Origin of the sequence: Deinococcus aerius (genome assembly GCF_002897375.1) — a bacterium.
Classification (GTDB): domain Bacteria; phylum Deinococcota; class Deinococci; order Deinococcales; family Deinococcaceae; genus Deinococcus; species Deinococcus aerius.
Window position 1 is genome coordinate 45001 of the sequence record NZ_BFAG01000015.1, and the last position, 55483, is coordinate 100483.

Genomic DNA, 55483 nt, shown 5'->3' on the forward strand with positions numbered 1-55483 from the left:
GCCTTCTCGGCGAGAAAGTCCGTGACCTCCGAGTAGGAAAGGACGAGCGTGCCCGCAGCATGGCCCCGTGTCAACTCACCAGTTTCGGCCATCAGGTAGTTCCGCAATTTGACCTGCTTGCCGTTTGCCATGTTCTTGCGGTCTACCTCAATGGCCTCTTCGTCGTCCTCGTCATCGGCGTATTCGATGTCGAGCGGCGTGAAGGGCCACTCCGCGATGTATCTCACGCGATGGTTGGGAAACATACGCTCGTATTGCTGGAGTTCCTGACTGGCGTAGGCGTCGAGGATGACGATGGGCGGCGTGTCCCCTGGGATGACACGCAGCACGTCACCTCGGAACCGCATCTGAACCACGTTGCCCTGCCTGTTCCTTATCCAGGTTAGGCCGAAGCGGGCACTGGTCTTCTCCGGGCTCAGAAGGTCCTCTTCAAAGAGTCGGTAAAAGTCGCCGGGCACAGCGGACCTGGCATCAGTGATGGCATTCTCGATGGCCTCTCCGAAGAGGGAGAATCCTGGGCTCACGCCAATCAGTTCATCAGACAACGCCGTCCAGAAGGAACGAGCGGTCAGACTGAACAGAACCGTCTTCCAGCGGCCATTCACGACCTGCTCGGCAACATCGTCGAACTCACCGCCCTGGGCACGGCGCATGAGTCTGAGCAAGGCCAGCTCGATGTTGCTCGCCGTGCCCGCTGCCTCACGAACTTCAAGGAATTCAGGGGTGACTGGACTGGCGGTGGTGTTTGGGCCTTTGAGGGTGTAGATAAGCGACCCGACGGGGTCTTCGTCCACGACGATGAGCCCCACATCTTCGAGCAGCTTCTTGAACCGGGGGTCGGACGGGTTGCTGAGAACGAGCGGCAGGTGCGCCTGGCTGATGACCGTCACGACGCTGCTCCGCGCCCCGTCGAACTGCTCGTGGTAGTTGATGTTCTTCTCTTCGCAGTAGTCCCACCCGTGGAGGACCGTCACGACCTCCCAGGGCTTCTCGAAGAGGTCTCTGGCGAAGAGGTTGAGCTTTGGGTCAAGCAGGCGGTGTAAGCGCCCCTTGGCCTCCTGCCCCAGCGACTTTTCATCCTTGGTGCCGTGCGTAGCCCACAGAAGCCGGGTGCGGGGCAGAAGGCGGCTGTTGCGGTCGAGGATAATGTCCTGCACCGTCTGGTACATGGCCCCACTCTTCTTGGAGCCCGGCGGGGCCACGATGACGAGCACGTCTCCCCGCTGAGCGCCTTCAAGGTGACGGCGAAGCTCCTCCGGCTTGACCTCCACTGGTGGAGCAGCTATCAACGCGCTTCCTTCATGCTGCGACGGTTTTCGTAGCACCTGCTGGTCATCCCCCCCAAATGGGGGTAGATGGAGATACAAATAACATTGGTCTTCTGCCTAAGCTTCCGAGACTCAAAGAGGAAGGTCGGAGCCCAAAAGAAATCTCTCTGCGTATGGCGGGAAAGGCATCGGACTGGTAGCTCTTGAGAAAGCGACGTGGTGAGGGTCATGCCTATGGGGAGATACCCTCTGTGCCCGGCTTCGCGCTATTTGTTTCTCAACAATTGGCCCATGAGCAATCGGCGCGTGAGCGCCCGACGCCGTAAGGCGGCGCTACCTGGACGCGACTTCGGCCCAGTCCGGCCAAACCGTCTTGCAACTCCGGGGCGGGGGTTGGGGCCGGGCCCTACAACCCGTCGGACGGCAGTGTTGGCGGGCAACCTGAACAGGGGGAGGGGAGCCTTCTCCAAGACACGCTTACAACCGTACTGCTGCCGCTTCGCGGCGGGAAGAAGGGGTCGAACTCCGAGGTTGGATGCAGCCGTGCGGCGAGGGTTCCAGCGTTGCAGCCATAAGACAGGCCGAATGGAGCACGCCGGTCCTCCTACAGGTCGTAATCCGCGCCATGCAAAGCCAGCCAGGACTTCCGTTCGGCGTAGTCCGGCAACAGCACCTCCAGCCGCTCCCAGAATGCGGCCTTGTGATGGTGGTGCTCTAGATGAATCAGTTCGTGGACCAGCACGTACTCGGCCATCCGTCGGGGCAACAGGGCTACGCGCCAGTGCAGGGCCACGTCATGGCGGGCGCCGCAGGACCCCCAGCGGTGGCCGAGGTCAGTGACGCGGAGGCTGGTGGGGTCCACACGTAGTCTCGGCCTCAGCCGAATGAGCTGCTCTTCGGCCCAGGCTAGCAGGTGCGTGGTGTACCAGCCAATGAACAGCTCCCGGCCTTGGGCGACGTGAGCACGGCTGAGCCGGAACCGTCCGGCCCCAAGTCGGAGAGCTTCCCCTTCGGCCTCGCCTTGACTCACCAGCAGTCGGTAGGACCGTCCGGCATACCAGAAGCCCTCGCCGGTCACGAACTCCCGCGTCCGGGTGGGGCGGTGCAGTCGGTTCTTCTCCGCCAGCTTGCCGTACAGCCAGTCCCGACGAGAGGCCGCCAGTTCCGCGACCTGGCCCTGGTCCACGCCGAGGGGGGCCAGGATAACCAGCCCGCCGTCCCGTTCGACCCCAATGGAGAGCGTCTTGCGGCGGGCGCTTTCCCGGACGGTGAACGTCAGGTCAGTAAGGGTCAGGCACCACTCTGGAGGGGGGAGGCGGTCGGCGCGGTCTTCCCGGCTTCGGTCCAGCTCGCGTGCAGTCGCCGCGCCAGGTTCATCAGCTCGTCGGCGGTCTTCTCGCACGCCTCGAACCCTACCAAGTCCTGCATATCCAGGTGACGGACCAGCCAGCCGCGTGCCTGCTTCTGCTGGACAGCGTTGCGCCAGAAGTCCGGGATAGCCGTTCGTTTTCGAAGCTCCTGAACGATGGTCGTGGTGCCCTCAATGAGCCGCTGGCGCTGGTCGCCCGCCAGGTCCTCCCCCTTTCCCGGCTGTGCGTCGAGCAGCAGGCTGAACAGAGGTGCCTCGGTCTGGGGGTCGAGCCCGGTACTGTCGGCGGGGCGACCCGCCTGCAACTCCTGATAGAACGCGAACAGGGCCTCCACCAGCGCCTCCCAGTGTTCTTTATGCTGCCGGAGCAGTTCTTCCAGCTTCTCGCTGAGCTTGCGGTAATAAACCGGGTCCTCTTCGAGGTGCAGGTTGATGAAGTGCCGGGCGGCGTGCTCCATCGCGGCGGCCTGGGTGCGCTTGGACGTGTACCCGCTCACCTGCTGCCCGAAGTTGGGGTCGAGCACCTCGATGCGGGGCACCTTCACCTGAACGCCGCTCGCGTCCACGTACTGCGCGATGAGCGCCCTGACCTTCTCACCCGCGCCCAGCACCTCGTCCTCGGTGTCGTCCTGGTAGACCTGCCGGGCGGTGTCGCGGATGCTGCCCAGCAGGGCGGCGTCCTTCACGAACCGCAGGGCTTCCGGCCTCGGCAGCACTGTGTCCAGGGCACTCAGGAAGGCCCTCAGCTTCACCTTGAACTCGGCCCGCAGCTTGGCGTCGGCCAGATGGTTCACGCAGTCCTCGCGGGCCTCCAGGCTCAGACCGGCCTCGGTGAAGATGCGCGTGACCTCGTGGTGGGCCGCTTCCAGCAGGGGCAGCGTGTCCTTGATGGAGGTCATCGCGCCCGCCACGTCCGTCTGGGTGTAGTCGGAGAGAGCCTGGGCGAGGTGGTGCCCCACCCCGTAGTAGTCCACGACGAGGCCGTGCCGTTTGCCGGGGTACGTCCGGTTCACGCGGGCTATGGCCTGGAGTAGTTCGTGATTCTTGATGTTCCGGTCGAGGTACAGAGCCTGCTCGACCGGGGCGTCGAAGCCGGTGAGCAACATGCTCTTCACGATGAGGATGCCCAGGGGGTGCCCGGCGTTCTTGAACTGCCCCTCGTCGCCGATGCGGAGTTCCTGCCTGGCCGGGTCCGTCCACTCCTCCCACTCTGGGGGGTCGGTCGGGCCTGCGGAGATGACCGGAGCGAACTCCAGGGCACGCAGCCGCTCCCGGTGGGGGTGGGCCAGCACCAGGGCGCGGGTGCGTTCGTCCAGCCGGGCGAGCTTTTCCGGGGACAGGCCCAGGAACATGGGGTTTAGGGTCTCCAGCTCCTCGACCAGTTCCGCCTGTGCCTTGCCGAATGCCCGGTGGTACTCCACGGCGGCGCGGCGGCTGTGTGCCACGACCTGCGCCTTGAAGCCGTTCGGCAGCACCTGAGAGGCGTAGTGCAGCAGCATGTCCCTGGCCTTGAGGGCGATGAGCCTCGGCGCTTCGAGGAGTTCGCCCATCGTGCCGTACTTCTGCTGGAGCTTCTGGCGGGCCTCGTCGCTCAGCTCGTCGAAGAAGGTGTCGAACAGGCCGTCCAGGCTCTGCCCGTCCTTCAGGAAGGCGTTCACCGTCCGGCCTTCATAGAGGATGGGCACCGTCGCCCGGTCCTCCTGACTTTGCAGGATGGTGTAGGTGTCAATCATCGGGCCGAAGATTTCGTGCGTCTTCTTCGCCTGACCCTTGATGATGGGCGTGCCGGTGAAGCCGATGAGCGCCGCGTTCGGCAGGGCGGCCCGCAGGTAGGCGTGCTGCGCGTTGGTGTGCGAGCGGTGCGCCTCGTCCACCAGCACGAGGATGTTCGGGCTGTCGTTGAGGACCGCCTGCTGCGGGTCGCGGTGTTCGTCTAATGGGGCCTCCCCGGTCTGGCCGCGCATCTTCTGCACCATGCCGAACACGAAGCCTGCGCCGGGTTGTGCGAGGGCCGCGTTGAGCTGCCGCACGCCCTTCGCCACCGTGAAGGGTTCGCCCGCCGCCCTCGCCGTGCCCGCCAGTTGCCGCTCCAGGTCGCGGCGGTCAGTCACGACGACAATCTTGAAGGAGCGCAGCTCCGGCACCGTGCGGATGGCCCGCACCAGGAACATCATGGTCAGGCTCTTGCCCGACCCCTGGGTGTGCCAGATGACGCCGCCGCGCCCGTCCAGCTCGGCACCGAGCAGACGGGTCTCGCCCGCCTGGAGCCTTGACAGGGCCTTCCGCACCGCCCGGTACTGCTGATACCTCGCCACCCGCTTGCTCCTGGGGTCCGTCAGCGTGAAGTTCTCCAGCAGGTCGAGCAGGGTCCTGGGGTGGAGCACGCCCGCCGCCAGCACCTGCTGGGGATGAAGCTGCGGCTTGCCGAGCCCGGCCTGCACCTCCTCGCGGGTGAAGGGGTAGGTGTCCTTCCAGGTCAGGAAGTCCTCAGCCCTTGCTCCCACGGTGCCTAGGACGGCCCGGTAGAAGCTCGTCCCGACCAGGAGTTGCACCGTATGGAAGAACCGCTCCACCCCTTCGGCCTGGGCGCTGCCCCGAAGGTTCTGGTAGCCCAGCAGGTCGCTGACCGCGTGCTCCATCGGGCTGGTCACGTTCGGCGCCTTGCACTCCACGACCACGAGCGGGATGCCGTTCACGAACAGCACCACGTCGGGGATGATGTACCCCTTCCCGGCCACGTACCCAGGCGGGTCCACCCGGAACTGGTTGATGGCGAGGAGGTCGTTGTTCTCGGGCTGGCGGAAATCCACGAAGCGCAGGGTGTGGCCCTTCCCGTCCGGCCCGGTGACCTGCACGCCGTCGAGCAGCAGGCCCGTCAGGTGCGCGTTGACGGGCAGCAGGCCCAGGATGCCGGTCGGCAGGCGGGTGAGCTGGGACATCGCCTCGGAGACGTGCGAATCGTCCAGCCACGGGTACAGCGGGGCGTTGATGCGCCGCACGGCCTCGCGCAGTCGGCCCTCCAGCAGGGTCTGCTTGAAGCTCTCGCGCTCGGTGAGGTCCGGGACGTGGATGTCCCCCATCAGATGCTCCCAGCCCATCCGGGTGAGCTGCTCGATGAGCGGGAACTCGACTTCGTGGTACTCCGGGCCGTGACTCACGGGGACTCCTCTGGGTGCAGGGGGTGCTGGCGGCAGCATACGGGCTGCGACACGGGAATGGGCACGAAAATGTGGCCCCATTCCGTGGAAGTGGGGCTGCGTCAGGGTCAGCAGGCGCGAAGCCGGTCGAGTTCGTCCTTCAGGTTGTCGTTGAGGACCGAATACTTCCTCCAGTTGGCTTGGTCCCCCCGCTCGAAGCAGAACCGTCCGGAGACGATGCTGGGGTGACGACCTGTCCGGGCAGCGAATGCCTGCATGTGCTCCGGCTGGAACTGCCCAGCAGCCATGAATGCTGCCCAGGCGTCCGGAGGAATGAGGTGGTCACGGGCGTAGGCATCAGCTTCACGTTCCTGGGGTGAGTCCCGGTCCTGCCCGCTGCCGAACTCATCGAGCAACACGCCCTCATGACCCAGCCGGATATGGGCCAGCTCGTGCAGGAGGTTGAACCAGAAGCGGTCCAGATGGGGGTAGCCGTCACTCAGGGCCACCACAGGATGGCCGTTCATCCAGAAGGCTGCGCCGTTCACCCCGCTCCTGGGCATCTTCTGGGAGAGCACGAACAGGATGCCCGCCTGGGCCAGCAGGTCGGGAATCCGGCGCACGCCCTTCCGGTCCACGGTCAGGGTCACCAGGGTCCGCACCACAGCGTCCAGAGCTTCCGGGCTGTAGGGCGGTAGCTTCGCCGCGCGTCGCCGCGCCTCATGCTCGACGCACTTGAGCCAGGCGAGCTGGGCGTTGTTGTCGGGCGTCCAGTGCCCGTTCTGGCGGAAGTTCGCCGCCATCTGAATCGGCTCGTCGAGGTGGCCGATGCCGAGGAACGACAGGACGGCCCCCTTGAGTTCCTCTGTGTTCCTGGTCCGGGGCAGGACACCGCGCTTCTGCAATTCGGCCACGGGCACAAGTTCGTGCAGGCGCATCTTGACCGGCAACTCCGGGTCCGGGGTACGGCGCTGGCGGGCCTTGAACAAGTCGTACTGGGTCTGGAGGTTCGTCCAGAACTCCGGGGTGGTGCCCAGTGCCTCCGCCAGAAGGAGGGCCATCTCCGGGGTCACGCTCTTCTTGGCGTTGATGATTTCGCTGACAGCCTGCGGCGGACGGCCAAGAATCTCAGCGAACTCCTTCTGGGTCAGGCCACGCGCTTCCAGTTCGTCCTTCAGCATCTCGCCGGGCGTGGGCACGTATGCGGGGAGGGGGCGGGTCATGGTGGGTGCCTCCAGTGCGGGGTGGGGCCCTCATGGGGTGTTCAGCGTGCGGGCTAGTGGTAGTCCTCAATGTCCACGATGAGCAGCCACGTCCCGTCCTCGGCCTTCCGGCGTTCGACGATAAGCCGCCACTGCTTGTTCAGGCGCAGCGAGTTCTGGTGGGCACGTTTGCCCTTCAGGGCCTCGTAGTTCAGGGACCGGAGGGCCCGCAGGTCCCGCTCATCCGTTGCGGCCTCGATGGCAGTCATGGCCTTGGATAAGCCCCGAACGACCTCTGGACCGAACGCACTCGCGTGCCGTGACGACTCGCCCTGCTCGTAGATGTCCTTGACGACGGCTGAACCGAACTCGAACTTCACTGCACCCCCGAATTCACCCCAGGGGTGAACATAGTGTACCAGTATGGAACACTTCGCAACTGTAGTTCTCGGCAGTCCCCCTTGTAGGTGGGTTAAGCCTCGGCCCCCTGCTCTTCCTCCAGGGGCGGTGCCTCCTCCGAGAAGAAAGCTTCCTCCACCTCGTAGACCTCCACCCGGCGCGGCGTCACCCCCACCTCATGCTCGATGAGGAGGTCTATCAGCGTCTCGCCGTCAATCAGGGTGATGGGCGCGGCCCCCACATGCACGGCCACCTCCTTGGCCCCGGCCGCGAACGTGCCCAGGGTGATGACGGTGCCCCGAATCGCACCGTGCAGCGGCAGGACCCCGCGAAGCTGGTCAATCACCGTGCGACCCGTGGTTCCGGGCACCCGCTTGACCTGCACCACTTCCTTCACCGTCATGATGCCGAACTTGGCGGTCGCCACCACGTCGATGCCCTTGTCGCCGCTCTGCTTGGTGACCACGGCGTCCTCGTAGCCCATCTCGGCGAGCAGTTCCCGGATGAGGTGTTCGAAGCGGTACGGGTGCATCCCGCCGAGGAGTTCCCGCAGCCGCGCCCGCTGCCCCGCCCGGTACTCCCGCGCCGCCTCGTCCAGCCTGTAGCGCCCGCTGACCTCCTGCGGCCCCACCTGCCCCAGGTAGGCCCGGCCAGCATCCATCAGGGCGTACTTCCGGCTTCCCACCCGCTCCACCAGGCCACGGTCCACCAGATTCATCAGCCGGTCGTACAGCAGGCCCGACAGGGTGCCCTCCGAGCGGCTGTCCCCGCCCAGGGCCTCCACCCACCCCGGCAGCAGCTCCTTGCGGCTGGCCGCCTCGAAGCCCGACAGGGCCGCCAGCACCTGCGGGATGCCCTCGCCCTCGTCCACCACGCGAAGCAGGTCGGGGTCGCCCCGCACAAACGCTTCCCCGGCCTCGGTGAGCGCGTACATCCCGCCCACGGTCTTCAGCAGTGCGTGGTTCCGGGCCAGGTGCATCGGCCCGCCGGGGTAACGGGGGTTCACCACTCCCTTCGTGCCCTGCCAGATGTGCAGGGCCAGTTCCCGCGACTCGCCCTTGAGGCGTTCCCCAATCCACTCGTCGGGCCTGGACCAGTCCACCGGATTGGCCGCCGTGCCCATCTGGGCGCCGATGGCCTGGTCAAGCGTCTTCATGGCCTGTACGGACACGCCGGGCAGGACGGAGTACAGGGCCGCCGCATAGGGGTAGGTGGGGAACCAGGGAGTGCGGGCCTTGTGGGTGGGCATTGTCTTCAGATGTAGCACATGGTCAGCGGCAACCGGAGCAAAAGTCCTCGGCTGCTCGGCTCAGACCCTGCACAAGTACGCCCTTAGCATGGTAAAAGGAGGGCTGTTGTATTCGAACTTCGTCTGTTCGTAGAGGAGGGCACCAAGAGTTTTGTTGCTGGTGTCGGTGACAGTGTAATACTGCCGCACACTGTATTCGGTTTCTTGCCAAGGTACGTAGTGCAGTTTGTAACCCTGCGCTGTCATGTTGCTGACAAACGCACTTTTGGAGTGGCTGCCGGACTCATCGATTCCAGAAAGCATGTTCATCGTCTTGCAAGTGACGTTGTTGGCCTCCTTGATGCGTTGACTCGCCTCCTGGGCCTCCTTCTCGTAATGCTCCATCGGCTCTGCTTCCAGCTTCATGGTTTCAAGCTCGCCGAGGTCGGCAATGTTGAAGACCAGCCTGTCACGTTCAAGACGAAGGCCACCCTGACTGCCTCCGCAGCCGGACAGAAGGGCGAGGGTTGCTACGAGTCCCAGGGCGGGGAAAATACGATATTTCACTATGTTGTTCCTCCTGCAAGGTGTTCAGATTCAGCGTGAATTCGTCCCGACGGCCAGAGGACCGTTGGTATGGAGGGAGTCGGTAGGGTGGTTGTTTTAGACTTCGGCTGTTGCCACCGCCACCCGCACCTGCCCGGTAAGCAGGTCCTCCATCAGCCCCTGCTTCAGGGCCTGGAGCTTGGCGATTTGAGCTTGCTCTAAATCTACCTGGCGGTCAAAACTTTCGACATACTCAACCACGCGCTTTTGCTCTGTCAACGGTGGAAGCTGGATGGGGTACTTTCTTAGTTCGGTAAGTGTCACGGTTCTCTGGGCATTTCCCAGAGCTACGGCATCGGCGTATCTCTTAATGTGTGGGCTTTCGAGCCATATAGACAGGAAGTGGGAGTCAACTCTTTTGACTTCAGGCTGTATATAAGCTATGTGTCGCTGAAAGGAGAAGTCAATTTCTTTGGAAATTCGGGCGGCGTGACCGTATGAGCCTACGACTGTGTAAAGGATTCCATCTCGTGTGGGTTGCCTTCCTCTTGATACAACCCTGTATTCTGAAGGAGCTATAAACCCTGATTTTTCCCACAGAATACGACCGTTTCGAACGTTCGAAACGTACAGGAAGGGGATTCCAAAATCCACGGTTTTGACTGCTTGATGTGTGCCATCTGTTATTAAAGTCGCGACTTCTGCTAAGCGGGCTGCTTCCCACCCTCTCGGCACCCGCCCCAGGTCCGTCTCCTTGAACTGTTCCGGGTTCCGTTCCGGGTCGCGGAGCCTCCCGTTCTCGTCCAGCCCCCGCGTCAGCAGGTCGTGCAGGAGGCCCTGGCGGGTGGCCTGAAGCTTCTCGATGACGCGCTGCGTGCCCTCGATGGTGCGGTCGAGGGTATCGAGAATGGCCGCGATGCGGCGCTGTTCGGGAAGGGGGGGCCTCGGCACTTCGAGAATGTCCCCCAAGTCTTTCGGAACATGGGGAACACCTGTACCTGTACGCCTCGATTGGATGAACTCAAACCGTGACTTCAGAAAGTGGGCGAGGTAGCGGGACTCCCAACCTGGATTGGGCCTGAGCCGCGCCACTGTTGAGCTGATGACCCCTTCAAGGTTCGTCGCCACCAGACCGGACCGTTCTCCATCCCAGAGCATCAGTACATCGTTGGGTTTAGCAGCTACGCCGTTCTTCGAGGTAGTCCATGATGAGGCCACTCCTTCAAAAGCCGCAGCTCCGATGTAAGGGATGGAGGCACTGCTCACGTCAGACGAGTTGGCAACAATTCGGCCTTTGGCAATAGAGACAACTTGTTTCAGTTTCTCGTGCGGCCACTCACCCGACATAACCCAACTCCCGCAAAAACCCGTCCAACTGCGCCGCTGCCTCATCCCTTTCGCGCTCCAGCTCGCGCAGGCTGACGTGGTACTTGTCGTGCCAGTTCTCCAGCGCGGCCACAATTTGGTTCCGGTGCGCGGTGACGGCGCGGTTCAGGGCCGTCTCCAGGTTCTCGCGCATGAAAGTCAGGGCGACGTGCTGCCGCTCGGCGTCGGTCATGCGGTCGGCGGTGGCCGCCAAACTGCTGAGGGCCTGCGCGAGCGTCTGCTTGTGGGCCTTCCTGGCGTCGGTCAGCTTCTTCTTGACCAGCCGGGCAACGGCAGCATTCTGGGCGGCCTCGAAGGGGTCGCGTTCTTCGGCCTCGTCGCCTTCCTCGCCGCCCTCACCCTCCAGTTCGGCCAGCTCGGCTTCGAGTTCGGCCCGCTTCTCCTCCAGCGCCCCAAGCGCCTGCATGGACCTGGGGGCCAGGGCGTGCAGCAGACGGTCCCGGTCAATGCCGCCCGTGGTGCTGGTGTCGCTGTCGTCGCCCGTGGCGTTCTGTATCCAGCCGTTCAGCAACTCCCGCCACCCGCTCGCCGCCAGCGTCTTGAGGTTGTACTTGTTGGCGTCCCACCACGACGCGATGACCCCGGCGACCTGAAAGGGGGTGAGGAGAGGTGTGGTCATGTTGCCTATACCTTCGGCTGGCCGCATCGCCTGCTGAAAGCTGCTCAGCAGTTCGGCCCGCAGCCGCTGCAACGCTCTCGTTTCGGGCAGGGCGATGATGTGGCGGTGATGCTCGTCCCACCAGCGGACGAACTGGGTTTGAAGCTGCCTCTCGGTGTCCTGAACGCCGCTGTTCCCCTCGACGATGGCCCGCAGCCTCCGGCGCTCGCTGGCCTGCTCGCTGAAGTGCAGATAGGGGGCACCCTCCGCGTCCTGCTGGAAGACCGTCCCCACCACGTCAAAGCCGTGCGAGGCGAACAGTTCCCGCTGCGCCTCCACCTCGGCGCGGGGCACGCCGCCCTGAAGGTGGGCGCGAACGTCGTGCGGCTCCGGGGCGGGCGTGTTGTCGGCGTAGCGCCGGATGTTCAGGTTGTAGTCGTTCTCGGCCAGCTCCTCCACGGTCACGACGCGGGCGTAGCCGGGCACGTCCCGGAACGCCTCGTAGGTGCTGGCAATCTTCTCGATGTGCTCGGCCCGCAGGTAGTTCTGGGCGCGGCCCGCATGGTACTCGGCGTCGGCGTTGATGAACAGCACCTTGCCCTGCCGCTCCTTCGGCTTGTCCCCCTGGTGCCGCAGAATGAGGATGGCGGCGGGGATGCCCGTCCCGTAGAACAGGTTGGCGGGCAGGCCGATGACGGCCTCCAGCACGTCGTCCTTCAGCAGGCCCTTGCGAATGGCCTTCTCCTCGCCGCCCCGGAACAGGACGCCGTGGGGCATCACGGTGGCGACCACGCCGCCCTTGCGGGTCACGGCCAGCATGTGTTGGAGGAACATCAGGTCGGCCTTCTTGCCCGTCTCCGGGGTCATGCCGTACCGGAAGCGGCCCGGCACCTCCAGGTCCTTCGCGCTGAAGTTGAGGCTGAAGGGCGGGTTGGCAATCACGCGGTCGAAGCGCATCAGGCCACCCGTCTCGTCCCTGTGCAGGGGGCGGGCGAGGGTGTCATCGTTGCGCAGGTCGGCGTCGTGAATGCCGTGCATGATGAGGTTCATCTTCGCCATCGCCCACGAGCCGCCGTTGGCGTCCTGGCCGAAGAGGGCCACTGTGTCCGGGTCGCCGCCATGCTCCTCGACGTACTGGCGGCTCTGAATGAGCATCCCGCCCGACCCGACGGTGGGGTCGTACACGCGCATGCCCGGCTGGGGGTGGATGAGCCGGACCATCAGGCGCACCACGTCACGCGGGGTATAAAACTCGCCGCCTTTCTTGCCCGCGCTGTCGGCGAACTCCTTGACCAGGTACTCGTAGGCCGCCCCCAGCAGGTCGGGGAACTCGAAGTCCTCGTCCCGCAAGGGCACCCTGCCGAAGTGCTCGATAAGTTCGCGCAGCTTGGAGTCGGGAACGCGGGTCTGCCCGACCTTGCGGTTGAAATCGATGTGGCTGACCACGCCCTCCAGGGCGGCGAAGTTCGCCTCCTCCAGCGCACCGAGCGCCTTGTTCAGGCCATCGCCGACATCCTTGTGCAGGTGGTCCCGGAGGTACGCCCAGCGAGCTTTTTCCGGCACGAAGAAGACCTGCTGCTCCTCATAGTAGGAGGGGTTGTCGGCGCGTTGGGCGGCCTGCTCTGGCGTGCGGCCTGCCGCAAGCTGGTCCTTCAAGATACGAGCCCGCTGGGCGTCGAACACGTCGGAGGCCCGCTTCAGGAACAGCATCCCGAAGATGTACTCCTTGAACTCCGAGGCGTCCATCTTGCCCCGCAGGATGTCGGCGGCGGCGAAGAGGTGCCGTTCCAGTTGTTTCAGGGTGAGCTTGGGCATGGAATCCTTCCCAGGATAGGGGACGCGGAGAAGGCCAGGACGACGGGTTGCGCCCTGGCCTTCTCTGTGGGGCGGAGCTTCAGCAGCGCACCGTGTTTCTCGTGCCCTGCCCAGTCAGGGTCACCGTTCGACACGGCACGCCGTTCCTGGACATGGTCGCCTTTACCTCCGTCGCGGTGACCAGCTCGACCGTGAAGTAGAAGTTCCTGGAGCTGACCTGGCTGAAGGTCGCGGGAAGCTGAATGCCGGTACGTGGAGCGGTGGATGGCTTTCCGGGCATGTAGACCCCTTCGGCCTCGCACATGGATTCGGACTCGTAGCCCTGCTCGACGTAGCACACGCCGACACCACCCGTGCCAGTCAGGGCAAGGTCGTACTTCGCCGGGGCGCCATTCTGGTTGCAGGAGGCGAGGAGCAGCATCAGGGCGGTGAGAATGGGGGCAATCTTGTTCATGGAATACCTCTTTCGTTGGGCTGAACAGTTCAGCCTGGGTTTGGGCATGGCGCGAAGGGGGGCCAGAAAAATGGGCAACCAGACGCGGCTGCCCTTTCGGCCTTCGTGTTGCGTTCAGATGTTCGCGGCGGAAGCTCCCGTCGTCGTGGTCCCAACTTGGCCCTCGAACATGATGTCGCGCTTCTTGGCCTCGTACTCCATCTGGGAAAGGATGCCAGCACGGCGCATGTCTTCCAGCGCGGCCAGCTTCTTCTCCCGCTCGGCGTCGAGTTCCAGTTGCAGCCGCTTCTGGGCGTATTCGGCCTCCGAGATGACTCCCTGGGTCCGGGCGTTCTCCAGCGCCACGAGCCGCGTCGCCGCGTTGCTGGGGGCAGGAGCGGCGGAGGTCGGGCTGGTAACGCCCGGCACGGCGTCGGGGGCCACACCGCCTCCGTCCCAGAGCTGGGTGCCCTTGCGCTTGAGCAGGTAGAGGTCATAGTTGGCGACCATACCGGTAGCTATCCAGGTGAGTGGGACGGCGACGCCCCCAGTGGCGACAGCTAGAATGAGCGTGGCGACGGCGTAAATAATGGCCTTGACCCACAGACCCCGGTACAGATACCAGAAAAAGCCCAGAGCGAAGGCCGCCCAGTTCCAGGTGGCTATCCATCGGCCTCCGGCATCATCGAACCGGCGGAAGGTGTCGTCGTAACTCGCTGGCAGGCTCATAGGTACTCCCTTTGTCCGGCGGGAAGGCGGGTCAACGCTGACCAGGACGAGTGATTTATGGTCACCGCTCTCCCGTCTGAATCTGGATGAACCGTAGCAGGCTCGGTGCCGGGGAGGAGGCGCAAATCCTGCACGTCCCCCCCAATACCCCCAACGCTCAGTTCCCCGACCACTCCTTCGGCCTGGACAGCACGGCCAGCTCCGGGTACTCGGCTTCGAGCAGGGCGCGGCGGGTTCGGTGGTCGCAGTACAGCTTCTCCGGGTGGGCCTGCTCAGGCCCCGCCCAGTCCTCATGCAAGAGGAAAGGCCGAAGGAAGTACCATGACGGGGATGAGCACCAAGCGCCACACACCGACCGGTTCCTCCCAGAAGGCCCAGGAGAAACCCGCGCCGGACGTGCGTGCTGTGGCGCTGAAGGTGCTGGAGAAACGTTGGGCAGTGTTTGCGGGACTTGCCAAGCGGTAACACGGCCAGCCCAGCCGTCCCGGTCAGTTGCCCCGCCATCCAGCGGGCCGCGACAGAACGGCCAGGAGGGGGTGCTCCTCCTCCATCCGCATTCGCCTCCGCTGATGCTGGGCGAAGAGCCGGGTCAGGTGGGTCATCTCTGGGCTGTTCAGGTCGTCGTCACTGTCCGGGACCATCAGCACACTCAGGGCATTCAGGTTGGTCAGGACTTGCAGGTACGCCTCGGCCACAGGAGTGGGGACGTCGCTTTCGGCGAGGCGAGCTCGGACTTGTTCAACAAAGGTGAAGTACATGGGTTCCTCCAAAAGGAAAAGCCCCCGGCTGCTGCGGGCAGTCCGGGGGTTAAGAGGGCAGGTGAATGATGCGGGCGCCTGAGCTTGAGGGTGAAGCCTTCAAGAGGTAGACGGTGCCGCGCTACGGACGGGTTGGGCTGCTCATGCTCCTTGAACTCCTGTCCTCCCTATGAGGCACCACTGGCCTGGGCCAAGGCTTGACAAGTTCCGGGGTAGAGCGTAAAGTTTCCCTCCGGTGCTCGCAGGCACCCAGGGCAGGACAAGCTGGTGTTCCACGAGACTTGACCCTGAACCCGTTCTGAAATAAGCTGTCCTGGACGGGGAAAAATGGAATAGGAATGCGCCCGTAGCTCAGCTGGATAGAGCGTCTGACTACGGATCAGAAGGCCAGGAGTTCGAATCTCTTCGGGCGCGCCAAAAAGACCCCCTCTGAGAGGGGGTTTTCCTGTTTTTGGCCCCGTTCAAAACAACGCGTTGTTGGAACTGACGCCGGATTTGACACCGGGTGGATCGGCAACGCCCGTCCTGTTACGGCCGCCTCACGGGAGAAACTGTGGCCCCTCCGGGTGGGTTTCTCCCAGGTAGAGGGAGTCACCCCGGAACGTGCCTTGCTGGGGAGATGAACAAGTGTTTATGTCCTTTTCACCTCCTCCTGGGCATGGCACAATGCGCGGCCTTGCGTCGGGCTGTCCCCGCTGCACGCCCACGCCATGACTGACCTCCCCTCCCTGCCCCCTGCCCGCATCCGGCGGACGATGCGCCTCTCCACGCTGGAAGGCTCCATCACGCAGCTCTTCATCAACTGGACGACCGGCTCCGTCCTGACCGGGTACCTGCTGCACCTCGGCGCCGGCCCGAAAGAACTCGCCCTGGTGGCCTCCGTGCCCATGCTCGCCCAGGTCGTCAGCCCCTTCGCCGCGCTCCTCGCCGCCCGGTTCGGCTCGCGCAAGGGGCTCAGCGCCCTGTTCGCCGCCCTCGGCCGCGGGCTGTGGATTCTCGCCGCCCTCTTGCCGCTGCTGGGCCTTCCCTACGCCTGGGCCACGCCCGTTCTCGTCGCGCTGGTCGCGGTGTCTGCCGTCTTCCAGGCCGCTTGCGGGAGCCTGTGGAGCGCCTTCATGGGCGACGTGGTCCCCGACCGGGAGCGGGGGCGCTACTTCGGGCTGCGCACCGGAGTGGCCGGGGTGGTCGGCATGCTGGGTAACCTCGCGGCGGCCGTGGTCCTCGACCGCCTCGCCGCCCCCCTGAACTTTCAGGTCGTGCTCGGCGTGGGCGTGCTGTGCGCGCTGATCGGCGCGGTCCTGGTCCTCCTGCACGACGAGCCCCCCATGCAGCGGCAGCGTGTGGAACTGCGGGCGACCTTCACCGCCCCCTGGCGGGACCGCAACTTTCGCAGGTTCCTCGCCTTCTCGACCCACTGGCACTTCTCGGTCATGCTGGCGGGTCCCTTCGTGTTCGCGTACTTCCTCGGGCAACTGCACCTGTCCTTCACGCAGATCGCGGTCTGGTCGGCTATTGCCTCCTCCTGCGCGCTGGTCACGAGCTGGTGGTGGGGCCGGGTCGCCGACCACGTTGGGAACAAACCGGTGCTGCGCTTCGGGACCATCCTGGCGGGGGTCGGCCTGCCCGGGAGCTGGATTCTGGCCGGGCTGAGCGGAAGGGTCGAGTTCATCTGGCTCAGCGCCGTGCTGGATGCCGTCGCCTGGGGGGCCATTGGCCCGGCCCTGTTCAACCTGGCGCTGGGCAGCGCTCCCAGGGAGGGCCGCACCGCCTTCTTCGCCATGTTCAGCCTGGTGAGCGGCCTGGCGGGCTGCGTGGGCGGGTTGATCGCGGGTCCGCTCCTGGGCGGGTTCCTGGCGCACCCGCTGACCACGTCCCTGTTCACCTGGACCGGGTACCACACGTTGTTCGCCCTGTCGGGTGTGGCGCGCGCGAACAGCTGGCTGCTGCTGCGCCGGGTGGGGGAGCCGGGGGAGGCGCGGCTGCGTGAGGGCGTACGGGCCGTTCGGGTGCGTGGCCGCGCCCCAGTCAACGCTGGCGACTGAACGGCCCAGGGGTACCGAAGAAGGACGAGAACGCCCGCCCCCGGAAAAAGAGGTCGGGCGTTCTCGTTGTGGCCCTGGTGTTACCCCCTTCGGAAGCAGGCCTCTTCCTGCCGCACGATCCACGTCCAGGCCGTGCGGGTCAGCGCCTCGCGTTCCTCCACGGCCTGATGGCTGGGTCGCGCCGCCAGGGTCACCAGCTCCTCGAAGCGGCGTTGCACTTCCGGGTGCTGGGGGCGTCCTTGTCGGGCCACCACAGCTCCATCTCGTCTGGCAGGGTCAGGGCCTCGCTCCCGGAGAGGACGTGGTCGACCGGCCGCTGGTAGCCGTCCAGGCCGAACGTGACGGGCACCCAGCCGCAGCCGATGCGCAGTTCGAGGATCGTGCCGCAGTACACCGGGCGGCCATTCAGGTGGTAGCGGCGTCCCCCGCCGTCATATCCCCATTCCAGAAGGCTCATCGGTAATTCTCCTTCGAATGGGGTCTCCTGGTGACGGACGGCTCAGGGTTCCATCAGCGGCACGACCGCCTGCGTGGCCTGCTGAAGCTTCCCCGCCTCCAGCAGCGCCAGGGGGGAGCGGGTGCTCCCCGCCAGCGGCTGCCGCAGCCACGCCCACCCGTTCTAACAGCAGCAGGCAGGCCAGCGGCTTGAGCGCCTCCTGCCAGGCCTCGTCGTCCGGCCGGGCCGTCACCCCGACCCGGTCCAGCCCGGCCAGCGTGGCGACCTGTTCCACCGGCAACCCCATGACTTCCGCGATTCGGGCCGCGTGCGAGTGGCCGTGCAGGCTGCGGATCAGGCCCGCCATGACCGAGGGCTTCTCGCGGGCTTCCCCCTCCCGCGACAGGCGGGCAGGCCCGGTGACGAGTTCGGTCACGCTGATGGCGGCTGCGGCGTGCACGTCGGCGTACAGGTAGGTGTACAGGTCGGAGGTCATCTGAATGCTGGAGTGCCCCATGCGCCGCTTGAGCAGTGCCGTGGACACCCCCGCCCGCGCGGCGAGGGCGGCGTAGGTGTGCCGCAGGTCGTGCACCCGGATGCGGCGGACCCCCGCGGCCCCCGCCAGCTTCTCCAGGGCGTCGCTGATGCGCCGCTCCGGCAGGTAGGTGCCGACCTGGCTGGGGAACACCAGGTTCTGATCCGTCCAGCGCGGGGCGTTCTCCCGCTCCAGGCGTTGCCGCTCACGGTGCGCCCGCAGCACCTGGACGCTGTCCGGTGAGAGGTGCAGCACCCGGCGGCTCGCCCCGGTCTTCTATGACCTGCTGCTCGCGTTCGGCTACACCGACGAGCAGGCCCGGGAGGGGTTGGCCCGCCGCGCCGGGGTGGCGGGCGGGCCTTCCCGTGGTGTCCTTCCCCCACGCAAGCCCGCCCCACGGCGGCGCCTCGACGAGGCCCTGGCGGTGACCCGCGCTTTTCGCGGACTGGACGAGGCCGAGACGGGGCGTCTGGAAGCTCGAACGGCCCTGCTGCACACCGGGGAGCTGGGGACGGCTGAGCTCCGCGCGCGGCCTCGCCGGGGGCCGGGCTGAGCGTGTTCACGCTCGCGCCCGGCACCCTCGTCCTGATGACCGCCCGCGCCGGCCAGGGGATCGGCGCGGCGCTGCTGCCGCCCGCCTCGCTCGCGCTGATCACCGCCAGCTCTCCTGACCTGGCCACCCGGCGCCGGGCGCTGGGCTGCTGGGGCGCCGCCGCAGGGGTCGCGTTCGCCGGGGGACCCCTGCTGGGCGGGCTGCTCACCAGCGGGCTGGGGTGACGCAGCATCCTCCTGCTCAACGTCTCCGCCGGGCTGCTGGCCGTCGAGCAACTTGTGTAGTTCGGGGCGGTCCCAGCGGCCACCGCTGGCGGTCTCCTGGGAAATCCGTGCTGGAGACAGCCGCCTACCACCTGGCCCTGGCCCTGGAGCGGGCCGGGCAGATGCGGGACCTCAAGGCGCGGCGCCTCGCGCTGGAGGACCGGGCGCAGGTGACGCACGCCTCGCAGCAAGCTCAGGCCGCGTTTGGCGAGGCCACGCTGCGCGATCTGCGGCGGGAGGTCGCGCGCATGGAAGCGGCGGAGACGAGCGGACGAGCCCAGACCCTGCTGCACCGCCTGGACGACCTGCCGGCGTACACCGAACTCGCCCGGCGCCCGCTGCGACAGCGGCTGGTGAGCCTGATGACCCTCACGTTGGAGGTGCGGGAGGAGCTGGAAGGTGAGGGCCACGCCCAGTGGCACCTGGGGGAGTTGCCGGCGGTGCGGGGGGACCGGGAGCTGCTGCGCCCGGTGCTGCATGAACTGCTGCACAACGCGGTCAAGTTCTCCCGGGACCGGGGCTCCCCCACAGATCGACGTGTGGAGTGAGCCTCACCCGGAAGGGCGGTGTACGTGCGCGACAACGGCGTGAGCTTTGATCCCCGGTTCGCGGCGGACCTGTTCGAACCCCAGGGGCACGCGGGGGGGCCGCTGGAGCGGGGGATGGGCCTGACAGGCAGTCGTGAAGCGGATCGTCGAGCGGCAGGGCGGGCGAGTGTGGGCCGAGGGAACGCCCGGGGAGGGCGCCACCTTCGCCTTCACCCTGCCCTAAAGTGAGCGCGGAGGAGTCAGGACATGGCAGACCGGGCGCTGGAGGAACCGCAGGTCACCGAAGCCGCGCAGGGGGCGGCGCTGGAAGTCTTCGTGCGCTTCACGGAGCGGACCAACACCGTGCATCACCCCCAGGTGCTGATCGAAACCGCTGCCGACCTGCTGCACGAGACGATTCCCTCGGCGACCATCGCCTTCCACCCGGCAGAGCGTGACCACTGGAGCGTCCTGGCCCGGCGAGGGGCGATCCCCCCCGGAGGTTCGGGCCGTCCAGGATCGCGGCCTGCCCCTGGATGAGCCGCAACTCCTGCGCCCCTTTCAGCAGGGCTGCCCCCTCTTCTTCGAGTGGGACCCAGGGGTCGCGATGATCCCCGAAGCCGCGTCGTATCAGGTGGTGGCGTATTACCCCTACTGGCGTGAGGGGGTACCCTTCGGCTTTTTCGGGATGGGCAGCCTGGCTGGCCCAGCGTGGAGCGCCCGTGAGCGGACGGTGTTCCTGGCCCTCGGGCGCGCGCTGCAACTCGCGCTGGAACGGGCCTGGCACGCCGAGGAGCGGGAGACCCGGATTCAGGAGTTGGAACGGCAGGTACACACCGGGCGCGTCTTTGCCGAACTGACCCAGGACCTCACCTTCAACGACCCGGCGGCCCTGACCCGCGAAGCCGAGCATCTGCTGTTCCGATTGCTGCCCGGCGCCTCCGTGCAGTACTGGATCCAGCAGGACGGGGAAGGTCGCGTCGCGGCTGGGGCTGCCCCCGAGCGAACCCGCCTGGGAGCGCCTGCCGCAGGTGGAGGCTGACCTGGCGGGACAGCTCGTCCTGGGGGAGCTGGGCCACACCGAGCGCCGGGAGGTCCGGGTGAACGGACAGGTGCAGGGCGTGCTGGGGGTGACCCTGCGGGACCGCGGGACGTGGACGCGGCCTGACCTCGCCGTGCTGGAGACGGTGGCGGAGTACCTGGGGCTGGCCCTGGAACGCGCGCAGCAGTCGCGGCGGCGGCTCCACCCCGACGAGGGGCTGGAGGGGCGGCTGCGCGCGGCCCAGGAACGGGAACACGCCGCCCTCACCTCCCAGGAGGAGACGCTGGCCTTCAGTGAGGCGGTCTGGCAGGGCCTGCGCCGCGAACTCACCCGGCTGAGCCGCACCCGCGAGGGCGCGGAGGTGCGGGAACGGCTGGGGCACCTGGGGGCGCGGGTGGACGCCCTGCTGGCCTATACCGAGGTCTCCCGCCGCCCCCTGCACCCAGTGCTGCTCAGCCTGATGACACTGGTGCTGTCGGTCAAGGCGGAGCTGGAACGCGGGGAGACCGGGCGCCGGGTGCGCTGGAAGCTGGGAGAGCTGCCGACGGTGCGGGCCGACCGGGACCTGCTGAGGCTGGTGCTGTTCGAGCTGCTGCAAAATGCCCTGAAGTTCACGCGGGGGCGGGAAGAGGCGTGGATCGAGGTGGGGTCGGAGGCGCGGCCAGAAGGGCTGGCGGTGTTCGTGCGGGACAACGGCGTGGGCTTTGATCCCCGCTTTGCGGAGCTGCTGTTCGGGGTGTTCGAGCGGGGGCAGGAGGACGTGGAGGGCTTGGGGATGGGGCTGGCGGTGGTGAAGTGCGTCGTGAAGCGCCATGGCGGGCGGGTCTGGGCTGAGGGGACACCCGGGGAGGGCGCCACCTTCGGGTTCACCCTCCCAGGACAAGGAGGGTCATCGCCGCGTCGGTAACGCGCCGTTCCAGCGAACAGGTGGTGAGTTCACTTCCCTGGGGAGGGTAGTCCCGCCCCTCCGGGCAGGCGGACGAGGCGTTCAGGGTCATCATCGCCTCACCTGACCGGCGAATCCTCCGGTTCTGCAACACCCACAGCCACCGTGACCGTGGGGGCGATGCCCGCGTTGTTCACCACCACGTCCAGGCGCCCCCGCCAGGCGACCGCCTCCCGGAACAACTCGGTGGCGGCCCCGGGCCGGGATAGGTCGGCCCCGAGGGGGGTGGCCCGCGCCTCCCCGGCACCTCGCCCGTAATGCACGATGACCTGCGCCCCCGCGCCCGCCAGCGTCCGGGCTGTTGCCGCGCCGATCCCGCGCGAGCCGCCCGTCACGAGGATGACTTTTCCAGTTAAGTCGAGCATGTCGCCCATTGTGTGGTCTTGGCCTCCCCGGCGGCCCGGAAGGGGGGAGAGAAGACCGGAACCCGGTCGCCCAGGTCGTGTCCGTCCCTTCCGGGGAGGAGGCGGAAAGTGAGGGGCAAAATCGCAGGGGCTCAGCAGCCTGAAGATGTGGGCCAAGAAAACCTCTGTCCCCTGGGGCCTGAGCCCCTCACTTTCCCACGCAGAAGTTGCGGAAGACGGCGTCCACCACGTCCTCGCTCACGTCGCGCCCGGTCAGCTCGGCCAGCGAGCGCAGCGCCTCCTCCAGCTCGTACCCGGCGAGGTCGTCGGGGAGGGTGCGGGCGGCCCGGACGTGCAGCAGCGCCCGCCGCGCCGCGTCCGCCTGCCGCTCGGTGGTGAGCCACGCCTCGCCCCGCGCCGCGTCCCCGATCAGGGCGGCGTGGATGGCGTCCCGCAACTCGGGGAGGCCCCCCCCGGTGACGGCGCTCACGTCCAGCGCGGCGGGGTCGGTCCAGGCCGGGGGAAGGTCCGCCTTCGTCCGCACCCGGATGACCCGCGCCTCCCCCGGCAACTCGGTCGGCAGGTCCTCGCGGGGCAGGCTGCCGTCCTCCAGCACCAGCACGAGGTCGGCCCGGGCGGCGAGACTGATCGCCTGGCGCACTCCCGCCGCCTCCACCTCGTCGCCCGTCTCGCGCAGGCCCGCCGTGTCCACCAGGGTGACGGGCACCCCGGCCAGCGACAGATTCGCCTCCAGGTAGTCTCGCGTGGTGCCGGGAATGGGCGTGACGATGGACCGCTCGTACCCCAGCAGCGCGTTCAGCAGGCTGCTCTTGCCCGCGTTGGGGCGCCCGATCAGCGCCAGCCGCGCCCCCCGGGTCGCCACTTGTCCGGCCCGCGCGGTGCCCACGAGCGCCTCCAGGTCCGCCTCCGCCGCCCCGAGGGGCACCTCGCGGTCCTCGTCCGGCACGCCCTCCTCCGGGTAGTCGAGCATGGCCTGGAGGGCGGCGAGCGTCCGGGTCACCCGCGCCGAAATCCGCTCCACCCGCTCCCCCAGCGCCCCCGACAGCCCCAGACTCGCCTGCCGCCGCGCCGTGTCCGTCCCCGCGTTCACGAGTTCCAGCACCGCCTCCGCCTGCGCCAGGTCCAGCCGCCCGGCGAGGTAGGCCCGCAGGGTGAACTCCCCGGGCCGGGCCGGACGGGCGCCGAGTTCCAGCACCCGGGACAGCACCCGCGCGAGCACCGCCGGGCTGCCGTGCGTCTGCACCTCGGCCACGTCCTCACCCGTGTAGCTGTGGGGCGCGCGAAAGACCAGGCACAATCCCTCGTCCAGCACCTCGCCGTCCTCGGCCACAAGCTGCCCGAACAGGAACCGCCCGCCGCGCGTGGCACTCGGCCTGCGCCGCCCCCGGAACACGCCGTCGGCGACCCCCAGCGCCCCCGGCCCGCTCACCCGCACGATGCCCACGCCCGCACTTCCCGGAGCGGTGGCGATGGCGGCGATGGTGTCACTGAGGCCGGTGCGGGTCACGGGGGGCAGGGTAGCAGGGGAGGGGGGAGCGGAAGGGGGTCCACTTTCCCTTTGCTAAGTGTGATGGGGCTGTGATCCCCCTGTGACAGGCCGGACCGCACACTCGGGGCACAACTGGAGGTTGCCATGCGTCCACGTCCCGCTCGTCTCTTCCTCACCGCCGTTCTCTGTTTGGCCCCCGCGCTCCTGCCCGCCCAGGCCCGCACCCTGGCCGAGGTGAGGGCCAGCGGCGCCCTGAACATCGCCACGAGCGCCGACTTCGAGCCGTTCAACTACATGAGAGGCGGCTCGCCCGCCGGGTTCGAGGTCGACCTGGGCGGGGCGGTCGCCCGCAAACTCGGCCTGCGCGCGCAGTGGGTGGTGCGGCCCTTCGACGGGTTGCTGCGCGACCTGGCCGGGCGCCCGCAGGAGATCGACCTCGTGATCGCCTCGCACGCGATCACCAGCACGCGGCTCCAGAGCGCGGACTTCAGCACGCCCCACTACTGCACCGGCGGCGTGATCCTGACCCGCCAGGGCGGCCCGCTGACGACCCGGGCGCTGGCGGGCCGGAACCTGGGGGCCGAGGCGGGCAGCACCTACTTCGGCTTCCTGCGCAAGCTCCCCTTCCAGAAGAGCGTGCAGGTGTACGGCAGCTCCCAGGCGGCCATTCAGGCGGTCGCCACCGGCCAGGTGGACGCCATCGCCACCGACCGCTTCGCCGCGCTGGACGCGCTGAAGACCTACTCCAAGGCGAAGCTCGTCGTCGGGGACACGCTCTGGAAGGAGCAGATCGGCATGGCCTTTGCCAAGGGAAACACCGAACTGCGGCAGGCGGTGAACGGCGCCCTGAAACAGCTCGTGCAGGACGGGAGCTACCTGAAACTCAGCCAGAAGTACTTCGGGCAGAATATCGGCTGCTGACCCCGGGGGCGGGGACAACGCGAAAGGGTCGGGGAAACGTTCCCCCGACCCCTTGCTTTCCTCATCCCCCCCTCCGCCACTTCCCCTTGCTGCGGTTCCCCGGCTTGTTCCCCGGTGTCGCCGTGCGCGTCCTGATCTGCTCGTCGTCGTAGCGGAGCATGACGGCCAGCCGGGCGCGGGAGATGATGTGATGCGGGTGCTTGGGCACGAAGGCGGTCACCACGTCGAGATACCCGTCCGGCCCGTGCTCGACGACCACGTGGAGCGGCAGCGCGACCCCGCACGACTCGAAGAAGCCGCACACCAGCCAGCGGCGGTCCTCGGGGTAGACGGCCCGCACGCGCCCGGCGACGAGCACCTGGATGATGTCGTGTTCCAGAAAGCCCTCGGCGCGGGCGTGGCCGATGGCGTGGGGGCAGAGGTGATACTTGCCGTCGTACACGGCGTCGCGCAGCCGGGCGTGGGCGCGGGCGAGCGTGTGGTCGGTGGTGTCCACGCCCGCCAGGTCGGCCTCGCGCTGGGGCCCCACGGGCTTGGGCTGTAAATTTGCGGGCCGCGCCGGGGGCGGGGTGGGGGCGCGGCGGGCCTCCTTCTCCGCGCGGGCGAGCTGGGCGCGCAGGGCCAGCAGGTCGGTGCCGGTCTGCGGGTCGCGGCGCCTGCGGGGCGGGGTGGTGGTGCTGGACGTGGCTGCTTTCGTCACGGCGGGCCTCCCATCGGCGGCCTTCCCGCTCCCTCTTCCGTCTCGGGGAGGGCTTCGGTGCGCGCGCCTCCCTTCTCCAAAAAAGAAAAGGCCCCTCAAACACAGCGTTGTGTTCGTGGGGAGGAAGGCGTCGTACCCTGTTCAGGGCATACGGGGAGTGTACCACGGGCAGCTCAAGCATGACGTGACGTGCGGAACAGACGCGCGCCTCTCCTCCTTTCTAGGCTGGGGCAGCGTTTTCACCCGTCCAGAGCTTCTTCGCCCAGGAGGTGCCCGCCATGATCCGCCCGATGCAAGCGACCGATGCGCCCGACGTTCTCGCCCTGCTCAACTGGATGGACGACGCCCCCGAGCGCGAGGTGTTCGCCCCCGACGCCCGCGAGGCCGCCGAGCTGCGCGGCGAGTGCGAGGACCGCGTCTGCCTCGTCGCCGAGGACGTGGAGGGCACCGTGCAGGCCTACTGCGGCCTGGCCCCCTTCCGCGACGGGCTGGCGCTGGAGGGGCCGCTGGGCACGGGCGACCTGCACGCCCTGCTCGCCCGCGCCATCGAGCGGTCGGAAGGCCTGCCGGTCTACGCTTTCAGCGCGCGGGACAACCTCGCCGTGCGGGAGGCGCTGGAGGCGGCCGGATTCACGCCCATGCACACCACCGATTTCTACACCGCGCCCGTGTCGAACCTGGCCCGTCACGCCCGGGTCCCGGCCGGATACACGACGGTGGACCACCTCCCGCCCGAGCAGTACCGCGCCCTGTACCGCGCCTCCGAGGACGGCTGGGCCGAGCGCCTGGAGTGGACGGACCTGGAGATCGAGGCGCACTTCGCCCGGGACGACGTGCGCCTGGTGGCCCTCTTGCGAGGCGGGCGACCCGTGGGCTTTGCCGAGCTGGAGCTGGACGCCGAGGCCGCCCGCGCCGACCTGACCTACCTGGCCGTCCACCCCGCCGAGCGCGGGCAGGGGCTGGGCCGCGTCCTGCTCGCCCTCGCCGCCGCCGAGGTCGCCGCCTACCCCGAGATCCGCAAGCTGCGCACCCGCGCCCACGACCACGCCCACGCCGCCCGCGCGCTGTACGCCCACGCGGGCCTGATCCACTGCCGCTCGGTCGTCACCTACCTGCGCGACGACACGGAAGGGGAGGCGTAGGGAAGGAGGGGGCACAATCCCCCCTTCCTGACCGCGTTAGCCTCGCGGCATGGGCAAACGCGACCGGAATGCTGTTCGCACCGCTTACGTGACGCTGCGCGACCTGCCCGGCACGCGCGTCATGTTCTGGGTGGTGGACGAGTGCCCCTACTGCGGCGAGCGGCACTTCCACCCCGCCGGAAACCTGCGAACCGCCGACCCGAGCGAGAAACTGGGCGAGCAGCCCGCCGCGTGCGACCCCACGCGCACCTACGAACTGCTCCTCCCCCCACGCCCGAAAAAGAAGACCGGGAAACCTGAGCGCCGCAAGGAACGTCGTCTGGGTAAACTCGACGATCTAGACGACGAGAAGTGGTAGGCGGGGTGGAAGGCTTGCCGGAACTGACCCGGTAGAGGGGCGACGTGATGCGCGCAGGGTTTTCAAGCGGAAGAGAATGTCGTGCGGGACGTTAGAAAAGCTCCTCCCCCTTGAGGGGGGAGGTTGGGACTTGTAAAGCTGCGGAGCAGAGGGGGTGAGCGGTCACGCCCCGCGGCGCCATCAGCGGATGAGGCAAGCCATCTTGCAGGCACTCAGGCGGGTCACACGCCCTCTCACCCCGACCCTCTCCCGCAATGGGAGAGGGAGCAGGTCAGGCTACCCACCAGTCTTCCCCGTATCGCGCCAGGCCGAGTTTGCGGGCTACTGCCTGCGACGCCAAGTTCCCCCATTGCGTGCTGTAGAGCGGCAGGCGTCCGACACTCCGCATGGCCGCCGCCCATCCCGCCACCGCTGCTCCCGCGTGCCCCCGTCCCCGGAACGCCTCCGTTGTCTCCACCCCCGCCTCTGCCGCGTCCTGAGTGAGCCGGGCGCAGAAGCAGATAGACACCGCGCTCCCCTGCTCGACCGCCGCCGCGATGGGTGCAAAGCGGAAGCCAGCGCGTGACGTGATCTTCCAGGGAAAGTGCGCTTCAAGAAGGTGGGCGTTCTTCCCGGAGATCAGGACGACGTGTTCAGGGACCGGAACGCCGTCGGGAATTTGGTAGGCCGGTCCCCGCTCCTCGGCGGTGATCGGCGCGTGGGAGGTGAGAACTTCCCGGATGGCTTCTGCCTTTCGCGGCTCGTCCGCAGCCGCCGTGTAGCCGGGCAGGACGGGTTCGGCGCCGCACAGGTCCTCCAGTTCCCGCACCAGATCAGCGGTCAGGTCGTGCCGGAAGCGCCAGACGTTGCCCTCCGGCGTTCGCCCCATAAAGAAGCGGGGGGCGGGGTCGAGTTCGTTTTCCTCGTAGCCCGGTTCACGGATGAAGCGCAGCCGCCCGGCGGAGTCCGATACGAACAGGGCGGAGGTCTGGAGTTCCATCAACTCGCGGTCGGAGGGCACGCCAACCATCATGCCCCTGCCGTCAATGCTGGTGGTCGCCCCCCATGTCCATGCCGTCCATATTCATCTGGTCACCGTTCGTTCCACCGGGAGGGGGGAGTGGTTGAGCCCCCCGGCCCTTCAGCAGGTCCGTCATCAGCCGGATTTCGCCGCCCTGCGTCGCCTGAATCTGCTGGGCGAGGGTCCGTACCTCCGGCCTCACCCCATTCCCCAGGGCGGGGTTGACCATCGCCAGCGCGCCCTGGTGGTGGCGGATCATCAGTTGCAGAAAGAGGCGCTCGGCATTATTCACGGGCAGAGTGTCCAGGCGGTTCAGCTCCTCGGGAGTCGCCATGCCCATCATGCGGGCGTGCCCCTCGGTCATGCCCTGGCCGCCCCACGGGAGGCCCCACAGCGTCAGCCACCCGCGCATCTGCCCGATCTGCTCCTGTTGCGAGAGCATGATGTCGAGCGCCAGCGACCGGAGGGTGCGGTCCTGGCTGCGGTCGCGGATGCGGGTCGCCATGTCGATGGCCTGGGCGTGGTGCTGGATCATCTCGCGTACGAAGCGCACCTCAGTGCTGCCCTCACGCGGGGTGGCGGCGCGGGGCGCCAGCACCAGGGCCAGGGCGATCAGGGCCGCGAGGGCCAGCGCGGCGGCGGCGAGGAGGCCGGGGCGGCGGGTCATGGGCGGAGTATAGGAGGGGCGCATGAGGCGGCTACACTGGAGCCCGTGACCGGTCAGGTGGACACCTCGCGCCTGCTGGGGCTCAATGCCCTGCGGGACGCGCTGCTCGCCACCTGGCGCGACGTGCAGCGGGTGGTGGCCGAGTACGGCCCCGACGTGCTCCTCGCCGCCGGGCTGACCCTGCTGTACGCGCTGCTGTTCGTGGTCGTGTCGCGGCTCGCCTTCCGGCTGCTCGCGCGCTTCCACCTCGTCGCGTACCCCATCGCCCGGCGGGTGCTGCGCACCGTCCTGCGCCTGACCTTCCTGCTGCTCGTGCTGCTGTCGGTCACGGCGCTGTTCCCCGGCCTGGAGGTCTGGAGCGCCCCCATCTTCCGGGTGTACCTGCTGCTGCTCGTCCTGTACGTGGGCTGGGGGGTAATCCGGCACTTCCTGCACCTCCAGGCCGAGCGGTGGGAACTGGACGCCAGCCTCCGGCTCCTCCTCCAGAACACCGCGCGGGCGGTCTGGACGTTGCTGGGCCTCTACCTCGTCTTCGCGCAGTTCGGGGTGGACCTGCTCCCGATTCTGGGCGGGCTGGGCGTGGTGGGGCTGGCGGTGGGCTTCGCCGCGCAGGACATCCTCGCCAACCTGATCAGCGGGGTCACGCTGCTGCTCGACCGCCCCTTCCGCATCGGTGACTGGATTCGCACCGAGTCGCACGAGGGCCAGGTCACCCGCCTGACATTGCGCACCACCCACCTGCGCACCCGCGACAACGAGGACGTGAGCATCCCCAACAAGGAGGTCGCCGGGGCCGTCGTCGAGAACCTCACCGTGGGGGGCAAGCTGCGGCTCAACGTGAATATCGGCCTGGCCTACCGCGAACACGTGGGCCGCGCCCGTGACCTCCTGCTGCCCGTGTTGTCGGGCTTTCCCGGCGTGCTCGCCGACCCCGCCCCGCAGGTCCTGGTCGAGGAGCTGGAGGAGAGCCGCGTGCGGCTCCTGCTGCGCTTCTGGGTCGGGGCGGAGGGGGTGCAGAGCTATCCCGTCACCCGCATGAAGGTGCTGGAGGCGGCCAAAGAGGCCTTGCAGGCGGCGGGGCTGGAGGTGCCCTTCCCCCGGGTGCGGGTTCACCTGGACGGCCCGCCCCCCGAGCGCCGTGAGGACCGTGCGGACGCCTGAACCCTGGCGGGGAATCGGGACGGGCGCGGCCAGAGGAGCCGCCCTCGCCGCGTACCTGGGGGAGGTCCGCGCGACGGTGCCGCTGCTGCTCACCCTGATCGTGGCCGGGGGCGTGGCGGGGGCGTTCGTCTGGCCGCGCCGGGTGCTGAAGGTGGGGTCCGCTCTCCTGGCCCTGCTCCTCGCCCTGTGCCTGCTCACGCCCGTGCTGCGCGGCCCGCTGGCGGCGCTGACTCTGGCGCAGCCGCCTGTCCGCGCGGACGCCATCGTGGTCCTCGGGGGTGGGGTGCAGTGCGGCACGCGCGCCCTGGAGTCGAGCAGCCTCGCGCGGCTGGTGCGGGGGCTGGAGCTGTGGCGGGCCGGGTACGCCCCCGTCCTCACCGTCTCCGAGCAGTCGGGAGTTCTCGGCCCGGCGGGCTGCGCGAAGATGAGCGAGCTGGAGCGGGCGCAGATCAAAGCCCTCTACCCTGTGGGCGGCCCCCAGATTCTCACCCTCCGCCAGGTCACCACCACCCGTGATGAGGCCGCCCGGGTGCGCGACCTGGCCCGGCAGCGGGGCTGGCGGCGGGTCCTCCTCGTCACGTCCCCCAGCCACTCGCGCCGCGCCGCCCGCCTCTTCGCCGAGCAGGGCGTGAACGTGGTCAGCGTGCCCGCCGGGGAGACGCGCTACGACGCCACCCTGCCCCTCCCGGTCGACCGACTCGCGGCCCTGCGGACCCTGGTGTACGAGGGGCTGTCGCGGGTGAAAGCGTGGGCTGGGGGAAGGCCACAGCGGTGAGCGCTGAAGATCGAGTCTCCTCGCCACAAACCCCCCGGCCTTCTTCCCCTACACTGCCCGGCGATGAGCGGCACAGAGGCGACAATCACAGTGATCGGCGCGGGCCTGGCGGGGTCGGAGGCGGCGCTCGCGGCGGCCCGCCTGGGGGTGCGGGTGCGCCTGCACGAGATGCGCCCGGTGAAGATGACCCCGGCGCACCGGACCGGGAACTTCGCCGAACTCGTCTGCTCGACCTCCCTCGGCGGTGAGGGCGAGTTGCAGGCCAAGGGGCTCCTCCAGGCCGAACTCCGCAGTGTGGGCGGGGCCATCGTGAGTGCGGCGGATGAGAGCCGCGTTCCGGCGGGCAACGCCCTGGCGGTCGACCGCGACGAGTTCAGCGCCCGCGTGACCCGGCTCGTGCGCGAGCACCCCCTGATCGAGGTGGTGCCCGGCGAGGTGGGGGCCGTGCCGGAGGGCATTGCCGTGATCGCCACCGGCCCGCTGACCACAGGCGCCCTGGCCGCCGATCTTATGCGCCTCACCGGGAGCGAGCGCCTGAGCTTCTACGACGCCGCCGCGCCCGTGATCGCGTTCGAGAGCATCAACCTGGAGGTCGCCTGGCGGGCCGGGCGGTACGACCAGAGCGCGGATTACATCAACTGCCCCTTCACCAAAGAGGAGTATCTGCGCTTTTTCGAGGCGCTGGAGCAGGCCCGCTCCCACACCCCGCACGACTGGGAGAAGCTCGACTTCTTCGAGGGCTGCATGCCCATCGAGGAGATCGCCCGGCGCGGCGTGGACACTCCCCGCTTTGGCCCAATGTCGCCCAAGGGCCTGGACGATCCCCGCACCGGGCGCTGGCCCTACGCGGTCGCCCAACTGCGCCAGGAGGACAAAGAAGGCCGCATGTGGTCCCTCGTCGGTTTCCAGACGGGGCTGAAGTGGGGGGACCAGAAGGCGGTGGTGCAACTGATTCCCGGACTGGAGAACGCCGAGATCGTCCGCTACGGGGTGATGCACCGCAACACGTACCTGAACGCGCCGGAGGTGCTGGACTCGACGTTGCAACTCCGCGCAGACCCGACCAAATTCGTTGCGGGTGTCCTGGCGGGCACCGAGGGCTACCTGGAATCCGCCGCGACGGGCTGGCTGGCCGGAACGAACGCCGCCCGCCTCGCGCTGGGCCTCCCGCCGCTGACCCCGCCCGCCGAGTCCATGCTGGGCGGGCTGGTGCGCTACCTCGCCTCCGCCAACCCCAAGGGGTTCCAGCCCATGAACGTGAACTGGGCGCTCGTTCCCGAACTGCCCGCCCCTGAGCCGGGGCCCAATGGCAAGGTCCGCAAGCTGGGCAAGCGCGAGAAGCGCCCGGTGATGTTCCGCCGGGGCCTGAACGCCTTTGTGGATTGGGCGCGGGAGGAGGCGGGGCTGAGGGTGGCGGCGCTCCCTGTTCCCCCGGCGGAAGTCGCCGTGTCCACGGATTGATCTCTCTGGGGTAGCTGAAGCGGCGGCCTACCCCCGTTCAGGTGGCTTGCCCGGCGCCTGAGTAGAACGCATGGAAAGGGTCCCCAATAAGGGCCTCTTCCTGTGCGTGACGACGGGAAATACCTCTGCGGACCCTCTCCAATGAAGCTGGGTCGTCCACAGACTGGGAGAAGGACCTCCGCAACGCCCGGCTAGGTGGTCACCGGCCTGTTGCTCTCCCCGTGCCCGGCCTGGGCAGCGCGGCCTGGTAGTGGCTGCATCAACGTGACAAGTTGTAGCGGTGGAAGGCGAGAGTGAGTGAAGCTTCGAGCAACTCGTCGGATTTGGAGAACGAGAGGGACTTGCGGTCCAGACGACCCAGGCGTTGTCGGAGGGTGCAGTTGAGCCGCTCGACATGGTTGGTTTCCCCTCGGCGGGTCAGACGTTTAACGCCCAACAACGGTTCATCGTAGGCCCGCCAGAGATCCGTACAGAAGGTTGCTTTCAGACACTGTTCTGGGGAGAGGGGCAAGCAGTCCCACAGCGTAAAGGCAGTCTCTTCGCTCCGGTCACACAGGACCCAAGCCAGCACTCTCCGGGTGCGGCGCTCCAGGGCAAGCCACAACCACCTGGGCTGCTTTTTCTGGCCCACGAAGGTCCACAACTCATCCAGCTCGACGACTAGTTCTTCCGGAGGCGTGAGACAGACCGAAACGGTCTGTCTCACTTCGGCGGCCCCTTTTTTATCCACCGGATGACCGTGTTGCGGTGGACGCCAAAGACGCGCTGCACACCCCTCAGACTCATCCGGTCGTGGACGGCATCGAGAATTGGAGTGCGGGTGGCCTCACTGTGCGCCACAGGTTTGGCGTCTGGATGGAAGCGGCGACCACAGACCTTGCACAGGGAGGTCTGGGTGCCGTTTTTAGCCTTCCCGTTCTTGACGGTTTGAGCACTTCCGCATGCTGGGCACTCGGGCACCCCTACCCCTGTAGTACATCACGTCCCCGCAGCCACTACCTGGCTATGTAGAGCCGCCCGAACGTGTGCCGGAGCCGGTGCGGTCCTAGCGGCAGCACTTCGGCCCGCTCACCAATGCGGGTCAGGCAGTGCCATAGGTAGTCGGGGGTCATTTGAGTCCCGTAGCTGTTGTCCACGTTGTGAAAGAACCATGCGCTCTCTGGCTCTCGGTGGTGTTCCCAGCGGCGCAACGCCTTAAGCGTAGCGGCGCTGAATGGGACGGTGCGCTGCTCGCCGCCCTTGCCGTTCCAGACAAAGACCTCCCGCTGCTCCCAGTTCAGGTCCCCAGGGCGCAGTGAACACACTTCCTGGGCACGGAGGCCGGTGTCGAGGAGCAGGCTGACAAGGGCCTTGTCACGGGGATTGAGGCAGGAGCCCAGCACGGCGCGGCACTCGGCCTGAGTGAGCGGTTCCTTCTGGGTGCGCTGCTCCCGGGGCGGCTTGACGGTCTTGGGGTCGAAGGGGCTCAAGCCCTCGGCATAGGCGAAGGTGAACACGGCCCGCACGCCCCGCCAGACGGCCAGCACGCCGTTAGGGTTACAGGTCTGGCCCAGGTGGAGGAGGAAGGCTTGGCAGAGTTCCCGGGAGGGTGGGGCGCCCTCACTGTTGAACTTCTCCCAGGTGGCCCACTGCAAGCGGTAGTAACGGAGGGTCCGGGGGCGACACGTGGGGGCACGGTCGGCGAGGAACAGGGAGAAGACTTCGGGCCAGTTCTGGGCTTTGCTCTTGAACTTCCGCATGGCGGCCTTTCTGAGTGCGCGGCGCTCAGGTTCCCTCTACTCAGTCGGACGTACACGGGTACAGTCGGACGGTCACTGGAGGGCTGAAACGCACTCTTGAGGCGCAGCGGGCAAAAGGAAAAACCCCGTCCCAGAAGGCGGGGTTTGTCTTTCTGGCTCGGCAGGTTGGGGTCGAACCAACGACCGTCCGATTAACAGTCGGATGCTCTGCCACTGAGCTACTGCCGAATACCGGGTGGCGGGCCGTTTCCGGCGCGAGAGGGAGAGTAGCACGGGTTTCCAGGGTTTGCAAGCCCGGCGCTCAGGCCTGGGCGCCGCCCGGCATGATCGTCCCCGGATTCACGCCCAGGCGGTCGAGGGCGGCCTGCCAGCGCCCCTCCACCGGCACGTCCCAGATCAGCTCGGGCGTGTCCTGCTCCACCCACAGCCAGGTACCCTCGCGGGCCTCGTCCGTGAGTTGGGTGGGAGCCCAGCCCGTGTAACCCAGCAGCAGCATGAACTCCTGACCGGAGGCGGCGACGGCATGCAGCACGTCCAAGCTGCTTGTCACCAGCAATCCCGGCGCGAGGCGCATCTCGCCCTCCAGATTCAGGGGCGTGCGGTACAGGCACCAACCCACGCCGGGTTCCACCGGGCCGCCCGCCCAGACCGTTCCTGCCCCACCCCCGGTCAGATCGGGCAGCAGTTCGGCGACGCTCTGACTCAGCGGCGCTGTGACGAGCAGGCCCAACGCGCCGGTCTCGTCGTGTTCCAGCAGCAGGATCACGGCGTGCTCGAACAGGCTGCCGCGCAGGTGGGGGCTGGCGACCAGGAACGTCAGGGGCGCGGTCATACGGTCCCAGGATAGAGTGCCAGGCCGGGCAGGGCCGTTGAGGACCGCTTCACCGGAAGACGGGAACTCCCCCGTCACGCGGGGCGACGGGGGAGTCGGAAAGGGGAGAGGTCTTACGCGCTCGCGCCGGGGCTGCGGCGGCTCGTCTTGCGCGCTTTGGGAGGCGGAGCCGTCACACCGGTGGCCTCACGCGGGGTCTCCAGCGCCTTCAGGCCGCCCACCAGCGCCACGTCCAGCACCTCGTCCACCGTCTCGCAGGGGTGGAAGCGCATGGAGGACCGCAGGTGGAGGGGAATGTCCCGCAGGTCGGGCTCGTTCGCCTTGGGCATGATGATGTGCTTGATGCCCGCACGCCGGGCGCCCAGCACCTTCTCCTTCAGGCCGCCGATGGGCAGGTAGCGCCCGGTCAGCGTCATCTCGCCCGTCATCGCCACGTCGTGCCGGACGGGGATGCCGCTGAGGGCCGAGATCAGCGAGGTCGCCATCGCGCCGCCCGCGGAGGGGCCTTCCTTGGGGATCGCCCCGGCGGGCACGTGGATGTGGATTTCCGAGTTGTCGATCCGCTCGCGGTCGAGGTGGAAGCGCTCGGCATTGCTCTTGGCGTAGGTCAGGGCGGCGCGGGCCGACTCCTTCATCACGTCGCCGAGCTGGCCGGTCAGGACCAGGCCCTTGCCGGGCATCACCGAGGTCTCCACGAACAGGATGTCGCCGCCGACCGGCGTGTAGAACATGCCGGTGGACACGCCCACCTTGTCCTCCTGCCCCTCGGTCTCGGGCACGTAGCGCGCCTGGCCGAGGTAGCGGTCGAGTTCCTTGTCGGTGACCTTGGCGCGCTTGATCTCGCCGGTGGCGATGCGGCGGGCGACCTTGCGGGCCACGGTGCCGATCTCGCGTTCCAGGTTACGGACGCCCGCCTCGCGGGTGTAGTGGCTGATCAGCCGCTCCAGCGCCGCGTCGGTAAAGGCGATCTGGTTGGGCTTCAGGCCATTCGCCGTGACCTGGCGGGGCAGCAGGTAACGCTTGGCGATCTCCAGCTTCTCCTGCTCGATGTAGCTGGAGAAGTCGATGACCTCCATGCGGTCCATCAGCGCCGCCGGGATCTGCTCGGGGTAGTTCGCCGTGGCGATGAACATGACCTCGCTCAGGTCGAAGGCCACGCCCAGGTAGTGGTCGGTGAAGTGCTGGTTCTGCGCGGGGTCGAGGACCTCCAGCAGCGCCGCCGAGGGGTCGCCCTGGTAGCTGCTCCCGAGCTTGTCCACCTCGTCGAGCAGGATCACCGGGTTCTTGGTGCCCGCGGTGCGCATGCCCTGGATGATCCGGCCGGGCATCGCGCCGATGTAGGTGCGGCGGTGGCCGCGGATGTCCGACTCGTCACGGGCGCCGCCGAGGGCGATCCGCACGTACTTGCGGCCCAGCGCCTTGGCGATGCTCTGCGCGATAGAGGTCTTACCCACGCCGGGAGGGCCGGTGAACACCAGGATCGGGCCCTTGTTGACCTCGGAGGCGTCGATCTCGCCGCGCTCGGCCCGCTCCTTGCGCAACCGGCGCACGGCCAGGAACTCCAGCACGCGGTCCTTGACCTTCTCCAGGCCGTAGTGGTCCTCGTCGAGGATCTTGGCCGCCTCGGGCACGTCTAGGCGGTCGTCGCTGCGGACGTTCCAGGGCAGCTCGGTGATCCAGGTCAGGTAGGTGCGGATGACGGAAGCCTCGGCGGCGTCGGGGTGCATCCGGGCCAGGCGGTTCACCTCGCGGTCGATCTCCTTCTTGACCTCGGGGGACAGGCCCAGCGCGTCGATCTTGGCGCGGAAGGCCTCGGCCTCGTCGGCGTCCTCGCCGTCGTCGCCGCCCTGAAGTTCCTTCTGGATGACCTTCATCTGCTCGCGCAGGTAGTACTCGCGCTGGTTCTTGTCGATCTCTTCCTTGACCTGCGCGCGGATGCGGGCCTGCACCGCCTGCACTTCCTGCTCGGTGTCCAGCAGGGTCAGCACCCGGCGCACCCGGTCGGTCACGCGGGTGGCCTCCAGGATCGCCTGCTTGTCCTCCAGCTTGAAGTCGAGGTTGAAGGCGATGTGGTCGGCCATCTCGCCGGGGTCGTCCTTGCCCTGGATGGCCTGGACGCTCTCGGCGCTCACCTTACCGCCCTGGGCCACGATCTCGAACTTCTCGCGCAGCTCACGGCTCAGGGCCTGAAGCTCGACCGGGTCGCCCGGCTCGGAGGGCAGCGCCTGGATGTCGGCCTTGAGGTAATCGCCCCGGGTGTAGCGGGTCACGCGGGCGCGGGAGACGGCGGCGACCAGCATCTGCACGGTGCCGTCGGGGTTCTTGCGGACACGCAGCACGTTGCAGGCGGTGCCCACGTCGTACAGGTCGCTGCCCTGCGGGTCGTCCACGTCCTTGTCGCGCTGGGACACGATCAGGATGACCTTGTCCCCGGCCATCGCGGCCTCAATGGCGTTGATCGAGATGGCGCGGCTGGCGTCGATGTGCTGCACCATCGTCGGGTAAATTACGCTGCCCCGCACCGGGCACACGGGCACGCTGGCGGGCAGGCGGATGGGTTGGTTGTCGGTGGGCATGGAGGCTCCTTTCGCCCGAAGTGGTTCTGGGAAGGGGTCTCTGGTAAATCGAGTACCAGGAAACTTGAGTGCGACTATATCAACCTTTGGGGATTGAGGCAAGTCCGCACGCACGCTCCGCCACGTGGCCCAAGCACGTCTGCCACGCCAAAACCTTACGCCCCGCCGTCTGACACTACCCTCACGGGAGGCTGACGCAACGTTTAGCGTTGGAGGGGCGGTTTCCCAGCGGGCTGCCCCCATACTGACCCATGCCCCGCGTCCGCTTTCGGCTGTCCGCCCCGCCCCCCGTGCCGGGCGCCATTCTCTTCCTGACCGGCGACCACCGTGCCTGGAGCAGCGACCCGGAGGGATGGACCTTTCAGGACGGACCCGGCGGCCCCGAGCTGAGCGCCGAGTTTCCCGGGGGCGCGTTGCTGAACGTGAAGGTCCGCGCCCGGCACCCGGACGGCACCGTGACCGAGGAGGGCGACACCTGGGGAGGTCGTGCCCCCGCGCACCGGGCCGTGGTGCGTGGCGACGCGACCATTGACCTGCCCCTCGCCGGTTGGCAGGACGAGCGGGAGGGTCGGGACCGCCCCCGCCGTAGCGCCCCACCGCGCGAGACCCTCACGTTGACGGCCCCCTGGGGCGAGCAGGCCGTGCGGCTGTGGTGGCTGGAGAATCAGGACGGAGAGTTGCCCCTGCTGATCCTGCACGACGGGCAGAACGTGTTCGACGAGGGGCCGACCTTCGCGGGCGAGAGTTGGGACGCCGCCGGGGCCGCGCAGGTACTCGCGGATGAGGGCTTTCCCTGCCGCATCGCCGCCCTGCCGGTGAACCACGAGCGCAGCCGCCGCTACGTGCCCTACCCCTTTGAGCTGAACGGGCATAACTCCGGTGCCGATGAGTACGCCGACTGGATGAGGGACACGCTCCTCCCGCATCTGCATACGCAATTCGGGCCCGTGTCCCCCAGCCGGGTCGCTCTGGCTGGATCGTCCTTCGGGGGCCTGATCACCGCCTACGCGGGGCTGCGCGACCCCGGCACCTACGGCACGCTGGGCGTGTTCAGCCCCGCCGTCTGGCCCGCCGACTTCGCCTTCCTGCGCTGGCTGGAGGAGAGGAGCGACCCGCAGGCCCGCGTGTGGCTCGATATGGGGGACCACGAGGGGGACAGCCTGGAGGGCGCCGCCGAGATCGTGGCGCTCACCCGCGACCTCGCCGAGCGCCTGCGCCCGAGGGTGGCTGAGGTGCATTTCACCCTCGGCGAGGGCCACTGGCACGACGAGCCCGCCTGGCGTGCCCGCTTCCCCGACTTCCTGCGGTGGTGGCTGACGGGGCTGGAAGGTGCTAGGCCAGCAGGCTCCGCGCGATGATCAGCTTCTGAATCTCGCTGGTGCCCTCGTAGATCCGCAGCAGGCGCTGGTCGCGGTAGTACCGTTCCACGGGCGAGTCCTTCATGTAGCCCATGCCGCCCGCGACCTGCACGGCCTTGTCCGCGACCTGCGAGAGCATCTCGGTCGCGTGGTATTTCGCCACGCTCGCCATGCGGCGCACGTCCTGCCCCTGGTCCACCATCCAGGCGACCTTCTGCCACAGCAGTCGGCTGGTCTGGATGGCGACCTCCATCTCGGCCAGCATGAACTGCACCGCCTGAAACTCGGCGATGGGCTGCCCGAACTGCTCGCGGGTCTTGGCGTGGGCGATGGAGAGGTCGAGGAGCCGCTGCATCGCCCCCGTCGAGCGCGCGGCGATGCCCACCCGACCGTTCGTCAGGATGCCCAGCGCCTCGCGGTAGCCCAGGTGTTCGGGGCCGAGCAGGTTCTCAACCGGAATCTCGGCGTCCTCGAAGATCACCTCGGCGGAGAGCGCGCCCTTCTGCCCCATCTTCTCGTCGATCTTGCCGATCTTGACGCCGGGCGTTATCTGCGGCTCGACCAGGAAGGCGCTCATGCCACGCGTGCCCCTCGACGGGTCCGTGATGGCGATGACGGTCAGGAGGCCCGCGATGGGCGCGTTGGAGATGTAGTGCTTGGTGCCGTTCAGCACGTAGCAGTCGCCCCTCTTCTCTGCCCGGGTGCGGATGTTCGCCGCGTCTGACCCGCTGCTCGGCTCCGTGATGGCGAAGCCCGCGATGCACTCGCCGCTCGCCATGCGGGGCAGAAACCGCCGCTTCTGCTCCTCGGTCCCCAGCTTGACGAGCCCGCTCGTGCCGATGGAGGCGTGGGCGCTGATGACGCCGCCGAAGCCCATATGCCCCTGCCCCATCGCCTCGTACACGGCGCAGCGGCCCAGGGAGCCCAGCCCGACGCCGCCGTATTCCTCGGGAATGCTCAGGCCGAAGAGGCCGAGTTCGGCGGCCCCGCGCATCAGCTCGCCCGGCACCCGGTTCGTCTCCTCGATCTCGTGGGCGCGCGGCTCGACCACGTTCAGCATGAAGTCGCGGACAGTCGCCTGCACGTCCCGCAGGTCCTCGGGCAAGTTGAATTCCATGGTGGGGACAGGGTAGCGCCGAAACGGGGAGTGGTCAGTCGTGAGTGGGAAGTGGGAAAGGCTGTAGCCCACTCACCACTTCCCACAGGCCACTCACGGCGCCCCCGGCGCCTCATTGCCTCATTGACACCCCGCCCGACCCCATCTAAGATGTGTGGGCCTGCGAAGGCGTGTGTGGTGGGTTTAGCTCAGTCGGTTAGAGCGCCGCTCTGTGGAAGCGGAGGCCGTGGGTTCAAATCCCATAACCCACCCCAGGTTCCCGGCCTGCCGCGGTCAGTGGCAGCCGGGTCTTTCTTTTGAACACAGGATGCGGGGATGGCGGAACTGGTAGACGCACCAGACTTAGGATCTGGTTCCCGTAGGGAGTGAGGGTTCAAGTCCCTTTCCTCGCACCAAGAGAGCTGCCCGGCACGCGGCCCCCGGACCCCCGGCGGGCCGCTTTGCCTGGTCCTGTCGCGCGAGGGGCGCCCGAGGCACTATGATACGCGGCGGCATGTCGCGCGCCCGGGACCCCAGCGCAGGCGGCACAGGCACACAGAACAACACCGCTCCCCGCAGGCGGGTGACCGCGCGGGCGGAAGACGGGGCGGCAGGATGGGAGACGTATGGCAGAGCTGATCAGTCGTGAAGGCAACAAGGTGCAATTCCGGGTCGCGGTGCCCGCCGCCGAGGTGAACCGCGCCTACGAACAGGTGTGGGCGGGCCTCGCCCGTGACGTGCGCGTGCCCGGCTTCCGGCCCGGCAAGGCGCCGCGCAAGGTCCTAGAGGGCCGCGTGGGCAAGGGCTACGTGGAGAACGAGGTCCGCGACCGCCTCCTCCAGGCACACTACCCCCAGGCCGTGCGCGAGCTGAAGCTCAGCCTGGTGGACGCGCAGATCGAGCCCGGCAGCCTGGCCAGCGGTCAGAGCTTCGACTTCACCGTGCGGGGGGAGACGTACCCCGAGGTCACGTTGGGCGACTGGCGCGGCGCGCAGCTCACCGCCGCCGCCCCCGAGATCACCGACGAGGTGCTGGAACGGACCCTCTCCGACCTCCAGGAGCGCAACGCGACCTTCCAGACGGTGGAGCGCCCCATCGAGGCGACCGACCAGGTCACCATCGAGGAACTCGGCGAGGAGGGCGGCTCCTACCCGGTGTACCTCGACGTGGCCGAGCCCCACGTCCGCGACGCCCTGATCGGCAAGAACGTGGGCGACGAGGTCGAGATCACCGTGCCCGCCCACCAGCACGGCGATCACGAGCACCCCGCGCACACCGTCCGGGTGCGGGTGCAGGGCGTGCAGACCAAGCAGCTTCAGGAGCTGAACGACGAGTTCGCCAAGAGCCTGAACTTCGACAGCCTCGACCGTCTGCGGACCGAGCTGCGCGCCGAGCTGGAGCGCCGCGCCCGCCAGGAGGGCGACGCCGCCCGCCGCGAGGAGTTCATCAACCACCTCGTGGACGGGATGCAGGCGGACATTCCCCAGGCGCTCCTCGACCGCCGCCGCGAGGCGATGCTGGAGGAGATCCGCGACGACCTGGGCCGCCAGGGCGTGAAGTGGGGCGAGTACGAGGGCTTCATGCGCGAGCAGGGCAAGCTGGACGAGTTCATGGCCGACCTGGCGAAGAACGCTGAGAGCCGCGTGAAGCGCGACCTGGCCCTCGAAAAGCTCGCCGAGGACCTGGGCGTGCGCGTCAGCGACGCCGAGTTCAACCAGACCATGAACGCCCTGGCCCAGGCCAACAGCCTGACCCCCCAGCAGCTCCAGAGCCAGCTCGGGCCGGAGGGGCTGAACTCCTACTACATCAGCCTGACCCGGGAAAAGGCGCTCCAGCAGGCGCTCACGCAGCTTGGCGGCGCGGGGCAGACGCAGGCGACCCCGGCGCAGACCCAGCAGGACGGCGTGGCGCAGGCGGACGACGGGCAGGAAACCGCTGAGGCCGCTCAGGACGGCGTAACCACCGACGGGGAGGCGACCGCGGACGGCACGACGACCGAGCCGAGCGTGAGTGCCCAGCAGGCCGAGGCGGGCGCCGAAGCCTCCACCAGCCAACCCGAGACCCAGACGGGCGAACAGGCCGGGGAGCGGAACGCGGAGTAATCCATTCTGGGCAAGGGGGCGTGTCCTGCGGGACGCGCCTTTTTTCTTTGGGCGTTCGGGGCCGTCTATCCAGCTTGAACCACGTCCCCAGATTCCTTGAACGGCTGTTCAAGGAATGCTAGCGTTCGCCCATGACTTCCTCCCCGACCCTCCCTAGGCCCAGCCTCGGCATCACGGCGCTGGGCACGTATGCCCCGCCGCGCGTGGTCACGAACGCCGACTTCGAGGCGCGGATGGACACCAGCGCCGAGTGGATCGAGAGCCGCACGGGTATCCGCGAGCGCCGCTTCGCCGCGCCGGACGAGTACACCTCGGATATGGGGGTGCGGGCGGTGCAGGACCTCCTCGACCGCGACCCGGACGCGCTGCGGGACGTGGACCTGGTGATCTGCGCGACCGCCACGCCCGACGCCCTGTTTCCCTCCACCGCCGCGCTGATCGCCGGGCAGGTGGGGCTGACGGGGGCGGGGGCCTTCGACCTCTCGACCGCTTGCAGCGGCTTCGTGTACGCGCTGAGCATGGCGCAGGGCCTGATTCTGGGCGGCACCGCCCAGCGGGTGCTTGTCGTCGGCGCGGAGGTCCTCTCGCAGCTTGTCGATCAGGACGACCGCGGCACCGCGATCCTGTTTGGGGACGGCGCGGGCGCGGCGGTCGTCGGCCCGGTGCCGGGGGGCTACGGCTTTCAGGACTTCGTGCTGGGCGCGGACAGCGCGGGTGGCCCCAGCCTCTATGCCCGCTGCATGGCGGATCGCCTCCCCGGCGGCTTCTCCATGGGCGACCGGGTGGGCATGAACGGCCGCGAGGTGTTCAAGTTCGCCGTCCGCGTGCTGGGGGACAGTGGCCGTCAGGTCCTCGCCAAGAGCGGATTGAACAGCGGTGATGTGGACTGGGTCATCCCCCACCAGGCGAACATCCGCATCATCGAGGCGGCCAACGAACGCTTCGGCGTCCCCATGAGCAAGACGGTCGTGAACCTGGACCGCTACGGCAACACGTCGAGCGCCTCTGTGCCCCTCGCGCTGCGTGAGGCGGTGGACGACGGGCGGGTGCGCGAGGGCCAACAGCTTCTCCTCGTCGCCTTCGGCGGCGGCCTGAGCTGGGGCTCGTGCACGATGAAGTGGTGGGGCGGGGCGCCCAGCCTGAGGGCGCTGGCGCAGCGGGCCGAGGTGACGGCGTGAGCCGTGCTCCTTTGAGAGTGGCCGCGCTGTTTCCCGGGCAGGGCTCTCACGCCGTGGGGATGGGCGCCGATCTGACCGCCGCTTTCCCCGAAGCCGAGGCCGTTTACGCGGAGGCGGAGGCCACCCTCCCCGGCCTGCGCGCCCTGGTTGAAGAGGGGCCGCTCGAAGCCCTGACCCTCACCGCGAATCAGCAGCCCGCGCTCGTCGCCGCGTCGGTGGCCGCGTACCGGGCGTGGCAGGCCCAGACGGGACTGACGCCTGCCTTCGCCGCCGGGCACTCGCTGGGGGAGTATTCGGCGCTCGTGGCGGCTGGGGCGCTCGATCTCGCAGACGCCCTCCGTCTGACCCGCAGGCGCGGTGAGCTGATGCAGGAGGCCGTGCCCGTGGGTGTCGGGGCCATGAGCGCCGTGATGGGCGACCCCGACGTGGTGCGCGAGGTCTGCGGGGCGGTGGGGGGCATCGTGCAGCCCGCCAACTTCAACGCGCCGACCCAGACGGTGATCTCCGGGGAGAAAGCCGCTGTGGACGCCGCCGCCGCCGAACTCAAGGGGCGTGGCCTCAAAGTTATCCCCCTCAAGGTCAGCGCCCCCTTCCACTGCGCCCTGATGCAGCCCGCGCAAGACGCCCTGATGCCTGACCTCCAGGCCACCTCTTTCGCCCCGTTCGCCTTTCCCGTCTACGCCAACGTGACGGCGGAGGCGAACAGTGATCCCGGGACCCTGCCCGACCTGCTCGCGCGGCAGATCACGGGAAGCGTGCGGTGGGTGGAGACGATCCGGGCGCTGGCCGACGCTGGTGCTGAGGTCTTCATCGAGTTCGGCCCCGGGACGGTGCTGACCGGGCTGGTGAAGCGCATCCTGCCCGAGGCCCGGACGCTGAACGTGGGGACGGCGGAGCAAGTCCGCGCCTTCGAGCGATGACGGGCCAGCCTTATTCCCAAGACGAGATTCGGGACGCCCTGGGAGCCATGAGGGTAAGGGCCCCGGCGTTCTTCGCGGCGCTTTCCCCGGGGGAGTTCACGCGCGGAACGGCCGAACGCTGGTCCCCGGCCCACCATCTGCACCACCTCATCCTGTCCAACAAACCGGTCGCCTATGCCCTGACCCTGCCGCAGGACCGCCTGCCCCTTCGCCCGGGCGACCTCCCCTCCCGGGAGTATATGCAGGTGCGCGACCTGTACAGAGAGGCGCTCGCCACGGGGGTGCGAGCCTCCGGGCGCTATCTGCCTGACCCCCACGGGACCCAGGACGCCCTGGTCGCCGAGTACAGTGGGACGCTGGAACTGCTGGAGCATAACCTCCTCATGTACTGGACGGACGCCGAACTCGACGCCCATACCCTCGTTCATCCCGTTCTGGGTCCGCTCAGTGTGCGGGAGATGCTGTTCTTCACGCTCTACCACAACGAACACCACCTCAAGGGCGTGCAAGCCAGTCTCAACCGAACGGAGAATCCATGACTGAAACACTCAAAATCGCCCTCGTGACCGGCTCCAGCCGGGGTCTTGGCCGGGCGATGGCGCTTGCCCTGGCCGGGGCGGGCTTCGGCGTGGCCGTGCATTACGGCCGGAATCAAGCCGAGGCCGAGAAAGTCGCGGACGAGGTTCGTATCCTCGGCGTTCCCGTTCAGGTCTTCGGCGCCGACCTCTCCGACCCCGCCAACGCCGGAACGCTCGTGGAGGATGTGATTAAAGGTCTGGGCCGCCTCGACGTGCTGGTGAACAATGCTGGGATCACCCGCGACAACCTCGCCGTCCGAATGAGGGACGACGACTGGAACGCCGTGCTGGACACCAACCTCACGAGTGCTTTCACCGCCTGCCGCGCGGCGATCAAGCACATGATGCGCGCCCGCTCGGGCCGGATCATCAACATCGCCTCGGTGGTTGGGCTGATGGGCAACCCCGGGCAGGCCAACTACGTCGCCAGCAAGGCGGGCCTGATCGGGCTGACCAAGGCGCTCGCCAAGGAGTACGGCGGGCGCGGGATCACCGTGAACGCGGTCGCCCCCGGCTTCATCGAGTCGGACATGACCGGCCAGCTTTCCGGGGACGTGCAGAAGGCGTACCTGGGGAGCATCCCCCTCGCCCGCTTCGGCAGGGCAGAGGATGTCGCCGCCCTGGTCGCCTTCCTCGCCTCAGACGCCGCCGGATACATCACCGGGCAGGTGATCGGGGTGGACGGCGGGCTGTACCCGCATTAAGGGCCCGGTTTCGCTTGAACTCCGTCCAATTTCGTCCGCATCTGCGGAATACCCGTGTAGACTGGCGCAGACTTCAGGATCAGGAGGTACTTAACATATGGCGAGTTTTGAGGATGTAAAGGAAGTGATCGTCGAGAAGCTCGGCGTGGACGCGGACAAGGTGACCCCGGAGGCCCGGTTCGTCGAGGACCTGGGCGCGGACAGCCTGGAAACCGTCGAGCTGATCATGGGGCTGGAGGACCGCTTCGGCATCTCCATCAGCGACGAGGACGCCGAAAAAATCCGTACGGTGCAGGCTGCCGTCGATTACATCGGCTCCAAGCAGTAGGAGCACACTCAGGCCGGGCGGCGCGGGGGGAGATCCCGGCACCGTCCGGTTTTGCCGCTGCCTGGCACTTGCTGGCCCGGGCAGGTGGAGGGAGGCAGCATGACCTTAACGGGACTCAAACGTGTGGCGATCACCGGCCTCGGCCCAGTCACGCCCATCGGAACGGGCGCGCAGGCCTTTGCGGAGGCGCAGCGGGCGGGCAAGAGCGGCATCGGCCTGATTGACCGCTTCGACACCGCCGAGGTGGCGAGCAAGATCGCGGGCCAGGTGGACGACGACCTCGGCGAGTACGTGGACGCCCGCGAGGCGCGCAAACTCGACCGCTACGTGCAACTCGCCCTCGCGGCGGCGGAACTCGCCGTGCGCGACAGCGGCCTGACGGAGGAGGACCTGCGCAGCGAGCGCACCGGGGCCGTGATCGGCAGCGGGATCGGCGGGGTGAAGACCTTCGAGGACCAGGCGGGCGTCCTGCACTCGCGCGGGCCGGGCCGCATCAGCCCCATGTTCATCCCCATGATGATCGCCAACATGGCGACCGGGCACGTCGCCATGCGGTACGGGGCCACTGGGCCGAGCAGCACCGTCGTGACCGCCTGCGCGACGGGCACCGGGGCCATCGGCGACGCGGCCCGCTACATCCAGCTCGGCCTGGCCGACGTGATGCTCGCGGGCGGCACCGAGGCGGCGGTCACGCCCATCGCCATCGGGGGCTTTTCCAACATGAAGGCGCTCTCCACCCGCAACGACGCGCCGCAGGAGGCGAGCCGCCCCTTCTCGGCCAGCCGTGACGGCTTCGTGCTCGGGGAGGGCGCGGGCGTGGTGGTGCTGGAGGAGTACGAGAAGGCGAAGGCGCGCGGCGCCACCATCTACGCCGAGATCGTGGGCTACGGCACCTCGGCCGACGCGCACCACATCACCCTCCCGGCCCCCGAGGGACGCGGCGCGCAGGTCGCCATGCGGATGGCCCTCGCCACGGCGGGCGTGAACCCCGAGCAGGTGGGCTACATCAACGCCCACGGCACGAGCACCCACTTCAACGACCTGCACGAGACGCAGGGCATCAAGCACGTGTTCGGCCCGCACGCCCACAAGCTCGCCGTCAGCTCCACCAAGTCCATGACCGGGCACCTCCTCGGCGCGGCGGGGGCGGTGGAGGCCATCGCGGTCGCCCAGGCGCTGAGGGACGGCATCCTGCCCCCCACCATCAACCTGACCGACCCCGACCCCGTGCTCGACCTCGACTACATCCCGGAGGGCGCGCGGGAGGAGCAGGTCGAGTACGCGCTGAGCAATTCCTTCGCCTTCGGCGGGCAGAACGCGGCGCTGCTGTTCAAACGGGTCTAGCGGATCGGCTGTGTGAGGCGGCAGTGTCCTGGTCTTCGCCTCACACCCTGTGACTCCTCAGCGGCATCCCTGTGTCGAGATGGCGTCTTGTCATTGACCTTGGGTGAATCAACAGTGTTTGGGAAGGAGCAGGTCTCCGCTTAGGCTGCCCGCATGGATGCTCAGACGTGCGAGCGGAAGCTGTCCCTCCTTCGTGAGCCCCGTATGCTGCCGCTCACCGAATATACCGACGACCTCGCCAGAAGAACGAACAGGGTTATCCCCTTCTTCGACCCAGAGGACGGAGGCACCCAGGCAGAACTGCTCCTGCTGATGAGCCACGTAGATGGTGACCCCGGTTCTGCCAGGAACGGGTCGCCCTTTATCTCTATGGAGAATGAGGACCCGACCGCCAACAATTTGCAGAGGGTGATTCTCGACCTGGGGCTGCCGAGAAGTACGCTGCTGCTCTGGAACGTTGTGCCCTGGCAGGACGGTGATCCAAAGAAGGAGGCGGGCGTGGGGGCCATCCATCTCCCCCGGCTTATTCAGCGCCTCCCCAACCTCCGGGGCATCGCCGTGTTGAGCAAGGAGGGTTCGGTGGTGAAGAGCGTGCGCGAAGAAGTGCCGAGCCGCTATAGGCTTGAATGGACGTATACCTTCAGCCCTGGCCCTCGTGGATACGCACACAACGGAGCCCGGCTCACTCAGGATTTGCAAAACATTGCCCGTAAGTTAAGCCTGCTCTGAGACGGGACTTCGCTCGGCTCGCGTCTGGGGGGTGACAGCTCAGCGCGGAGTGTTTCTGTCGTGCTGAGCTGTCACCCGTTCCACCATCTCTGAATTCCGAACTCCCCCCTCCTTTGCCCTAAAGCTCATATTGGCCGGGGGAGGCGGCGCCGTCTGCTACGCTCGGAGCAAGTCCTCTTGCGGCAGGCCGGTGCCTCTGGCCGCCCCGTGACACGACTGATGATCTGCGAGGTTTTCACCGTGCGTGCCCCCACATCCCCTCCGCCCGCTCCCGACGTGCTGACCCCTTCCGCCAAGAGGGGGCGGCGCAAGAAAACGCCCCGGGTCGCCCCGCCGTCCGAGGGCGGGCAGACCTTCAGCACCGTGGCGAACCCGGACAGCCCCTTTCTCAACCGCGAGCTGTCCTGGCTGGCCTTTAACGCCCGCGTGCTCGCCGAGGCGCGGGACGAGCGCAATCCCCCCCTGGAGCGGCTGAAGTACGCGGCGATCTGCGGCAGCAACCTCGACGAGTTCTTCATGGTGCGCGTGGCGGGCGTCCACCGCCAGATTGCGGCGGGCGTGAACACCCCGGGTCCCGACGGCCTGCTCCCGCGCGAGACCCTGGGCCTCGTGCGCGAGCGGACCCACACCATGCTGCGCCAGATTGAGAAAGCGGCCCGGCGGACCCTGAGGGACCTGACGGCGGAGGGCGTGCGCCTCGTGCGGGTCGCCGACCTGGGCAAGCGGGCGCGGGCGGCGCTGCGCGAGCACTACCTCGCGGAGATTCAGCCGGTCCTGACGCCGCTCGTGGTGGACCCCAGCCACCCCTTTCCCTATCTGAGCAACCTCAGCCTGAACCTCGCCGTGCTGCTGGGCAGCGGCGAGGGCGAGGAGCCGGAGTTCGCGCGGGTCAAGGTCCCGGTCGGCGTGCTGCCGCGCGTGGTGCCGGTCGGGGACGCGCTGCTGCTGCTGGAGGACGTGATCGCCGCGCACCTCGGCGACCTCTTCAAGGGCCGCACCGTTCTTGCCGCCCACGTCTTCCGGGTGACGCGCAACACCGACTACGAGTTCGAGGAGGAGGAGGCCGAGGACCTGCTCGCCACCATCGAGGACGGGCTGCGGCGGCGGCGCTTCGGCTCGGCGGTGCGGCTCGAGGTGATGGGGGAGACGCCGCCCGCCATCGTCACCTTCCTGCGCGAGCGGCTGGGGCTGGCCCCCGAGGACGTGTTCACCCTGGAGGGGCCGCTGGGCACCGCCGACCTGATGAGCCTCCCGGTGGACCGCCCCGACCTGAGTTTCCCCCCCTACGCGCCCGCCGTGCCCGACCTCGACGGCGACGACGAGGACGGCGTCTTCGACACCCTGCGCCACGGTGACGTGCTGCTGCACCACCCCTACGACGGCTTCACGAACGTGCTGAACTTCCTGGAGGAGGCCGCCCGCGACCCGCAGGTGCTGGCGATCAAGCAGACGCTCTACCGCACCGGGGACGATCCCCGGCTGCTCGGGGCCCTGCGCACCGCCGCCGAGAACGGCAAGCAGGTCGTGGCCCTGATCGAACTCAAGGCCCGTTTCGACGAGCAGCGCAACATCTCGTGGGCGAGGAAATTGGAGCGGGCCGGGGCACACGTCGTGTACGGCATGGCCGGGCTCAAGACCCACGCCAAGGTCACGCTCGTCGTCCGGCGGGAGGAGGGGGGGCTGCGCCGCTACGTCCACATCGGCACGGGGAACTACAACCCCAAGACGGCGCGGCTGTACACCGACCTCAGCCTGCTCTCCGCCGACCCCGACCTGGGGGCCGACGTGTCGGAGCTGTTCAACCACCTCACCGGGTACGCCGAGGCGGGCTACACCCGGCTCCTCGTCGCGCCCGACACCGCGCGCAGCGGCTTCGAGGAGCTGCTCGACCGCGAGGCGGAGTATGCCCGCGCGGGGCAGGACGGCTGGGTGCGGGTCAAGGTCAACCAGCTCACCGACCCCGGCATGATCGAGGCACTGTACCGGGCGGCGGGGGCGGGGGTGCGGGTGGAACTCCTCATCCGGGGGGTGTGTTGCCTGCGGCCCGGGGTGCCCGGCCTCTCGGAGACGGTGCGGGTGCGCAGCCTGCTGGGGCGCTACCTCGAACACGCGCGCATCTACGCCTTTGGGGGCGGGGGCAGCCCGGAGGTGTACCTCGGCAGCGCGGACTGGATGAGCCGCAACCTCGACCGCCGGGTGGAGGTGATCGCGCCGGTGCTCGATGACCGCCACCGCGACGAACTCCTGGGCCTGCTGGACACGGAGTGGGCCGATGAGCGCGGCTCGTGGGAGCTGAACGCGGACGGCATCTACGAGAAGTTGCTCGGCGACTTCAGCGCCCAGCAGGCCTTCGCCGAGGCCCGCCATCCCGCCTGAGGTGGCGAGAAGTTCCAACAGGAGGACGGGGACGCGGCGCCTGGCCGCGTCCCCGTCCGGGTGACATTAGCCTCAGGCAATTCCGTAGTCGTCCGCACCCTGGGGCGTGGCGGTCTTGGGGGCGTGGGCAATTCCGTAATCGTCGGCACCTTGGGTGTTGACGGGGTGGCCGGACTTGGCGATCCCGTAGTCGTCGGCGCCCGCCTGAGCCGCCGAGAACACGAGAGTCGCCGCCACCGCCAGGAGCTTCACGATTCGTCTAAAGACCATAGTTGTACTCTATCGCCTAACGGATGACCCTGGATATGGAGCGGATCACGGAACTGCGGGCGCACTTCGACGCCGGGCGGTATGAGGCGGTCATCACCCGGTTGTCGGGCACCCCACCGACCATGCCCGAGGAGTGGCGGCTGCTGGGCATGGCCTACCTCTGGAGTGGCCGCTTCCCCGAGGCCGAGCTGCCCCTGCTGCGCGCCTCCGAGCTCGGCGACCTGGAGGCGCGGGTCGAGTACGGCAACCTGCTGCGCCTCCAGGGCCGCTTCGCCGAGGCCATCCGGCATTTCGAGACGATCGCCCCGGGCCTGAGCGGGGAACTCGCCCTGCGCGCCCTGCGCTGGTGGGGCACCGCCGAGTTCCAGGCGGGCCGGGTGGAGGAGGGCCTGGAGCGTTGCGAGCGGGCCTGGCGCGGCTACCTCGCGGCGGGCACCGACGAGCAGATCGGGCGCGTCACCCAGACGGTCGCGCAGATGCACGTCAAGGTCGGCGACCTCGTGCGCGCCCGCCACCTCTACCGCGAGGCCCTGAGGCTGCTGCCGGTGGGCCGCACCCCCATCGGGCGGCTCTCGGCGCTGATCGGCCTGGCGAACGTGCAGGTCCTCACCGGGGACTTCGCCGGGGCACGGGCCACCCTGGCGCAGGGCTGGGAGGCGCTGGGGGACACCGATGCCCTCACCCCCCGCGCCTACCTCCTCACGGTGGAGGCGGAGCTGCACCACCTCACCGGGGACCGGGCGGCGCACCTGCGGACCCTCCAGGACCTGCGGGCCATCGTGGAGACCACCCACGACTTCGAGCTGCTGACCTGGACCGCGACCCGGCTGGCCGACCTGTACAGCCGTCAGGGGGAACACGCGCGGGCGCTGGAGACGCTGCACGACCTCGCCCCCGACCCCGCCCACCCGGCGGTGACGCTGGCGCGCGGCCTGCTGCTGCGGCGGCGCGGGAACCACGCGCAGGCGGCCGAGGCCCTCACCCGGGCGCTGGAGAGCCCCGGCCTGGGCGAACACGGGCGGGTGAGGGCCCTGCTGCACCTCGCCGACGCGCAGGCCTCGCTGGGGGACGAGGCGGCGAGCCTGGGGACCTTCCGCCAGGCCCTCACCGCCCTTGTCAGCGCGCGGGACCGGATGCTGTACCGCCCGGATCTCCAGGAACTCGCCAGCCTGGTGCAGCGGGCGCGGCTGGACCCCGACCTGGCGCCGGAGGTGCAGCTCGTGCTCGAAAAGCTCGCCTTCCCGGGGACGGGCGGCGGCGAGGCGGCCCCCGCGCCGCTGTACCTGCGCGTCCACACCCTGGGCCGGGCGGAGGTCGAGCGCGCGGGCGAGCGGGTGCCCTTCAGCCTGGAGGGCAGCGTGCTCACGCTCGCCTACCTCGCGCTGCACCCCGGGCAGACCCGGCGCGAGCTGGAGGCCGCCATCTACCCCGACCGCGACCCCAAGACCGCCGGGGACTACTTCCGGGCGGTGTTCCGCGAGCTGCGCGTGCGCCTGGGCCCCGGGGTGCTGCACATGGAGGGCAACGCCAAGCAGCCCCGCTACCGCCTGGGGCCGGAGGTTCACGTGGAACTCGACGTGACCGAGCTGCGCTCCGCCCTGGAGGCGGGTGACCTGGCCCGGGCGCTCGCCCTGTACCGTGGTCCCTTCCTGCCCGGGCTGCGAATGGAAAGCGAGTGGGCCGACGACCTGCGCGAGGAGCTGCGCGTACTCCTCACCCTGGAACTCAAGGGCCGCCTGGGCCGCGCCCGCGAGGAGGGCGACCTGCGCCGGGCGCTCCTCCTCGCCAACGAGCTGCTGCGCATCGACCCCTACGACGTGGGCGTGCTGGAGGTCCGGGTGGAGATCGCCCGCCAGGTCGCCACCCCCCAGGAACTCGCCCGCTATGTGGTGGAACTCCACCGGATGCGGTCCTGAGCGTCCTCCCGTGCCCGACCGCCCCTTCCTGAACGACCCGGGCCCCGGGGGTGAGCCCCCGGCAGGCGCCGTTCCAGACGCCCTCTTCGACCTCGCCGTGAACCGGGCCGACGCGGCGTTGCGTGGCCTGCGCCCCGCCGATCCGGCCCGCGCCCTTTCGCAGTGGCATGCCCGCACGCGCTTTGCCCGCCGGGTGTCACTGATGGCGGTCAGTGCGGCGTTGCGCCAAAAGCCTCAGGAGGGCGGCGAGTGGCACTGGGCGGGTGGGCCGGGGGGTGGCTGGGTGCGGGGGAAGGCCCCGTTTCCGTAGGGGGGAGGCTGCGTCCCCTCCCTACAACCCACGTCCCACAACTTCCGCCGCCACCCGCACCGCCCGGGTGATCTCATCCTGCGGCAGGTAGGGGATGGGGGCGCGGTCCTCCGGCACGGCGAGGGCGACGGCGGCGTTGGCGGGCACATGCAGGAAGCCGCAGGGGACGTGGGCCCGGCCTGCCCGGGTCAGAAAGTCGAGGGCGTGGTACAGCACGAAGTTGCAGACGTACAGCCCCGCCGTGTTGCTGATGCCGCCGGGAATCTCCGCCTCCCGCCAGGTGTCCACGATGGCGCGCAGGGGCAGGGTACTGAGGTAAGCGGCGGGCGCCGAGGGGTCCGGGTGTGCGGGGTGGTCCCGGTACGTCTGCCCGGCGTTGTCGGGAATCACGAAATCCATCACGTTGACCGCCACCCGTTCGAGCGTCACGTGGGGGCGCCCCGCCGCGAGGCCGGTGAGAAGGACGGTATCCGGCAGATGACGGTCCAGCAGGCCGCGCAAGGTATCCGCCGCCGCGTGCGGCTCGACGGGCAGCAGGGCCGACCGGACACGCAACCCACCGACCTCCAGCCCATCCAACGCCCCCGCCGCCTGCGCGCTCGGGTTGGTGGGATGGGTGTGAAAGGGCTCGAAGCCGGTCAGGAGGAGCGTGGGCATGGGGTGGAGGATACGCCGCAAAGCTGCCTCTCCCGCAGTTTGGCCCACCGGGCGCGGGTATCCTCCTCACGTGCCGGAACTGCCCGAGGTCGAGACCACGCGCCGCAAGATCGAGCCGCTGCTCGCGGGGCGCACCATCCTGAGCCTGACGCACGACGGCTCCCCCCGCTACCGCGACACGCACCTCGCCCACGGGCGCCGGGTCAGCGGCCTCTCGCGCCGGGGCAAGTACCTGATGCTGCACCTCGCGGCGGCAGAGGCGGCCGAGGGGGACCCCCACGACCTCGAACTCATCGTCCACCTGGGGATGACGGGCGGCTTCCGGCTGGAGGAGGGGCCGCACACCCGCGTGACCCTGACGACCGACGCGGGCCAGCTCTACTTCAACGACCCCCGGCGCTTCGGCAAGATGGCGGTCGTGCCCGCCGGGGAGTACGGGGGAATGCCCACCCTGCTCGGCATGGGTCCAGAACCCCTCTCCGATGAGTTCCGGGAGGAGGAATTCGCCCGCCTCGCCGCCCAGGCCGGGGCCGTCAAACCCTGGCTGCTCTCGCAAAAGCCGGTCAGCGGCGTGGGCAACATCTATGCCGACGAGAGCCTGTGGCGGGCGCGCATTCACCCCGCGCAGACGCGCCTGGCCCGCGAGGAGGCGGGCCGTCTCTACCACGCGATCCGCGAGGTGATGCACGAGGCGGTCGAGGCGGGCGGCAGTTCCCTCGGCGACGGAATGGGAAATTACCGCCAGCACGACGGCGAGGCTGGGGCGTTTCAGGGTCGCCACGCGGTCTACGGCCAGACCGGGAAGCCCTGCCCCCGCTGCGGCACGCCCATCAAAAAGATCGTGTTGGGACAGCGGGGAACGCATTTCTGCCCCGAGTGCCAGCCGTTGCGGGAAGGGGAGACGAGCGGGGATGTTCAGAGGTGACGCCACGGCGATGAGCCTGGGAAGGTTGCCATGCCGAGCGCGGTGAAGCATCCTGGCCGCAGCGGCGGAGGCGCGTCGCTCGCGCTCAGGGTGACAACTTCTCCCTGTTCAAGTGCTCCTCCGGCAAAAGAGAGGGTCCCAGGATGTTCTCCCGGGACCCCGTTTTGCTCTACCGCTCAGTCGATGCTGACCCGCCAGCGCCACTCGGAGGCACGCTTCATCACGTGGGCGAGGCCGCCGGTGATGGCGAGCTTTTGGTTCCACGGGAGCTTCATCCAGCCGACCGCCATCAGGCCGCCCAGGCTGACGAACTCGCCCAGGGTGGTGGGCTCGTAGGGCTGAAGCTCCTCGCCCTTCGCCAGCCGGATCAGGTTCTTGCCCGTCAGGCGGCCCTGCTGTCCGGCGTGCTGGGCGGTGGTGGGCACCGGCTTGCCGTCCTGGTTCAGCGCCAGGCCCATGTCGCCGATCACGAACACGTCGGGGTAGTTCTTGGCGCGCAGGAACTCGTCCACGGCGATGCGCCCGCCGGGGCCCTTCTCCAGCCGCTCGCCCCTCACGATGTCGCGCGCCTGGATGCCGCCCGTCCAGATGATCTTGCCCGCCGGGATGACCTTCTGCTCGCCGCCTTGCGTCTGCACGGTCACGCTGTCGGCGGTCGCGCTCATCAGGCGGTGGCCGACGAGGATGTGGATGCCGTACTCGCGCAGCGTGTTCTCGGCCTTCTGCCGCAGCGCGTCGTCGAGGACGGGCAGGATCTTGGGTCCCGCCTCCACGAGGTAGATCTGGAAGGGGGGCAGCCCGCGCTCGCGGCTCAACACTTCCGCCCGCTGCGCGAGTTCGGTCACGAGTTCCACACCCGTCAGGCCCGCGCCGCCCACCACGATGTCGCGGTTGCCCGCATAGTCGCTGCTGTAGGCGCGGTTGACGAAGTTGAAGATCTCGTCGGCGTCGCTGAGCTGCTTGAGTTCGGCGGCGTTCTCGGCCAGACCGGGAATGCGGTAGAAGTTGGTGACGGAGCCCAGGCCCACGACCAGCGTGTCGTAGGTGAGGACCCGGCCGTCCTTGAGGGTGACTTCCTTCGCGTCCACATCAACGTTCTCGACCTGCGCCTGCTCCAGGTGAACGCCCGTGCCGCGCAGCAGCGGCGCCAGGGGCAGGGTCACCGGGGTGTTGTGCGCGGCGGCCTCGTGCAGGCGGGTTTCGAAGGTGTGATAGGCGTTCTGCTCGACGAGCAGGGCCTCCAGACCGGGGGTGGGCTTCATTTTGGTGGCCGCCGCGAGTCCCGCGTAGCCAGCGCCGAGGATGAGGGTCTTCATGCAAGCACTCCTGTGAACGAATTCACGAGTAGGACCCGGGGCAGAGGTCGCCCCAAGACCCGCCGGGGGTCCTCCCCCAGTCGTGACAACAGTGTACAGCTTACACCAAAGCGGTCTGTCACCCTCCACACCCCCAGTGCCCCGCGCCCGGCCTCCCCGGAGCTTAGCCCAGCCCGCATTCCGGGGGGCCCGATTCGTGCTTGAATAGGAGAGGTACACACAATCCATAGGAGGTCCGGCCTGCACGGGTGGGCGGGACCCGTTTCGGCCCTACGCCTCGCCGCACGCACCCCGGAGGTGGACCATGCAGGAGAGTCTTCGCCGTCCCCGCACACGTCCCGGAGCCCCGCTATGAACGTCACCGTGACGGTCAACGGCCGCCCCCACACCCGCGACGTGGAGCCGCGCACCCTGCTCGTGCACTTCCTGCGCGAGGACCTGGGCCTGACCGGCACCCACGTGGGCTGCGACACCAGCCAGTGCGGGGCCTGCACCGTTCACCTGAACGGTGACGCGGTGAAAAGCTGCACCCTCCTCGCCGTTCAGGCCGACGGGATGGAGGTCACGACCATCGAGGGGATCGGCACCGCCGCCGAGCTGCACCCCCTCCAGGCGGGCTTCTGGGAGAAGCACGGCCTCCAGTGCGGCTTCTGCACCCCCGGCATGATCATGAGCGCCGCCGAACTGCTGAGGCACGACCCCGACCCCAGCGAGGAGACGATCCGCCACCACTTAGAGGGCAATTACTGCCGCTGCACCGGCTACCACAACATCGTCCTCGCCGTGCAGCATGCGGCCCAGGCGATGAGGGCGTCGCGGCGGGTGGGGGCGGAGCAGGCGGCGGACGACTGAGAAAGGCTGTGAGTGGTTCGTGGGAAGTGGTCAGTGGAAAAAGCGGTCTGGAGGCAAATACTTTTGCCAAAGCTCCCACTTCCGACTTCCCACTCACCACTGACCTTCCCGGAGGGAACCCAATGA

Annotated in this window: 56 protein-coding genes and 4 tRNA genes (2 of these 60 running past the window's edge); 31 read left to right on the top strand and 29 right to left on the bottom strand. The window is 68.3% G+C overall.

Translation table 11 applies throughout. The features are described 5' to 3' along the window. From DAERI_RS18095 to DAERI_RS22480, 12 genes are all read right to left on the bottom strand, one after another. On the bottom strand, positions 1-1214 hold the 5' portion of the coding sequence (locus tag DAERI_RS18095) for a hypothetical protein (protein ID WP_133162071.1). 823 nt of this gene lie to the left of the window's left edge; the window shows 1214 of its 2037 coding nt (coding positions 1-1214); the start codon lies at positions 1212-1214; its stop codon lies beyond the left edge, outside the window. Positions 1215-1872: 658 nt separating this feature from the next. Continuing rightward, a complete protein-coding gene (locus DAERI_RS18100; RefSeq protein WP_201262787.1) occupies positions 1873-2670 on the bottom strand; it encodes a M48 family metallopeptidase in 798 nt (265 codons plus the stop codon). Beyond that, a complete protein-coding gene (locus tag DAERI_RS18105; RefSeq protein ID WP_201262788.1) occupies positions 2559-5795 on the bottom strand; it encodes a type I restriction endonuclease subunit R in 3237 nt (1078 codons plus the stop codon). Before DAERI_RS18105 ends, DAERI_RS18100 begins: the two co-directional genes overlap by 112 nt. Positions 5796-5902: 107 nt before the next feature. Further along, the gene (locus tag DAERI_RS18110) at positions 5903-6997 is read right to left on the bottom strand and encodes a HigA family addiction module antitoxin (protein ID WP_103130849.1); all 1095 of its coding nucleotides are present in this window, start codon (positions 6995-6997) and stop codon (positions 5903-5905) included. 53 nt (positions 6998-7050) lie between these two features. Beyond that, positions 7051-7356, bottom strand: coding sequence for a type II toxin-antitoxin system RelE/ParE family toxin (locus DAERI_RS18115; RefSeq protein ID WP_103130850.1), 306 nt, complete (start codon positions 7354-7356; stop codon positions 7051-7053). Between the two features lie 92 nt (positions 7357-7448). Beyond that, positions 7449-8624, bottom strand: a complete 1176-nt coding sequence (locus DAERI_RS18120) for a restriction endonuclease (protein ID WP_103130851.1) — start codon at positions 8622-8624, stop codon at positions 7449-7451. Positions 8625-8684: 60 nt separating this feature from the next. Beyond that, entirely contained in the window at positions 8685-9170 is a 486-nt protein-coding gene (locus tag DAERI_RS18125; RefSeq protein ID WP_103130852.1) for a hypothetical protein, read from the bottom strand. Between the two features lie 96 nt (positions 9171-9266). Continuing rightward, entirely contained in the window at positions 9267-10496 is a 1230-nt protein-coding gene (locus DAERI_RS18130; protein WP_165794276.1) for a restriction endonuclease subunit S, read from the bottom strand. Next, complete coding sequence (locus DAERI_RS18135; RefSeq protein WP_103130854.1) at positions 10486-12948, bottom strand: type I restriction-modification system subunit M; 2463 nt, start codon at positions 12946-12948, stop codon at positions 10486-10488. The genes DAERI_RS18130 and DAERI_RS18135 overlap by 11 nt, the downstream gene beginning before the upstream one ends. A 79-nt stretch (positions 12949-13027) precedes the next feature. Continuing rightward, positions 13028-13402 carry a hypothetical protein gene (locus DAERI_RS18140; RefSeq protein WP_103130855.1) on the bottom strand — a complete coding sequence of 125 codons (375 nt, stop codon included), beginning with the start codon at positions 13400-13402 and terminating at the stop codon, positions 13028-13030. 114 nt (positions 13403-13516) lie between these two features. Beyond that, a complete protein-coding gene (locus tag DAERI_RS22475; protein WP_165794277.1) occupies positions 13517-14110 on the bottom strand; it encodes an SHOCT domain-containing protein in 594 nt (197 codons plus the stop codon). A gap of 157 nt (positions 14111-14267) precedes the next feature. Next, on the bottom strand, positions 14268-14408 hold the full coding sequence (locus DAERI_RS22480) for a hypothetical protein (RefSeq protein ID WP_165794278.1): 141 nt from the start codon (positions 14406-14408) through the stop codon (positions 14268-14270). Positions 14409-14440: 32 nt separating this feature from the next. Here DAERI_RS22480 and DAERI_RS23165 point away from each other — a divergent pair, with 32 nt between their 5' ends. Then, positions 14441-14575 (top strand): hypothetical protein, encoded by a 135-nt coding sequence (locus DAERI_RS23165; protein WP_268806555.1) that lies wholly within the window; start codon positions 14441-14443, stop codon positions 14573-14575. A gap of 23 nt (positions 14576-14598) precedes the next feature. Here the strand turns inward: DAERI_RS23165 and DAERI_RS18150 are convergent, their stop codons facing one another. Continuing rightward, positions 14599-14868, bottom strand: a complete 270-nt coding sequence (locus DAERI_RS18150; RefSeq protein WP_103130857.1) for a hypothetical protein — start codon at positions 14866-14868, stop codon at positions 14599-14601. Positions 14869-15208: 340 nt separating this feature from the next. Here DAERI_RS18150 and DAERI_RS18155 point away from each other — a divergent pair. Both DAERI_RS18155 and DAERI_RS18160 read left to right on the top strand, forming a co-directional pair. Next, positions 15209-15285, top strand: a tRNA-Arg gene (locus DAERI_RS18155). A gap of 293 nt (positions 15286-15578) precedes the next feature. Continuing rightward, positions 15579-16910, top strand: coding sequence for an MFS transporter (locus DAERI_RS18160; protein WP_103130858.1), 1332 nt, complete (start codon positions 15579-15581; stop codon positions 16908-16910). 190 nt (positions 16911-17100) lie between these two features. Here the strand turns inward: DAERI_RS18160 and DAERI_RS18165 are convergent, their stop codons facing one another. After that, positions 17101-17367: a hypothetical protein gene (locus DAERI_RS18165; protein ID WP_103130859.1), complete on the bottom strand. Its 267-nt coding sequence runs from the start codon at positions 17365-17367 to the stop codon at positions 17101-17103. Continuing rightward, positions 17342-18136 carry a tyrosine-type recombinase/integrase gene (locus DAERI_RS18170; protein ID WP_103130860.1) on the bottom strand — a complete coding sequence of 265 codons (795 nt, stop codon included), beginning with the start codon at positions 18134-18136 and terminating at the stop codon, positions 17342-17344. Before DAERI_RS18170 ends, DAERI_RS18165 begins: the two co-directional genes overlap by 26 nt. A 300-nt stretch (positions 18137-18436) precedes the next feature. Here DAERI_RS18170 and DAERI_RS18175 point away from each other — a divergent pair, with 300 nt between their 5' ends. From DAERI_RS18175 to DAERI_RS18195, 5 genes are all read left to right on the top strand, one after another. Further along, a complete protein-coding gene (locus tag DAERI_RS18175) occupies positions 18437-18658 on the top strand; it encodes an MFS transporter (RefSeq protein WP_103130861.1) in 222 nt (73 codons plus the stop codon). A gap of 107 nt (positions 18659-18765) precedes the next feature. Further along, on the top strand, positions 18766-19245 hold the full coding sequence (locus tag DAERI_RS18180) for a hypothetical protein (protein ID WP_103130862.1): 480 nt from the start codon (positions 18766-18768) through the stop codon (positions 19243-19245). 246 nt (positions 19246-19491) lie between these two features. Next, complete coding sequence (locus tag DAERI_RS18185; protein ID WP_103130863.1) at positions 19492-19764, top strand: hypothetical protein; 273 nt, start codon at positions 19492-19494, stop codon at positions 19762-19764. A 67-nt stretch (positions 19765-19831) separates the two neighbouring features. Further along, positions 19832-20266 (top strand): hypothetical protein, encoded by a 435-nt coding sequence (locus DAERI_RS18190; RefSeq protein WP_103130864.1) that lies wholly within the window; start codon positions 19832-19834, stop codon positions 20264-20266. Next, entirely contained in the window at positions 20256-21173 is a 918-nt protein-coding gene (locus tag DAERI_RS18195) for an ATP-binding protein (RefSeq protein ID WP_103130865.1), read from the top strand. The genes DAERI_RS18190 and DAERI_RS18195 overlap by 11 nt, the downstream gene beginning before the upstream one ends. Positions 21174-21271: 98 nt before the next feature. Here DAERI_RS18195 and DAERI_RS18200 read toward each other — a convergent pair whose 3' ends face one another. Beyond that, complete coding sequence (locus tag DAERI_RS18200) at positions 21272-21577, bottom strand: SDR family NAD(P)-dependent oxidoreductase (RefSeq protein ID WP_305791386.1); 306 nt, start codon at positions 21575-21577, stop codon at positions 21272-21274. Positions 21578-21764: 187 nt separating this feature from the next. After that, the gene (gene mnmE, locus DAERI_RS18205; protein WP_165794279.1) at positions 21765-23084 is read right to left on the bottom strand and encodes a tRNA uridine-5-carboxymethylaminomethyl(34) synthesis GTPase MnmE; all 1320 of its coding nucleotides are present in this window, start codon (positions 23082-23084) and stop codon (positions 21765-21767) included. Between the two features lie 126 nt (positions 23085-23210). Between mnmE and DAERI_RS18210 the strand changes: the two genes are divergently transcribed. After that, entirely contained in the window at positions 23211-23987 is a 777-nt protein-coding gene (locus DAERI_RS18210) for an ABC transporter substrate-binding protein (protein ID WP_103130867.1), read from the top strand. A gap of 61 nt (positions 23988-24048) precedes the next feature. On the opposite strand, the gene DAERI_RS18215 is transcribed toward DAERI_RS18210, so the two are convergent. Further along, positions 24049-24687, bottom strand: a complete 639-nt coding sequence (locus DAERI_RS18215) for a DUF4258 domain-containing protein (RefSeq protein WP_103130868.1) — start codon at positions 24685-24687, stop codon at positions 24049-24051. A gap of 278 nt (positions 24688-24965) precedes the next feature. On the opposite strand from DAERI_RS18215, the gene DAERI_RS18220 reads away from it, so the two are divergent. Together DAERI_RS18220 and DAERI_RS18225 are read left to right on the top strand one after the other, a co-directional pair. Next, positions 24966-25829: a GNAT family N-acetyltransferase gene (locus DAERI_RS18220; RefSeq protein WP_103130869.1), complete on the top strand. Its 864-nt coding sequence runs from the start codon at positions 24966-24968 to the stop codon at positions 25827-25829. A 49-nt stretch (positions 25830-25878) separates the two neighbouring features. After that, complete coding sequence (locus DAERI_RS18225; protein ID WP_103130870.1) at positions 25879-26187, top strand: hypothetical protein; 309 nt, start codon at positions 25879-25881, stop codon at positions 26185-26187. A gap of 271 nt (positions 26188-26458) precedes the next feature. Here the strand turns inward: DAERI_RS18225 and DAERI_RS18230 are convergent, their stop codons facing one another. Both DAERI_RS18230 and DAERI_RS18235 read right to left on the bottom strand, forming a co-directional pair. Further along, a complete protein-coding gene (locus DAERI_RS18230; RefSeq protein ID WP_235610457.1) occupies positions 26459-27196 on the bottom strand; it encodes a GNAT family N-acetyltransferase in 738 nt (245 codons plus the stop codon). A 13-nt stretch (positions 27197-27209) separates the two neighbouring features. After that, positions 27210-27854 carry a DUF305 domain-containing protein gene (locus DAERI_RS18235; RefSeq protein WP_103130872.1) on the bottom strand — a complete coding sequence of 215 codons (645 nt, stop codon included), beginning with the start codon at positions 27852-27854 and terminating at the stop codon, positions 27210-27212. Positions 27855-27899: 45 nt separating this feature from the next. Between DAERI_RS18235 and DAERI_RS23170 the strand changes: the two genes are divergently transcribed. From DAERI_RS23170 to trmFO, 3 genes are all read left to right on the top strand, one after another. Continuing rightward, positions 27900-29015 (top strand): mechanosensitive ion channel family protein, encoded by a 1116-nt coding sequence (locus DAERI_RS23170; RefSeq protein WP_103130873.1) that lies wholly within the window; start codon positions 27900-27902, stop codon positions 29013-29015. Beyond that, a complete protein-coding gene (locus DAERI_RS18245) occupies positions 29002-29790 on the top strand; it encodes a YdcF family protein (RefSeq protein WP_103130874.1) in 789 nt (262 codons plus the stop codon). The genes DAERI_RS23170 and DAERI_RS18245 overlap by 14 nt, the downstream gene beginning before the upstream one ends. 63 nt (positions 29791-29853) lie before the next feature. Then, positions 29854-31251, top strand: a complete 1398-nt coding sequence (gene trmFO / locus DAERI_RS18250) for a methylenetetrahydrofolate--tRNA-(uracil(54)-C(5))-methyltransferase (FADH(2)-oxidizing) TrmFO (protein ID WP_103130875.1) — start codon at positions 29854-29856, stop codon at positions 31249-31251. A gap of 259 nt (positions 31252-31510) precedes the next feature. Here trmFO and DAERI_RS18255 read toward each other — a convergent pair. From DAERI_RS18255 to lon, 5 genes are all read right to left on the bottom strand, one after another. Next, a protein-coding gene (locus DAERI_RS18255) for an IS1 family transposase (RefSeq protein ID WP_103130876.1) occupies positions 31511-32211 on the bottom strand; the annotation gives its coding sequence in 2 pieces (ribosomal slippage) (positions 31511-31977 and positions 31977-32211; 702 coding nt in all). Positions 32212-32246: 35 nt separating this feature from the next. After that, positions 32247-32990 (bottom strand): tyrosine-type recombinase/integrase, encoded by a 744-nt coding sequence (locus tag DAERI_RS18260; protein WP_103130877.1) that lies wholly within the window; start codon positions 32988-32990, stop codon positions 32247-32249. Positions 32991-33143: 153 nt separating this feature from the next. After that, a tRNA-Asn gene (locus DAERI_RS18265) sits at positions 33144-33218 on the bottom strand. A gap of 73 nt (positions 33219-33291) precedes the next feature. Beyond that, positions 33292-33822, bottom strand: a complete 531-nt coding sequence (locus DAERI_RS18270) for a YqgE/AlgH family protein (RefSeq protein ID WP_103130878.1) — start codon at positions 33820-33822, stop codon at positions 33292-33294. A gap of 113 nt (positions 33823-33935) precedes the next feature. Continuing rightward, positions 33936-36398, bottom strand: a complete 2463-nt coding sequence (gene lon / locus DAERI_RS18275; RefSeq protein WP_103130879.1) for an endopeptidase La — start codon at positions 36396-36398, stop codon at positions 33936-33938. Positions 36399-36649: 251 nt separating this feature from the next. On the opposite strand from lon, the gene DAERI_RS18280 reads away from it, so the two are divergent. After that, positions 36650-37756 carry an alpha/beta hydrolase gene (locus DAERI_RS18280; RefSeq protein ID WP_103130880.1) on the top strand — a complete coding sequence of 369 codons (1107 nt, stop codon included), beginning with the start codon at positions 36650-36652 and terminating at the stop codon, positions 37754-37756. Here DAERI_RS18280 and DAERI_RS18285 read toward each other — a convergent pair. Next, positions 37731-38873 carry an acyl-CoA dehydrogenase family protein gene (locus DAERI_RS18285; protein ID WP_103130881.1) on the bottom strand — a complete coding sequence of 381 codons (1143 nt, stop codon included), beginning with the start codon at positions 38871-38873 and terminating at the stop codon, positions 37731-37733. The genes DAERI_RS18280 and DAERI_RS18285 overlap by 26 nt on opposite strands. Positions 38874-39050: 177 nt before the next feature. On the opposite strand from DAERI_RS18285, the gene DAERI_RS18290 reads away from it, so the two are divergent. The 11 genes from DAERI_RS18290 to ppk1 all read left to right on the top strand — a co-directional run bounded on the left by DAERI_RS18290 (position 39051) and on the right by ppk1 (position 49111). Next, positions 39051-39127 (top strand) — tRNA-His (locus DAERI_RS18290). A 55-nt stretch (positions 39128-39182) separates the two neighbouring features. Beyond that, a tRNA-Leu gene (locus DAERI_RS18295) sits at positions 39183-39268 on the top strand. A 210-nt stretch (positions 39269-39478) separates the two neighbouring features. Further along, positions 39479-40954 carry a trigger factor gene (gene tig / locus DAERI_RS18300; RefSeq protein ID WP_103130882.1) on the top strand — a complete coding sequence of 492 codons (1476 nt, stop codon included), beginning with the start codon at positions 39479-39481 and terminating at the stop codon, positions 40952-40954. Between the two features lie 131 nt (positions 40955-41085). Then, positions 41086-42132: a beta-ketoacyl-ACP synthase III gene (locus tag DAERI_RS18305; RefSeq protein ID WP_103130883.1), complete on the top strand. Its 1047-nt coding sequence runs from the start codon at positions 41086-41088 to the stop codon at positions 42130-42132. A gap of 11 nt (positions 42133-42143) precedes the next feature. Next, positions 42144-43052: an ACP S-malonyltransferase gene (gene fabD, locus DAERI_RS18310; RefSeq protein WP_103130884.1), complete on the top strand. Its 909-nt coding sequence runs from the start codon at positions 42144-42146 to the stop codon at positions 43050-43052. A 47-nt stretch (positions 43053-43099) separates the two neighbouring features. Further along, positions 43100-43591 carry a DinB family protein gene (locus tag DAERI_RS18315; RefSeq protein WP_165794280.1) on the top strand — a complete coding sequence of 164 codons (492 nt, stop codon included), beginning with the start codon at positions 43100-43102 and terminating at the stop codon, positions 43589-43591. Next, entirely contained in the window at positions 43588-44334 is a 747-nt protein-coding gene (fabG, locus tag DAERI_RS18320) for a 3-oxoacyl-[acyl-carrier-protein] reductase (RefSeq protein WP_103130886.1), read from the top strand. Before DAERI_RS18315 ends, fabG begins: the two co-directional genes overlap by 4 nt. A 97-nt stretch (positions 44335-44431) precedes the next feature. Further along, entirely contained in the window at positions 44432-44662 is a 231-nt protein-coding gene (gene acpP, locus DAERI_RS18325) for an acyl carrier protein (protein ID WP_103130887.1), read from the top strand. A gap of 99 nt (positions 44663-44761) precedes the next feature. Beyond that, positions 44762-46006, top strand: coding sequence for a beta-ketoacyl-ACP synthase II (gene fabF / locus DAERI_RS18330; RefSeq protein ID WP_103130888.1), 1245 nt, complete (start codon positions 44762-44764; stop codon positions 46004-46006). Between the two features lie 204 nt (positions 46007-46210). Then, entirely contained in the window at positions 46211-46735 is a 525-nt protein-coding gene (locus DAERI_RS18335) for a uracil-DNA glycosylase family protein (protein WP_133162073.1), read from the top strand. Positions 46736-46954: 219 nt separating this feature from the next. Beyond that, complete coding sequence (gene ppk1 / locus DAERI_RS18340; RefSeq protein WP_439952260.1) at positions 46955-49111, top strand: polyphosphate kinase 1; 2157 nt, start codon at positions 46955-46957, stop codon at positions 49109-49111. Between the two features lie 72 nt (positions 49112-49183). Here the strand turns inward: ppk1 and DAERI_RS18345 are convergent, their stop codons facing one another. Then, on the bottom strand, positions 49184-49381 hold the full coding sequence (locus tag DAERI_RS18345) for a hypothetical protein (protein ID WP_133162074.1): 198 nt from the start codon (positions 49379-49381) through the stop codon (positions 49184-49186). 23 nt (positions 49382-49404) lie between these two features. Here DAERI_RS18345 and DAERI_RS23175 point away from each other — a divergent pair, with 23 nt between their 5' ends. Then, the gene (locus DAERI_RS23175; RefSeq protein WP_103130891.1) at positions 49405-51297 is read left to right on the top strand and encodes a tetratricopeptide repeat protein; all 1893 of its coding nucleotides are present in this window, start codon (positions 49405-49407) and stop codon (positions 51295-51297) included. Positions 51298-51307: 10 nt separating this feature from the next. Further along, positions 51308-51607, top strand: a complete 300-nt coding sequence (locus tag DAERI_RS18355; RefSeq protein WP_103130892.1) for a hypothetical protein — start codon at positions 51308-51310, stop codon at positions 51605-51607. Positions 51608-51628: 21 nt separating this feature from the next. Here DAERI_RS18355 and DAERI_RS18360 read toward each other — a convergent pair whose 3' ends face one another. Further along, complete coding sequence (locus tag DAERI_RS18360) at positions 51629-52264, bottom strand: pyroglutamyl-peptidase I (RefSeq protein ID WP_103130893.1); 636 nt, start codon at positions 52262-52264, stop codon at positions 51629-51631. Between the two features lie 70 nt (positions 52265-52334). On the opposite strand from DAERI_RS18360, the gene DAERI_RS18365 reads away from it, so the two are divergent. Further along, a complete protein-coding gene (locus DAERI_RS18365; RefSeq protein WP_103130894.1) occupies positions 52335-53189 on the top strand; it encodes a DNA-formamidopyrimidine glycosylase in 855 nt (284 codons plus the stop codon). 176 nt (positions 53190-53365) lie between these two features. On the opposite strand, the gene DAERI_RS18370 is transcribed toward DAERI_RS18365, so the two are convergent. Next, on the bottom strand, positions 53366-54505 hold the full coding sequence (locus DAERI_RS18370) for an NAD(P)/FAD-dependent oxidoreductase (protein WP_103130895.1): 1140 nt from the start codon (positions 54503-54505) through the stop codon (positions 53366-53368). Between the two features lie 351 nt (positions 54506-54856). Here DAERI_RS18370 and DAERI_RS18375 point away from each other — a divergent pair, with 351 nt between their 5' ends. Together DAERI_RS18375 and DAERI_RS18380 are read left to right on the top strand one after the other, a co-directional pair. Continuing rightward, positions 54857-55357: a (2Fe-2S)-binding protein gene (locus tag DAERI_RS18375; RefSeq protein WP_103130896.1), complete on the top strand. Its 501-nt coding sequence runs from the start codon at positions 54857-54859 to the stop codon at positions 55355-55357. A 122-nt stretch (positions 55358-55479) separates the two neighbouring features. Beyond that, positions 55480-55483, top strand: partial view of a xanthine dehydrogenase family protein molybdopterin-binding subunit gene (locus DAERI_RS18380; protein ID WP_103130897.1) — the beginning only. Its footprint extends 2387 nt past the window's final position; 4 of the gene's 2391 nt are visible here — the first part of the coding sequence; the start codon lies at positions 55480-55482; its stop codon lies beyond the right edge, outside the window.

Bases quoted from the DNA above. Each gene is read 5' to 3' on its own strand.
- DAERI_RS18110 (WP_103130849.1), bottom strand. From the start codon at position 6,997: ATGACCCGCCCCCTCCCCGCATACGTGCCCACGCCCGGCGAGATGCTG.
- DAERI_RS18120 (WP_103130851.1), bottom strand. From the start codon at position 8,624: ATGCCCACCCACAAGGCCCGCACTCCCTGGTTCCCCACCTACCCCTAT.
- DAERI_RS18130 (WP_165794276.1), bottom strand. From the start codon at position 10,496: ATGTCGGGTGAGTGGCCGCACGAGAAACTGAAACAAGTTGTCTCTATT.
- DAERI_RS18135 (WP_103130854.1), bottom strand. From the start codon at position 12,948: ATGCCCAAGCTCACCCTGAAACAACTGGAACGGCACCTCTTCGCCGCC.
- DAERI_RS18140 (WP_103130855.1), bottom strand. From the start codon at position 13,402: ATGAACAAGATTGCCCCCATTCTCACCGCCCTGATGCTGCTCCTCGCC.
- DAERI_RS22475 (WP_165794277.1), bottom strand. From the start codon at position 14,110: ATGAGCCTGCCAGCGAGTTACGACGACACCTTCCGCCGGTTCGATGAT.
- DAERI_RS23165 (WP_268806555.1), top strand. From the start codon at position 14,441: ATGAGCACCAAGCGCCACACACCGACCGGTTCCTCCCAGAAGGCCCAG.
- DAERI_RS18150 (WP_103130857.1), bottom strand. From the start codon at position 14,868: ATGTACTTCACCTTTGTTGAACAAGTCCGAGCTCGCCTCGCCGAAAGC.
- DAERI_RS18160 (WP_103130858.1), top strand. From the start codon at position 15,579: ATGACTGACCTCCCCTCCCTGCCCCCTGCCCGCATCCGGCGGACGATG.
- DAERI_RS18165 (WP_103130859.1), bottom strand. From the start codon at position 17,367: ATGAGCCTTCTGGAATGGGGATATGACGGCGGGGGACGCCGCTACCAC.
- DAERI_RS18185 (WP_103130863.1), top strand. From the start codon at position 19,492: ATGGCAGACCGGGCGCTGGAGGAACCGCAGGTCACCGAAGCCGCGCAG.
- DAERI_RS18190 (WP_103130864.1), top strand. From the start codon at position 19,832: ATGATCCCCGAAGCCGCGTCGTATCAGGTGGTGGCGTATTACCCCTAC.
- DAERI_RS18200 (WP_305791386.1), bottom strand. From the start codon at position 21,577: ATGCTCGACTTAACTGGAAAAGTCATCCTCGTGACGGGCGGCTCGCGC.
- DAERI_RS18210 (WP_103130867.1), top strand. From the start codon at position 23,211: ATGCGTCCACGTCCCGCTCGTCTCTTCCTCACCGCCGTTCTCTGTTTG.
- DAERI_RS18220 (WP_103130869.1), top strand. From the start codon at position 24,966: ATGATCCGCCCGATGCAAGCGACCGATGCGCCCGACGTTCTCGCCCTG.
- DAERI_RS18225 (WP_103130870.1), top strand. From the start codon at position 25,879: ATGGGCAAACGCGACCGGAATGCTGTTCGCACCGCTTACGTGACGCTG.
- DAERI_RS18230 (WP_235610457.1), bottom strand. From the start codon at position 27,196: ATGGTTGGCGTGCCCTCCGACCGCGAGTTGATGGAACTCCAGACCTCC.
- DAERI_RS18235 (WP_103130872.1), bottom strand. From the start codon at position 27,854: ATGACCCGCCGCCCCGGCCTCCTCGCCGCCGCCGCGCTGGCCCTCGCG.
- trmFO (WP_103130875.1), top strand. From the start codon at position 29,854: ATGAGCGGCACAGAGGCGACAATCACAGTGATCGGCGCGGGCCTGGCG.
- DAERI_RS18260 (WP_103130877.1), bottom strand. From the start codon at position 32,990: ATGCGGAAGTTCAAGAGCAAAGCCCAGAACTGGCCCGAAGTCTTCTCC.
- DAERI_RS18270 (WP_103130878.1), bottom strand. From the start codon at position 33,822: ATGACCGCGCCCCTGACGTTCCTGGTCGCCAGCCCCCACCTGCGCGGC.
- lon (WP_103130879.1), bottom strand. From the start codon at position 36,398: ATGCCCACCGACAACCAACCCATCCGCCTGCCCGCCAGCGTGCCCGTG.
- DAERI_RS18280 (WP_103130880.1), top strand. From the start codon at position 36,650: ATGCCCCGCGTCCGCTTTCGGCTGTCCGCCCCGCCCCCCGTGCCGGGC.
- DAERI_RS18285 (WP_103130881.1), bottom strand. From the start codon at position 38,873: ATGGAATTCAACTTGCCCGAGGACCTGCGGGACGTGCAGGCGACTGTC.
- tig (WP_103130882.1), top strand. From the start codon at position 39,479: ATGGCAGAGCTGATCAGTCGTGAAGGCAACAAGGTGCAATTCCGGGTC.
- DAERI_RS18305 (WP_103130883.1), top strand. From the start codon at position 41,086: ATGACTTCCTCCCCGACCCTCCCTAGGCCCAGCCTCGGCATCACGGCG.
- DAERI_RS18315 (WP_165794280.1), top strand. From the start codon at position 43,100: ATGAGGGTAAGGGCCCCGGCGTTCTTCGCGGCGCTTTCCCCGGGGGAG.
- fabG (WP_103130886.1), top strand. From the start codon at position 43,588: ATGACTGAAACACTCAAAATCGCCCTCGTGACCGGCTCCAGCCGGGGT.
- acpP (WP_103130887.1), top strand. From the start codon at position 44,432: ATGGCGAGTTTTGAGGATGTAAAGGAAGTGATCGTCGAGAAGCTCGGC.
- fabF (WP_103130888.1), top strand. From the start codon at position 44,762: ATGACCTTAACGGGACTCAAACGTGTGGCGATCACCGGCCTCGGCCCA.
- DAERI_RS18335 (WP_133162073.1), top strand. From the start codon at position 46,211: ATGCTGCCGCTCACCGAATATACCGACGACCTCGCCAGAAGAACGAAC.
- ppk1 (WP_439952260.1), top strand. From the start codon at position 46,955: ATGATCTGCGAGGTTTTCACCGTGCGTGCCCCCACATCCCCTCCGCCC.
- DAERI_RS18345 (WP_133162074.1), bottom strand. From the start codon at position 49,381: ATGGTCTTTAGACGAATCGTGAAGCTCCTGGCGGTGGCGGCGACTCTC.
- DAERI_RS23175 (WP_103130891.1), top strand. From the start codon at position 49,405: ATGACCCTGGATATGGAGCGGATCACGGAACTGCGGGCGCACTTCGAC.
- DAERI_RS18360 (WP_103130893.1), bottom strand. From the start codon at position 52,264: ATGCCCACGCTCCTCCTGACCGGCTTCGAGCCCTTTCACACCCATCCC.
- DAERI_RS18370 (WP_103130895.1), bottom strand. From the start codon at position 54,505: ATGAAGACCCTCATCCTCGGCGCTGGCTACGCGGGACTCGCGGCGGCC.
- DAERI_RS18375 (WP_103130896.1), top strand. From the start codon at position 54,857: ATGAACGTCACCGTGACGGTCAACGGCCGCCCCCACACCCGCGACGTG.